The 55,866-nt window shown below is 65.5% G+C and carries 52 protein-coding genes (2 of these 52 only partly in view); 15 read left to right on the forward strand and 37 right to left on the reverse strand.

The window, feature by feature from the left end; all coding sequences use genetic code 11:
• The 7 genes from AC3RCJ_RS08940 to AC3RCJ_RS08970 all read right to left on the reverse strand — a co-directional run.
• Positions 1–154: the 5' portion of an argininosuccinate synthase gene (locus AC3RCJ_RS08940; protein ID WP_034759383.1), read on the reverse strand. The gene continues 1,082 nt to the left of window position 1, outside the view; the window shows 154 of its 1,236 coding nt (coding positions 1–154); it begins with the start codon at positions 152–154; its stop codon lies beyond the left edge, outside the window.
• Between the two features lie 69 nt (positions 155–223).
• Complete coding sequence (argF, locus tag AC3RCJ_RS08945; RefSeq protein ID WP_492963881.1) at positions 224–1,144, reverse strand: ornithine carbamoyltransferase; 921 nt, start codon at positions 1,142–1,144, stop codon at positions 224–226.
• A gap of 282 nt (positions 1,145–1,426) precedes the next feature.
• Positions 1,427–4,285: an ATP-binding protein gene (locus tag AC3RCJ_RS08950; protein WP_492963879.1), complete on the reverse strand. Its 2,859-nt coding sequence runs from the start codon at positions 4,283–4,285 to the stop codon at positions 1,427–1,429.
• A 162-nt stretch (positions 4,286–4,447) separates the two neighbouring features.
• Positions 4,448–4,900: a hypothetical protein gene (locus AC3RCJ_RS08955; RefSeq protein WP_492963877.1), complete on the reverse strand. Its 453-nt coding sequence runs from the start codon at positions 4,898–4,900 to the stop codon at positions 4,448–4,450.
• A 291-nt stretch (positions 4,901–5,191) separates the two neighbouring features.
• A complete protein-coding gene (rsgA, locus tag AC3RCJ_RS08960) occupies positions 5,192–6,097 on the reverse strand; it encodes a ribosome small subunit-dependent GTPase A (RefSeq protein WP_034785059.1) in 906 nt (301 codons plus the stop codon).
• Positions 6,094–6,459, reverse strand: coding sequence for a 4a-hydroxytetrahydrobiopterin dehydratase (locus AC3RCJ_RS08965; RefSeq protein WP_492963875.1), 366 nt, complete (start codon positions 6,457–6,459; stop codon positions 6,094–6,096). The genes rsgA and AC3RCJ_RS08965 overlap by 4 nt, the downstream gene beginning before the upstream one ends.
• A complete protein-coding gene (locus AC3RCJ_RS08970) occupies positions 6,456–7,736 on the reverse strand; it encodes a M48 family metallopeptidase (RefSeq protein WP_492963873.1) in 1,281 nt (426 codons plus the stop codon). Before AC3RCJ_RS08970 ends, AC3RCJ_RS08965 begins: the two co-directional genes overlap by 4 nt.
• 56 nt (positions 7,737–7,792) lie before the next feature.
• On the opposite strand from AC3RCJ_RS08970, the gene orn reads away from it, so the two are divergent.
• A complete protein-coding gene (orn, locus tag AC3RCJ_RS08975; protein ID WP_205704533.1) occupies positions 7,793–8,389 on the forward strand; it encodes an oligoribonuclease in 597 nt (198 codons plus the stop codon).
• 98 nt (positions 8,390–8,487) lie between these two features.
• Here orn and AC3RCJ_RS08980 read toward each other — a convergent pair whose 3' ends face one another.
• Together AC3RCJ_RS08980 and gcvA are read right to left on the reverse strand one after the other, a co-directional pair.
• On the reverse strand, positions 8,488–8,853 hold the full coding sequence (locus AC3RCJ_RS08980; protein WP_492963871.1) for a hypothetical protein: 366 nt from the start codon (positions 8,851–8,853) through the stop codon (positions 8,488–8,490).
• Complete coding sequence (gcvA, locus tag AC3RCJ_RS08985; RefSeq protein WP_492963869.1) at positions 8,850–9,794, reverse strand: transcriptional regulator GcvA; 945 nt, start codon at positions 9,792–9,794, stop codon at positions 8,850–8,852. The genes AC3RCJ_RS08980 and gcvA overlap by 4 nt, the downstream gene beginning before the upstream one ends.
• A gap of 316 nt (positions 9,795–10,110) precedes the next feature.
• On the opposite strand from gcvA, the gene AC3RCJ_RS08990 reads away from it, so the two are divergent.
• From AC3RCJ_RS08990 to AC3RCJ_RS09010, 5 genes are all read left to right on the forward strand, one after another.
• Positions 10,111–11,010: a DMT family transporter gene (locus AC3RCJ_RS08990; RefSeq protein WP_492963867.1), complete on the forward strand. Its 900-nt coding sequence runs from the start codon at positions 10,111–10,113 to the stop codon at positions 11,008–11,010.
• Between the two features lie 203 nt (positions 11,011–11,213).
• Positions 11,214–12,311, forward strand: coding sequence for a hemin-degrading factor (locus tag AC3RCJ_RS08995; RefSeq protein ID WP_492963889.1), 1,098 nt, complete (start codon positions 11,214–11,216; stop codon positions 12,309–12,311).
• Positions 12,299–13,225, forward strand: a complete 927-nt coding sequence (locus AC3RCJ_RS09000; protein ID WP_492963865.1) for a heme/hemin ABC transporter substrate-binding protein — start codon at positions 12,299–12,301, stop codon at positions 13,223–13,225. The genes AC3RCJ_RS08995 and AC3RCJ_RS09000 overlap by 13 nt, the downstream gene beginning before the upstream one ends.
• Positions 13,222–14,274, forward strand: coding sequence for a FecCD family ABC transporter permease (locus tag AC3RCJ_RS09005; RefSeq protein WP_492963863.1), 1,053 nt, complete (start codon positions 13,222–13,224; stop codon positions 14,272–14,274). The genes AC3RCJ_RS09000 and AC3RCJ_RS09005 overlap by 4 nt, the downstream gene beginning before the upstream one ends.
• A gap of 10 nt (positions 14,275–14,284) precedes the next feature.
• On the forward strand, positions 14,285–15,073 hold the full coding sequence (locus AC3RCJ_RS09010) for an ATP-binding cassette domain-containing protein (protein WP_492963861.1): 789 nt from the start codon (positions 14,285–14,287) through the stop codon (positions 15,071–15,073).
• Between the two features lie 5 nt (positions 15,074–15,078).
• On the opposite strand, the gene AC3RCJ_RS09015 is transcribed toward AC3RCJ_RS09010, so the two are convergent.
• The 9 genes from AC3RCJ_RS09015 to AC3RCJ_RS09055 all read right to left on the reverse strand — a co-directional run bounded on the left by AC3RCJ_RS09015 (position 15,079) and on the right by AC3RCJ_RS09055 (position 25,534).
• Entirely contained in the window at positions 15,079–15,513 is a 435-nt protein-coding gene (locus tag AC3RCJ_RS09015; RefSeq protein ID WP_492963859.1) for a hypothetical protein, read from the reverse strand.
• On the reverse strand, positions 15,510–16,952 hold the full coding sequence (locus AC3RCJ_RS09020) for an efflux transporter outer membrane subunit (protein ID WP_492963857.1): 1,443 nt from the start codon (positions 16,950–16,952) through the stop codon (positions 15,510–15,512). The genes AC3RCJ_RS09015 and AC3RCJ_RS09020 overlap by 4 nt, the downstream gene beginning before the upstream one ends.
• The gene (locus AC3RCJ_RS09025) at positions 16,949–18,019 is read right to left on the reverse strand and encodes an HlyD family secretion protein (protein WP_492963856.1); all 1,071 of its coding nucleotides are present in this window, start codon (positions 18,017–18,019) and stop codon (positions 16,949–16,951) included. The genes AC3RCJ_RS09020 and AC3RCJ_RS09025 overlap by 4 nt, the downstream gene beginning before the upstream one ends.
• Before the next feature lie 26 nt (positions 18,020–18,045).
• Complete coding sequence (locus AC3RCJ_RS09030; RefSeq protein WP_492963854.1) at positions 18,046–19,581, reverse strand: MFS transporter; 1,536 nt, start codon at positions 19,579–19,581, stop codon at positions 18,046–18,048.
• A 102-nt stretch (positions 19,582–19,683) separates the two neighbouring features.
• Positions 19,684–20,604: a LysR family transcriptional regulator gene (locus AC3RCJ_RS09035; protein ID WP_492963852.1), complete on the reverse strand. Its 921-nt coding sequence runs from the start codon at positions 20,602–20,604 to the stop codon at positions 19,684–19,686.
• A gap of 28 nt (positions 20,605–20,632) precedes the next feature.
• Positions 20,633–23,032 (reverse strand): TonB-dependent siderophore receptor, encoded by a 2,400-nt coding sequence (locus AC3RCJ_RS09040; protein WP_492963850.1) that lies wholly within the window; start codon positions 23,030–23,032, stop codon positions 20,633–20,635.
• Between the two features lie 86 nt (positions 23,033–23,118).
• Complete coding sequence (locus AC3RCJ_RS09045; RefSeq protein WP_492963848.1) at positions 23,119–24,135, reverse strand: FecR domain-containing protein; 1,017 nt, start codon at positions 24,133–24,135, stop codon at positions 23,119–23,121.
• Position 24,136: 1 nt separating this feature from the next.
• Entirely contained in the window at positions 24,137–24,703 is a 567-nt protein-coding gene (locus AC3RCJ_RS09050) for a sigma-70 family RNA polymerase sigma factor (protein ID WP_492963846.1), read from the reverse strand.
• Between the two features lie 132 nt (positions 24,704–24,835).
• Complete coding sequence (locus AC3RCJ_RS09055) at positions 24,836–25,534, reverse strand: UPF0149 family protein (protein WP_492963844.1); 699 nt, start codon at positions 25,532–25,534, stop codon at positions 24,836–24,838.
• Between the two features lie 103 nt (positions 25,535–25,637).
• On the opposite strand from AC3RCJ_RS09055, the gene AC3RCJ_RS09060 reads away from it, so the two are divergent.
• Both AC3RCJ_RS09060 and AC3RCJ_RS09065 read left to right on the forward strand, forming a co-directional pair.
• A complete protein-coding gene (locus AC3RCJ_RS09060; protein ID WP_492963842.1) occupies positions 25,638–26,651 on the forward strand; it encodes a serine/threonine protein kinase in 1,014 nt (337 codons plus the stop codon).
• A gap of 245 nt (positions 26,652–26,896) precedes the next feature.
• The gene (locus tag AC3RCJ_RS09065) at positions 26,897–29,323 is read left to right on the forward strand and encodes a hypothetical protein (RefSeq protein ID WP_492963840.1); all 2,427 of its coding nucleotides are present in this window, start codon (positions 26,897–26,899) and stop codon (positions 29,321–29,323) included.
• A 123-nt stretch (positions 29,324–29,446) separates the two neighbouring features.
• Here AC3RCJ_RS09065 and AC3RCJ_RS09070 read toward each other — a convergent pair whose 3' ends face one another.
• The 11 genes from AC3RCJ_RS09070 to AC3RCJ_RS09120 all read right to left on the reverse strand — a co-directional run bounded on the left by AC3RCJ_RS09070 (position 29,447) and on the right by AC3RCJ_RS09120 (position 40,072).
• On the reverse strand, positions 29,447–30,400 hold the full coding sequence (locus AC3RCJ_RS09070) for a hypothetical protein (RefSeq protein WP_492963838.1): 954 nt from the start codon (positions 30,398–30,400) through the stop codon (positions 29,447–29,449).
• Positions 30,401–30,662: 262 nt separating this feature from the next.
• Complete coding sequence (locus AC3RCJ_RS09075; protein WP_046682297.1) at positions 30,663–31,037, reverse strand: DUF8785 domain-containing protein; 375 nt, start codon at positions 31,035–31,037, stop codon at positions 30,663–30,665.
• Positions 31,038–31,128: 91 nt separating this feature from the next.
• Positions 31,129–32,379: a TerD family protein gene (locus AC3RCJ_RS09080; RefSeq protein WP_492963836.1), complete on the reverse strand. Its 1,251-nt coding sequence runs from the start codon at positions 32,377–32,379 to the stop codon at positions 31,129–31,131.
• A complete protein-coding gene (locus AC3RCJ_RS09085) occupies positions 32,376–33,350 on the reverse strand; it encodes an HpcH/HpaI aldolase/citrate lyase family protein (protein ID WP_492963834.1) in 975 nt (324 codons plus the stop codon). The genes AC3RCJ_RS09080 and AC3RCJ_RS09085 overlap by 4 nt, the downstream gene beginning before the upstream one ends.
• A complete protein-coding gene (locus AC3RCJ_RS09090; RefSeq protein WP_492963832.1) occupies positions 33,343–34,449 on the reverse strand; it encodes a cysteine protease StiP family protein in 1,107 nt (368 codons plus the stop codon). Before AC3RCJ_RS09090 ends, AC3RCJ_RS09085 begins: the two co-directional genes overlap by 8 nt.
• On the reverse strand, positions 34,446–35,198 hold the full coding sequence (locus AC3RCJ_RS09095) for an HAD family hydrolase (protein WP_492963830.1): 753 nt from the start codon (positions 35,196–35,198) through the stop codon (positions 34,446–34,448). The genes AC3RCJ_RS09090 and AC3RCJ_RS09095 overlap by 4 nt, the downstream gene beginning before the upstream one ends.
• The gene (locus AC3RCJ_RS09100; RefSeq protein WP_492963828.1) at positions 35,176–36,333 is read right to left on the reverse strand and encodes a phosphoribosyltransferase domain-containing protein; all 1,158 of its coding nucleotides are present in this window, start codon (positions 36,331–36,333) and stop codon (positions 35,176–35,178) included. Before AC3RCJ_RS09100 ends, AC3RCJ_RS09095 begins: the two co-directional genes overlap by 23 nt.
• Positions 36,330–37,367 (reverse strand): ATP-grasp domain-containing protein, encoded by a 1,038-nt coding sequence (locus tag AC3RCJ_RS09105; RefSeq protein ID WP_492963826.1) that lies wholly within the window; start codon positions 37,365–37,367, stop codon positions 36,330–36,332. The genes AC3RCJ_RS09100 and AC3RCJ_RS09105 overlap by 4 nt, the downstream gene beginning before the upstream one ends.
• 95 nt (positions 37,368–37,462) lie before the next feature.
• The gene (locus AC3RCJ_RS09110; RefSeq protein WP_492963824.1) at positions 37,463–38,182 is read right to left on the reverse strand and encodes a TIGR00266 family protein; all 720 of its coding nucleotides are present in this window, start codon (positions 38,180–38,182) and stop codon (positions 37,463–37,465) included.
• 132 nt (positions 38,183–38,314) lie between these two features.
• Positions 38,315–38,890: a TerD family protein gene (locus AC3RCJ_RS09115; RefSeq protein WP_492963822.1), complete on the reverse strand. Its 576-nt coding sequence runs from the start codon at positions 38,888–38,890 to the stop codon at positions 38,315–38,317.
• Between the two features lie 99 nt (positions 38,891–38,989).
• On the reverse strand, positions 38,990–40,072 hold the full coding sequence (locus AC3RCJ_RS09120; protein ID WP_492963820.1) for a DUF475 domain-containing protein: 1,083 nt from the start codon (positions 40,070–40,072) through the stop codon (positions 38,990–38,992).
• A gap of 254 nt (positions 40,073–40,326) precedes the next feature.
• Here AC3RCJ_RS09120 and AC3RCJ_RS09125 point away from each other — a divergent pair, with 254 nt between their 5' ends.
• The 3 genes from AC3RCJ_RS09125 (at position 40,327) to AC3RCJ_RS09135 (ending at position 45,393) form a co-directional block, all read left to right on the forward strand.
• A complete protein-coding gene (locus AC3RCJ_RS09125) occupies positions 40,327–40,752 on the forward strand; it encodes a divergent PAP2 family protein (RefSeq protein WP_492963818.1) in 426 nt (141 codons plus the stop codon).
• Positions 40,753–40,992: 240 nt separating this feature from the next.
• A complete protein-coding gene (locus tag AC3RCJ_RS09130; protein ID WP_492963816.1) occupies positions 40,993–42,168 on the forward strand; it encodes an efflux RND transporter periplasmic adaptor subunit in 1,176 nt (391 codons plus the stop codon).
• 3 nt (positions 42,169–42,171) lie between these two features.
• Positions 42,172–45,393, forward strand: coding sequence for an efflux RND transporter permease subunit (locus tag AC3RCJ_RS09135; RefSeq protein ID WP_492963814.1), 3,222 nt, complete (start codon positions 42,172–42,174; stop codon positions 45,391–45,393).
• 94 nt (positions 45,394–45,487) lie between these two features.
• On the opposite strand, the gene AC3RCJ_RS09140 is transcribed toward AC3RCJ_RS09135, so the two are convergent.
• From AC3RCJ_RS09140 to AC3RCJ_RS09165, 6 genes are all read right to left on the reverse strand, one after another.
• A complete protein-coding gene (locus tag AC3RCJ_RS09140) occupies positions 45,488–45,823 on the reverse strand; it encodes a hypothetical protein (RefSeq protein WP_492963812.1) in 336 nt (111 codons plus the stop codon).
• A gap of 241 nt (positions 45,824–46,064) precedes the next feature.
• Entirely contained in the window at positions 46,065–46,985 is a 921-nt protein-coding gene (locus AC3RCJ_RS09145; RefSeq protein WP_492963810.1) for an SAM hydrolase/SAM-dependent halogenase family protein, read from the reverse strand.
• A gap of 18 nt (positions 46,986–47,003) precedes the next feature.
• Positions 47,004–49,511, reverse strand: coding sequence for a TonB-dependent receptor plug domain-containing protein (locus tag AC3RCJ_RS09150; protein WP_492963808.1), 2,508 nt, complete (start codon positions 49,509–49,511; stop codon positions 47,004–47,006).
• A gap of 112 nt (positions 49,512–49,623) precedes the next feature.
• Positions 49,624–50,511 carry an NAD(P)H-hydrate dehydratase gene (locus AC3RCJ_RS09155; RefSeq protein ID WP_492963806.1) on the reverse strand — a complete coding sequence of 296 codons (888 nt, stop codon included), beginning with the start codon at positions 50,509–50,511 and terminating at the stop codon, positions 49,624–49,626.
• Between the two features lie 16 nt (positions 50,512–50,527).
• Positions 50,528–51,292, reverse strand: a complete 765-nt coding sequence (locus tag AC3RCJ_RS09160; protein ID WP_492963804.1) for a histidine phosphatase family protein — start codon at positions 51,290–51,292, stop codon at positions 50,528–50,530.
• A gap of 87 nt (positions 51,293–51,379) precedes the next feature.
• A complete protein-coding gene (locus AC3RCJ_RS09165) occupies positions 51,380–52,780 on the reverse strand; it encodes an L-cystine transporter (RefSeq protein WP_492963802.1) in 1,401 nt (466 codons plus the stop codon).
• A gap of 251 nt (positions 52,781–53,031) precedes the next feature.
• Here AC3RCJ_RS09165 and AC3RCJ_RS09170 point away from each other — a divergent pair, with 251 nt between their 5' ends.
• The 3 genes from AC3RCJ_RS09170 (at position 53,032) to AC3RCJ_RS09180 (ending at position 54,389) form a co-directional block, all read left to right on the forward strand.
• The gene (locus tag AC3RCJ_RS09170) at positions 53,032–53,409 is read left to right on the forward strand and encodes a nuclear transport factor 2 family protein (protein ID WP_492963800.1); all 378 of its coding nucleotides are present in this window, start codon (positions 53,032–53,034) and stop codon (positions 53,407–53,409) included.
• Positions 53,410–53,422: 13 nt separating this feature from the next.
• Positions 53,423–53,812, forward strand: a complete 390-nt coding sequence (locus tag AC3RCJ_RS09175) for a hypothetical protein (protein WP_492963798.1) — start codon at positions 53,423–53,425, stop codon at positions 53,810–53,812.
• Positions 53,813–53,924: 112 nt separating this feature from the next.
• Positions 53,925–54,389: a hypothetical protein gene (locus AC3RCJ_RS09180; RefSeq protein ID WP_492963796.1), complete on the forward strand. Its 465-nt coding sequence runs from the start codon at positions 53,925–53,927 to the stop codon at positions 54,387–54,389.
• A gap of 161 nt (positions 54,390–54,550) precedes the next feature.
• On the opposite strand, the gene AC3RCJ_RS09185 is transcribed toward AC3RCJ_RS09180, so the two are convergent.
• Together AC3RCJ_RS09185 and AC3RCJ_RS09190 are read right to left on the reverse strand one after the other, a co-directional pair.
• Positions 54,551–55,159: an IMPACT family protein gene (locus tag AC3RCJ_RS09185; RefSeq protein WP_492963794.1), complete on the reverse strand. Its 609-nt coding sequence runs from the start codon at positions 55,157–55,159 to the stop codon at positions 54,551–54,553.
• A 66-nt stretch (positions 55,160–55,225) separates the two neighbouring features.
• Complete coding sequence (locus tag AC3RCJ_RS09190; RefSeq protein ID WP_492963793.1) at positions 55,226–55,483, reverse strand: hypothetical protein; 258 nt, start codon at positions 55,481–55,483, stop codon at positions 55,226–55,228.
• A gap of 126 nt (positions 55,484–55,609) precedes the next feature.
• On the opposite strand from AC3RCJ_RS09190, the gene AC3RCJ_RS09195 reads away from it, so the two are divergent.
• Positions 55,610–55,866, forward strand: partial view of a helix-turn-helix domain-containing protein gene (locus AC3RCJ_RS09195; RefSeq protein WP_492963791.1) — the beginning only. Its footprint extends 469 nt past the window's final position; 257 of the gene's 726 nt are visible here — the first part of the coding sequence; the start codon lies at positions 55,610–55,612; the stop codon falls past the right edge of the window.

Consider the following 55,866-nt stretch of genomic DNA (forward strand, 5'->3'; position numbering starts at 1 on the left):
CCTTGGCGCGTGCCGGTTCCAGTTCTTCGCCCTGGCCCAGGTCGGCCGTGAAGGTGACGATTTCGCACTGGTAGTTATCTTGCAGCCATTTCAGGATGACGGAGGTGTCGAGTCCGCCGGAATAGGCCAGGACTACTTTTTTGATGTCGCTCATATTGCTTCCAGTTGTCGTTGTCGATGTATGTGGTGCGATGCTGCCGGGAGTTCTGCAGTTCCAGGCGAATTATTGGATTTTACCGAGTAACAGGTATTCGATCAGCGCTTTTTGCACGTGCAGGCGGTTTTCCGCCTCGTCCCACACGACCGATTGCGGGCCGTCGATCACTTCGGCGGCCACTTCCTCGCCACGGTGGGCGGGCAGGCAGTGCATGAACAGCGCGTCGGGCGCGGCGCGGGACATCTTCGCGCCATCGACGATCCAGCCGTCGAAGGCGGCAATGCGGGCCGCGTTTTCCGCTTCGTAGCCCATGCTGGTCCAGACGTCCGTGTTGACCAGATGCGCGCCCTCGCAGGCGTCCGATGGGTTGGCGAAGAAGGTATAGCGCTCGGTCTTGACTTGCGCCAGGTCAATATCGTAGCCCTGCGGCGTCGATACGTTGACGTGGAAGCCGAATACTTCGGCCGCCTGCAGCCACGAGTACAGCATGTTGTTGGCATCGCCGATCCAGGCCACGACCTTGCCGGCGATCGAGCCGCGGTGCTCGATATACGTGAAGATGTCGGCAAAGACCTGGCACGGATGGTGTTCATTGGTCAGGCCATTGATCACCGGCACGCGCGAATTGGCGGCGAAACGCTCGATGATGTCCTGGCCAAACGTGCGCACCATGATGATGTCGCACATGCGCGACATGACCTGGCCCGCGTCTTCCACCGGCTCGCCGCGGCCCAGCTGCGAGTCGCGCGTGTTCAGGTAGATGGCGGCGCCGCCCAGCTGGTGCATGCCGGCCTCGAACGACAAGCGCGTGCGGGTCGAGTTCTTTTCAAAGACCATGACCAGGGTGCGGTCGATCAGCGGATGGTAGATCTCGTAGTTTTTGAACTTGCGCTTGATCAGATGGGCGCGTTCGATCACATATTCGTACTCTTCCAACGTGAAATCGGAAAACTGGAGGTAGTGCTTGATCGGTTTTTTTGTAGACATAATGACCACTTGAAGATGCGCAGGCCGCCGGCGGCGTGCCTTTCCCGCCGGCTTGCATCCGCCGAAAAATTTCGTGCGGATGGCTGCCTTGCCCGGCGCGCTGCTGTGTTGATCGGCGTCGCGCAAGCCAAGCTTGTCGCGCGGTTCGATGCGGTTTGCCAAGTTGAAAATAATGCAATGGCAGGGACTTCAGCCGTTCAATTATAAGGGTTTTGCTTTTAGATTGGAAAGACCGTCCGGACGGGTACTTGTATAGGCAAGCCCGCGCGTCCTCGCGGCCTGCTAGTAGAGGGCGGCCGGGGCGGCGGTATCGAGCCGGGGCGCCACCAATGGCAGATCGAGCGTGAAGCGGGTGCCGGCGGGGCTGCTGCTCACCTGTATCGTCCCGCCCAGCAGTGCCGTGACGATGTTGTAGCTGATCGACAAACCCAGCCCGCTGCCGCCCTGGCCCAGCTTGGTGGTGAAGAAGGGGTCGAAGATGCGCGACAAATACTGTTCGGCAATGCCGCCGCCATTGTCCGCAAACACGATCTGCACGCGCGTGGCCTGGGCCGTGGCGGACAGGCGCATGCAGCCGGCGCTGGCGCTGCCGTCGCCGCCGCCGCCTTGGTCGAAGGCGTGCAGCAGGGCGTTGTTGATCAGGTTGGTGATCACCTGGCCGAACGGCCCCGGATAGCTGTCCATGGCGATGCCGAAATCGATCTCGGTCTCGATGCGGTGGCCCGAGCTGCGGATGCGGTTCATGACGGTGGCGATGATTTCATTGCTCACTTGCTGCAGATCAAACTGGCGCCGCTGCTCGGTGGTGCGGTCGACGGCGACCTGCTTGAAGCTGTTGACCAGGTCGGCCGCGCTGTGCAGGCCGCGCATCACCAGCGCCGCCGCCTTGCCCGCGTCGTCGATGTAGGCGGCCAGGTCGGAGCGGCGCAGGCCGGGACCGTTCATCAGGCGTTCCACGTCTTCCGTCTTTTGCTGCATGGTGCTGGCGATCAACAGACTGTTGCCGATCGGCGTATTGAGTTCGTGCGCGACGCCGGCCATCAGCGAGCCGAGGGCGGCCAGCTTTTCCTGCGACACCAGTTGCGCCTGGGCATCCTGCAACTGGCGGTAGGCACTGGCATTGTCGAGCGCGATGGCGCCGTACGCGCACAGCGTGCGGAAGATCAGCCGCTCGCGTTCGCCATACGCGTTCGCATGGCAAGCCTGCACCGTCATCACGCCCAGGATGCGCTCGCCCACCATCAGCGGCACGTACAGCACGCTCTGGTTGTGCTGGGTGCCGGGCACGGTATAGGCATGGCGCCGCGGCGGCACCTGGGCGATATACACTTCGCGCCGGCCCTGCAGGCAGCGCACGGAGTAGGCGCGTGGGTTGCTGAGAGGAATAGCGTTGTCGGGCAGGGGCCGGCCCGCCTCCATGCCGTGCGCGCGCCGCAGCGCCGTGCCGGCAGGATCGAGCATGTAGACGGCGAAGGTATTCACGGGCAACAGCGCATGCACGTGGCGATCGAGCACCTGGAAGACGGCGCCGGCGTCGAGATGGGTGGTGATTTCCTGGCCGATGGCCGACAGGCGTTCCAGCGTGTCGCTGGTCTGCTGCAGCACTTCGGCACGGCGCGCTTCGGAAGCGGCCAGTTCGCGGTGGTGATAGCCTTCCGAGCGCGCATGTTCGGTCTGGTGGTGGACCTGCATGGCGATGGCGCGGTTGCTTGCCTGCTGGGAATGGTTTTTTTCGCGCGCCACGCCCGCATCGAGCGCGATGTCGTAGGCGCGCGCATAGTCGCCCGCATGCGCGTATTCGCGCGCCAGCGCGTCGAGCAATTCGCCCGGCGGCGAATAGCCGTCGATGGAGCCGGCGACCAGCAGCGCCTGGTGCAGATAATGCAGTGCGGGGTTGCGTTCAAGCATGTCGGGCGGCGACGGCAATTCGTGGCGCGCGTGCAGCATGGCCAGCACGCGCAGCGCCGCCACCTGGTGCATGGCGTCGCCCTGCGTGGCGGCCAGCTGGCGCGCGCGTTCGGCCGCCTGGCGCGCCTCGTCGGGGCGGTCCAGGTAGGACAGCGCGTGGGCGCTGCCGCGCTGGGCCATGCTGCGGAAATCCGCCTGGCCCAGCGCTTCGGCGCGCTGCGCCAGCCGGCTGAAGGCGTCGAGCGCCGTGTCGTAGTCGCCCTTGTCCAGGCTCAGTTCGCCCAGGTGGAAGAGGGCGTTGGCAAAGGTGCGCGCACCGGCCACGGGCGCCAGGATGTGCAGCGCCTCGCGCAGCATCTCTTCGGCGACGGCAAGCCGGCCCAGCTTGCGCATGGTTTCGGCCGTATGCGTGAGGCAGGCGCCGATGCTGCGCGGCCAGCCCGTGGGGCGGGCCAGGTCCAGCGCGCACTGCATCCATTCGAGTGCCGATTCGTGGTCGTTCAGGCTGGCGAAGCAGTCGCCGATATTGATCGCCGCCGTGATCGCGCCACGCAACTGGCCGCTTTCCAGCGCCGCCTCGTAGCTTTGCATGTAGTGGCCGGCGGCCGTGCCCAGGTCGCGCGAGCTGTGCGCAAGCAGGCCGTGGAAATCATGGACCCAGGTCGCCAGCGGGGCGGCCAGCTGGCCGCCGGTGCCGGCGCTATGGAAGCGCGCGCCCCAGCGCGCCTGTGCCGCCGGCGCATCGCGCAGCACGGCCCAGCGCGCTGTCGCGGCATCGGCCAGGCTGGCGCGCGCCGCGTCGCCCGCGCTGCGCGCCTGCTCCGCCGCCGCCAGCAATTCGGCATCGCAGCGGGCATGGTCGCCCCGGTCGACGGCGATCGACGAGAGCAGCCAGTGGGCGTCGGCACAGCCGCCGCCGTTGCCATGCGCGCACAGGATGGCGTGCGCCTCCCGGGCGCGTTCCTCGGCGATATCGAGTTCGCCATGTAGCCAGTCGAGTTCCGCCTGGACCAGCAGCAAGCGCGCCTGCGCCTGTTCCAGCGCGGCGCAGTCCAGGCCGGCCATTGGCAGCAGCACGCGGGCTTCCTCGCCGAGCTGGCTGGCGCGCAGGCAGTCGCGTTGCCGCAGATGCCAGGATAGCAACAGCAGATGCGGTACGCGCCCGGCGCCGCGCAGCGACGGCAACTCGCTTTCCCACTGCGCTATTTCATGCTCGAGCGCGAACATTTCCATTCGACAAATCTCCCCGCAAAACAGTGGTGATGGCCTGCGGGTGCCAGGCCATATGTCACTGCATTGTAAGCTGCATTGGGGAGCAATTGTCCAGTGCGGCAGGCAGATTTCGCGCGCGCACAGGCTGGCACGGGGCGGTTGCCCCTGCCGCAGGGGAATCGCCTAGCGCGACACGAGCCGCACCGAATTCGCCCCTTCGAGCCGCATGGCCGTGCGGCTGTCGGCGGGCATGCGCAGTCCCGGCAGAAACTGGGCATCGTCGATTACCACGTGCTCGCCAGCATCACTGAAAGCGAAGGTGGCGCCGCGCCGTGTGACGAACAGGCCTGGCGCCTGGGGGAAGATTTCGACTTCCGCCTTGTCGCGCCGTTCGTTCTTGTCGCTCAGGCGGCCGTAGAAATGCTGGTTTTGTTCGCGCACCACGAGGATCTGCTGATTCGACAGCAGGTATTGCTGCTCGATTTCCAGCGCTTCCTGCGCGCTGACGCGGTGCGGCGAACTGACGCTGACGCGCACGCTGTCGGCATCTTGCGGGGCCGCTTGGGCCAGGGCGCCGGCGCAAGCGAGCGACAGCAGTGCGGCGGCGGCCAACGGGAAAAGACGGGGGGTATGCATGAGATTCACCTTGAATCGGGGTTGAGGATAGGATTTAGACCGGATGATCGCTGCCTGGTTTCCTGCAGGGACTGATGTCAAGGTAGCAAATGCCCATCGCCGTCACCAGCATGCGGCGATGAAATGCCGGTTTCGGGCGCTGAACTGCATAAAAACGGTGACGGATGGTTTTTGGGATTAAACGCGGAAAGCGGGCTCGACAACAAAATTTAATTTTTTCTGTCGAGCCGTGGATGGTATTAAATTTGCATGGCCGCGCCGCCATGCCATGGCGGACGCGACCGGCGGCGCTCAGTAGAGGGTCTGGGCCGATTCGTGCAGCAGCTGGCCATACAGGGTATGGCGCATCTTGGCGATCTTGCCTTCAGACAAGGCTTGCAGGATCGCGCACTGCGGCTCGATCAGGTGGCGGCAGTTATAGAACTTGCAGCCGCCCAGGTAGGGCTGGAATTCGCGGAAGGCGCGCTCGAGCATGCCTTCGCTCAAGTGGTACAGGCCGAATTCCTGGAAGCCCGGCGAATCGATGATGGAACTGTTGGCACCCAGTTCGTCGAGCTTGTACAGGCGCGTAAAGGTGGTCGTGTGCTTGCCCGTGTCGAGCGCGGCCGAGATTTCGCGCACGGCGATATCGGCGTCCGGCACCAGCAGGTTGATCAGCGACGACTTGCCCATGCCCGACTGGCCGATCAGGATCGACGACTGGCCCGCCAGCAGCGGTGCCAGGGTGGCCACGGCGTGCTCCGGTTCGGCGCGCGCCGACACTTCGTCGACGGGATAGCCCATCGAGGAGTACGGCAGCAGGCGTTCGCGCGCGCGCTCCAGCGAGGCCGTCACGTCCGTTTTGTTCAGGATGATGCGCGCCTCGATGCCGGCCGCATCGGCCGCCACCAGCGAGCGCGAGATCAGGTCGTCGGCAAAGCCCGGCTCCGTCGCCACGACGATGAACAGCTGCGTCAGGTTGGCGGCCAGCAGCTTGGATTTGTACTGGTCCGAGCGGTACAGCAGGGTCTTGCGTTCCTCGATGCGGTCGATGACGGCCTGGTCGTTGGAGGTGCGCGTCAGGTGCACGATGTCGCCCACGGCCACATTGGTTTTCTTGCCGCGCGTCACGCATTGCAGCTTGGCGCCGTCCACGTCGGCCAGGTAGTGGCGTCCGTGGGCGGCGATGATGACGCCCGTCAACTTGCCTTCGCTCATGGGGCCACCTGGCTGCTCTGGAAGATGAGGTCGGCCTTGGCGGCGCAGATGAAGTCGTTTTCGGACAGGCCGCCGGCGCCCTGGTTGACCGAATGCGTGTCGTAGCGCACGGCGCAGGTGTGGTAAGTGATGATGAGCTCCGGATGGTGGTCTTGCGTATGGGTCATATAGGCCAGGGCGTTCACGAACGCCAGGGTCTGGTAGTAATTCTTGAAGCCGAAATCGCGGCACAGCTTGCCCTGTCGCACGCTCCATTGCGGCAGCAGCGCGTGCAGGGTGGCGACGCCGGTGTCGCCCAGCGCGTGCTGGCGCGGCGCGCAGGACAGGTGGGCCAGCTCTTGCAGTGTGGAAGGCGTATTCATGCGACGGCTCCTTTCAGGTGGCGGATGCGCACGCTGGCCGGCGGGTGGCTGTCGTAGAAGGCCGAGTGCAGCGGGTCGGGCGTCAGGGTTGACGCATTGTCTTCATACATCTTGACGAGGGCAGAGACCAGGTCGTCCGCCTGCGTGTGGGTGGCGGCAAAGGCGTCGGCCTCGAATTCATGCTTGCGCGAGCTGAGCGAGGTCAACGGTCCCAGCAGGAAAGTGAAGACGGGCAAGGCCAGCATGAACAACAGCAGGGCCAGCGCGTCCGTCGGCTGGCCCGTCAAGGCCAGCGCCACGGGATCGATGCCCAGGCCCGCATAGAACCACGGCTGCGTCTTCAGGAAGCCCAGCAGTGCCAGAAAGCCCAGCGAGATGAGAAACATCATGGCGATGCGCTTGACGATGTGCTTGAGCTTGAAATGGCCCAGTTCATGCGCCAGCACGGCCTCGATTTCCTGCGGCGCCAGGCGCGACAGCAGGGTGTCGAAGAAGACGATGCGCTTGTTGGCGCCAAAGCCCGAGAAATACGCATTGCCGTGGGCGCTGCGCTTCGAGCCGTCCATGACGAACAAGCCTTTCGAGGCGAAACCGACGCGCTGCATCAAGCCTTCGATGCGGCTTTTCAGCGCTTCATCAGCCAGCGGCGTGAATTTGTTGAATAGCGGGGCGATGACGGTGGGAAACAGCACCATCATCAGCAACTGGAAGCCGCTCCAGACGAGCCAGGCATAGAACCACCACAGGTCGCCACTTTTCGCCATCAGGGTCAGCACGACCCAGATCAGCGGCAGGCCGATGGCCGCGCCCAGCAGCACGCCCTTGAGCATGTCGGTGAAGAACAGCTTGCGCGCCATGGTGTTGAAGCCGAAACGTTGTTCCAGCACAAACTGGCGGTAGTAATCGAAGGGCAGGTCGATCAGGCCGGAAATGGCGGCAAAGGCGGCGATCAGGCCGATCTGGTACAGCATGGGCGAACCCGCTCCCATCCATGCATTCAGGGACAGTGCCAGCCACTGCAAGCCGCCCAGCAAGGTAAAACCGACCAGCACGGCATAGTTGACCAGCAGGGTCAGCAGGCCGAACTTGGTCTTCGCCACCGTGTAGTCGGCTGCCTTCTGGTGCGCGGCCAGCGGGATCTTTTCCGCGAATTCGGCGGGCACGGCGGCGCGGTGGGCCAGCACGTGGCGGATCTGCCGCGACGCGAGCCAGAAGCGCACGGCCAGGGTCAAAACGAGGACGGATACAAACAAAATCGAAAACGCGAGTGAATACATTCTGTGCCTGTGAGAAAATGGCTGATTATTTAGTTTGATTAGGCCAAGAGAGAATTATGTCACAAGCGACCGACTTAGCTGCATCCACCCCCGCACCCGTTGTCCCCGCACGTCCCAATGAGATGAACCTGGTCTGGGTCGACATGGAAATGACGGGCCTGGAGCCCGACACCGACCGCATCATCGAGGTGGCGGTGGTGGTGACGGACATGCACTTGAACCTGCTGGCCGAAGGCCCCGTGTTCGTGATTCACCAGTCGGATGAAACCCTGAACAAGATGGATGCCTGGAACAAGGGCACGCACGGCCGTTCGGGCCTGATCGACAAGGTGAAAGCGTCGACCGTGACGGAAGCGCAGGCGGAAGCGGAACTGATCGCGTTCCTGAAGAAATACGTACCGGCAGGCAAGTCGCCCATGTGCGGCAACACCATCGGCCAGGACCGCCGCTTCATGGTGCGCGGCATGCCGAAGCTGGAAGCGTTCTTCCACTATCGCAATGTTGATGTATCGACATTGAAAGAGCTGTGCAAGCGCTGGAAGCCGGAAATCGCCACCGGTTTCAAGAAGCACCAGAAGCACACGGCGCTGGCCGATATCCTCGAGTCGATCGAGGAATTGAAGTACTACCGCGAGCATTTCATTAAGCTGTAATGGCGTTGTCGGCTTACGAGTGTTGTCGGCTTACGCGCTGCGCGCTAAGCCGACCTACGGAGCATTGCAACTGCTGGCGCGGCTTGGCGTAGGTCGGCTTAGCGCCCTGGCGCGTAAGCCGACACGGCCGCCGCCTCGAAGGCCAGGCTGTGCCAAACCCCATCCTCGTCCTGCCATTCCAGCGCAAACGCCCCCGTTTGCCGCACGTCCGCGATCCACACGGTTTCGCCAGGGCGGCGGAAATATTCCTCGCACTGGCCGAACGGCTGCTTCAGGCGGCACAGCACCAGTCCCTCGCCCGCCACGGCACACCATTGCTCATTGATATCGATCAAGGCCACGGCCGGGTCGCCATAGAACGCGCCCAGGCTGGCCTGCCGGCCGTCGGCCGCCGTCACCGTGGCTTGTTCATATTCATGCTGGACAATATATGTGGCGCTGCGCGCCAGTTCCCTGTTCGTCATGCGCTCTCCACGGTAGGCCAGACGGTTTCCTGGTCGGCGCGCGCCTCGGCGATCAGCCATTCGCAGAATGCGTGCACGAGGGGCCGCGTTTCCGCTTGGGGCGAACGCAGCAGGTAATAGCAGTGGGGGCCGCGCACGGCGTGTTCGAACACGCGCACCAGCCGGCCCGAGCGCAGGTCGTCGCCGATCAGGGGACTGGCGGCAATGGCCACGCCCTGGCCGCTGGCGGCCGCGTCCAGGCACAGATACGTGTGCGAAAAGCGCGCGCCGCTGTTGCCGCTATTGCCGCTGTAATGGACGCCGCAGCTGTGCAGCCAGCGCGTCCAGTCGATTTCGCCGGGCAGGTGCACTTCCGGCTCGTCGTGCAGCAGCGGATAGCGCAGCAGGTCGGCGGGCTGGCGCAGGCTGGCTGCGTTGGCGCGAAAGTCGGGGCTGCAGACGGCGGAAAACCATTCTTCCATCAGCAAATCCACTTTCAGGCCCGGATAGCGGCCCGGCCCCAGGCGGATGGCCACGTCCACGCCATCGCGCGCCAGGTCGACCGGATGCATGGACGCCAGCACGCGCAGCTCGATCTGCGGATGGCGGTCGCGCAGCCGGCCCAGGCGCGGCATCAGCCAGCGCGAGACGAGCGAGCTGGTGGCTGTCACCGTCACCACCTTGTCGTCGCCCTGGCGGCGCGCCTGCTCGGAGACGTCGGCCAGCTGGTTGAGTATCGGCCCCAGCGAGGCTGCATAGCGCTGGCCGGCGCTGGTGAGCACCACGCCGCGCGGCAGCCGCTGGAACAGCACGATACCGAGCCACGCCTCCAGCTGTTTCACATGGTGGCCAATGGCGCCGGCCGAGACGTGCAATTCTTCGCCCGCGCGCTGGAAGCCTTCATGGCGGGCTGCCGCCTCGAAGGCGTGCAGGGCGGCGAGCGGTGGCAAGGGACGTGACATGGCACTCTTCTGGAGAATTGAGCCTCAGTAAAATTCGGCCTATCCGTGAAGAATATTGGTTTGTTTCATTTTGCGCAAGCGAATATGATGCCGTCATTGCGTGAATCGACCCGCAATAGGATTCACGCACGCATCATCTTCCAGCCTTGCTTGGCATTAATATTTACAACGCCTGGGAAAACCGTCGCGAGCGGCAGTGATTTGTGGCTGAGAAGCGCAACCGTACTTGTACGGGGCCGCCGAGGCGGTGAGCATCGCCGGCCGCAAAGCGCGACGCGCAGCAGGTTTGCCCAGGTGTTACTGAAAGAGGTTAGTCATGTCTGATCGCCGCGCCGTTGCGCTGGTGTTGTTGTCGGCCGCCGGTTTCGGCAGTTCCGCCGTGTTTGCCAAGGCGGCCTATGCGTCCGGGGTCAACCCGTCGACCATGCTGGCCTTGCGCTTCGTCATTGCCGCCATGCTGTTGCTGCCGCTGGTCTGGCTCGGTGGCTGGCGCTTGCCGCGCGGCCGCCTGCTGGCGGGCTATATGCTGATGGGCTTGATGTACACGGCCCAGTCGCAAGGCTATTTCAATGCCTTGCTGTATGCCAGCAGCGGCCTGTGCGGCATGCTGCTGTATGTGTATCCCGTACTGGTCACCGTCCTCGCGCTGGCGCTGGGCTGGGAAAAGCTGGACCGCCGCATGCTGGTGCTGATGGCCCTGGCGATTGCCGGCATGGCCATCACCCTGGGCGGCAAGCTGCAGGGCCAGCCCATCGGCATCGCGCTGGCCTTGATGGCCGCCGGCGTCTACGCCGTGTACATCCTGTTTGGCAACAGCCTGTCCAAGAGCAAGGAAAATATCCATCCGCTGGCCGCCTGCGTGGTGATCCTGGGCACGGCCGGCATCGCCAACAGCGCCATCGCCGCGTGGCAGGGCGTGTCCTTGCCCGGCACGGCCACGGGCTGGCTGGCCGTTTGCGCCATTGCGCTGTTCTCGACAGCCATCGCGATCGCCGCCTTCTTTGCCGGCGTGGCACAGATCGGCGCAGCCAAGGCCTCCATCATTTCCACGTTCGAGCCCGTCATCACGATGGCCTTCGGCGTGACCCTGCTGAAAGAGTCGGTGAGCGGCACGCAACTGCTGGGCGGTGCCATGGTGCTGGCCGCCGTGGTCTTGCTGGCGCAGCGGCCTGCGCCCAAGCGGGAGTCCATGCCGGCCGTGCAGGCCAGCGCCTGAGCCTGTTTTTCCTGAACTGATCGGCCGTATCGATCGGTCTCCTTTGACGCCGCGACGGGTTTCCTGTCGCGGCGTTTTTTTTATGCAAGTAAATAAGACTTGATTGCGAATGATTCTCATTTATAATTGACTTCAAGATTCCCCCACCACCAGCCAGCCCATGCCAGCCAGTGTTCGCCTTGAAAGGAGACACCGTGACGAGCATGCCCCCTATTTGCCATACCGAGCTGGTCGCCAGCGAATTTGCCCGCCTGCGCCGCGAAAAGAAGGCCCGCCACCGCGACATCGCCGAGGAACTGGGCATAGCCGAAGGCGAGCTGATCGCCGCGCATGCGGGCCTGTCGCTGGCCGATGGCGCCTTGCTGGGCGCCGAGCGCCTGCAGGCCGACTGGCCCGCCATCGTCGCCGCGCTGGAACCGCTGGGCGAAGTCATGGCCCTGACGCGCAACGCCTCGTGCGTGCATGAAAAGACGGGCGTCTACCGCAAGGCCAGCCACAACAACCATGTGGGCCTGGTGCTGGGCGGCGACATCGACCTGCGCGTGTTCTACCGCCAGTGGGCGCATGGCTTTGCCGTGCGCGAGGTGAACGAAAAAGGGGGTGAGAAGGAAATGCAGCGCAGCCTGCAGTTTTTCGATGCGGCCGGCCACGCCGTGCACAAGATTTTCCTCAAGCCGCAAAGCGATATTGCCGCCTACGACGCGCTGGTGGCGCGTTTTGCCGACGCGAACCAGGCGGCCGGCATCGCCGTGACGGCGCCACCGCCGCCGCCGGCCGAATTGCCCGACGCGCAGATCGACGTGGCCGGTTTTCGCGCCGCCTGGGCCGACCTGCGCGACACGCACGATTTTTTCACCGTGCTGAAAAAATATGCGGTCTCGCGCCTGCAGGGCCTGCGCCTGGCCGAAGCGCGCTTCGTGCAGCAGATCGACACATCCTGCGTGCTTGACCTGCTCAACGATGCGGCCCTTGAAAAAGTGTCCATCATGGCCTTCGTCGGCAATGCCGGCATGATCCAGATCCATTCGGGGCCCGTGCACAAGATCGCCGTGATGGGGCCGTGGATCAATATCCTCGATACCCGCTTCAACCTGCATTTGCGCGAAGACCATGTCGCCAGCGCCTGGGTGGTGAAAAAGCCCACGGTTGACGGCCTGGTGACGTCGGTGGAACTGTTCGATGCGAAGGGCGACACCATCGTCATGTTCTTCGGCGAGCGCAAGCCGGGCGTGCATGAATTGTGCGAATGGCGCCATATCGTCGACAGGGTGGCGCAGGAGGGCGAACTATGCGCCGCATGATCGCCGCCAGCGTGGCGCGCCGCATCGCGCTGAAAAAAATGGGGGCGGGAGCGCTGGCCCTGGCCACGCCGATGCAGGTGCTGGCGGCAGTGACCGACGCGGCCAAGCCGCAGGCCAAGGCGCGGCGCATCGTCAGCGTGGGCGGCGCGCTGACGGAAATCGTCTACGCGCTCGAGGCGCAGGGCGAGCTGGTGGGCGTCGATACCACCTCGCTGTATCCGGCCGTGGCGCGGCAGCTGCCGCAGGTCGGCTATGCGCGCACCTTGTCGGCCGAGGGCGTGCTGTCGCTGGCGCCCACGCAGCTGATCGCCACCGAGGAAGCGGGGCCGCAAGCCGTGCTGCGCCAGGTGCGCGAGGCGGGCGTGCCGGTGGCGGTGCTGAGCGCGAACAACCAATTCGAAGGCTTGCTCGAACGGGTAAAACAGGTGGGCCGCATCACGGGACGTGCCGAGCCCGCCGCGCGCCTGGCGCAAAGCCTGCAGCAGCAGTGGCGCGGCGCCCTGGCCAAGGTGCAGCAGCGCCAGCATGCGCCCGTGCGCGTGCTGTTCATCCTGGCCCACGCGCCGAACCAGGTGATGGTGGGCGGGCGCGAGACGGGCGCCGACGCCATGCTCGCGTATGCGGGCGCCGTCAACGTGATGGGCGGGCAGGGTGGATTCGCCGGCTACAAGCCGCTGACGCCCGAAGCGGTGATCGCCGCGCAGCCCGACATCGTGCTCGTCACGGACCAGGGCTTGAAGGCTTCGGGCGGCGTGGACGGCATCCTCAAATTGCCTGGGTTGGCGCAGACGCCGGCCGGGCGCAAGCAGCGCATCGTCTCGCAGGAAGCCATGCTGCTGCTGGGCTTTGGCCCGCGCATGCCGCTGGCGCTGGCCGAACTCGACGCCGCCTTCGCCAAGGCCATGGCCGCATGAACGTGGCCTCCCTGATGCCCGCGACACCCTGGCGCTGGCCGCCTTGGGGCGCTGGCGGCTTGCTGGCCGCCACACTGGCTGGCGGCCTGCTCGTCGCCGTGCAGGCGGGCGCCGTGCCCGTAAGCCTGGCCGACTGGCTGGCGCCGTTTCAGTCTGGCGACGCGGCGCTGTCCGGCGGTGCCTACGTGCTGTGGCATATCCGTTTGCCGCGCGCCCTGTTCGCCATGCTGATCGGCGCCGCGCTGGCGCTGGCAGGCGGCCTGACGCAAGGGCTGTTCCGCAATCCGCTGGCCGATCCGGGGCTGCTGGGCATCAGCAGCGGCGCCGCCTGCGCGGGCGCGGCCACCATCGTCTTTGCCGCCAGCCTGCAGGTGGCGCCGGAACTGCGCGTGTGGCTGCTGCCAGCCGCCGCGTTCGCGGGCGCCATGCTCATTTGCGTGCTGCTCGACCGGGTCGCCCGCTGGGCCACGCCGGGTTCCATCGTCGGCCTGCTGCTGACGGGCGTGGCGCTGAACGCCATCACGGTGGCCGTCATGGGCCTGTGCATCTACCTGGCCAGCGACGATCAATTACGCACCCTGACCTTCTGGACCCTCGGTTCGCTGTCGGCCGGCAGCTGGCGCCAGGTGGCGGCCTTGCTGCTGGTGCTGGCCGGCGGGCTGTGGGCCACGCGTTACCTGATGCGCGCACTGAACGCGCTGGCGCTGGGCGAGTCCGCGGCCCTGCACGTGGGCGTCGACGTGGGCCGGCTGCGCACGCAGGTGATCGTGCTGGTGGCCGTGCTGACGGGCTTTGCCGTCGCCTGGTGCGGCGGCATCGGCTTCATCGGCCTGATCGCGCCGCACCTGGTGCGCACCTGGCTGGGGGCCGACCAGCGCAAGGTGCTGCCGCTGGCGATGCTGATGGGCGGCTTGCTGCTGCTGGCGGCCGACACCCTGGCGCGCACGGTGGCCATCCCCGCGGAAGTGCCCGTCGGTATTTTCACGGCGCTGCTGGGCGGGCCCTTCTTCCTGATGCTGTTGCGGCGTTTTCGCCACGCCAGCGCCTGAAAGGATGGCCATGACGCCTTTATTGGAACTCTCTTTCGCCACGACACAGCTGGGCCAGCAGTATTTCGGCCCCTTCAATGTGCGGGTAGCGCCCGGCGAACGCGTCGCCATCCTCGGCCCCAGCGGCGCAGGCAAGTCGACCTTGCTCAAACTGATGGCGCGCGAACTGCGCCCGCTGGCGGGCACGGTGGCGTTTGCCGGGCGGCCGCTGGCGCAGTGGCCGCTGGCGGAACTGGCGCTGCGCCGCGCCGTGCTGCCGCAGGCATCGCATGTCGCTTTCGGCCTGCCGTCCGACCTGGTGATCGGCCTGGGTCGGGTGGCGCGCCTGGCCGATCCGCAGCTGGAGCGGATCGTGCGCGACGCCGCCGCGCTGGCGCATGCCACGCATTTGCTGGGGCGCCGCCTGGACACCCTGTCCGGCGGCGAGCAGGCCAGGGTGCAGCTGGCGCGCATCTTTGCGCAATTGTGGGACGTCGAAGGTGGTCTGGTGCTGGTGGACGAGCCGCTGGCCGCGCTCGACCCGGGCCTGCAATTGGACCTGCTGGATGGCCTGGCGCAGTTCAGTGCCGCGCGCGGCCATGCCGTCATCGCCATCCTGCACGACATCAACCACGCCTTGCTGGGTTTCGAGCGGCTGCTGCTGGTGCGCTCGGGCCAGCTGGTCGCCGATATCGCCAGCGATGCCGGGGCGGTTCCCGCCCTGGCCGCGCTGTACGGCATCGCCCTGACGACGGCCATCAACAGCGATGGCGACGTGTGCGTCATCCCCGCCAGAAGCGCGCTACGCAGGGCTGCCTGAACCACTTACCACACGTCCGCCGCGCGCGGCCGCGCCATCCGGCCGCTGCCCAGCAGCCATACCATCAGGGCGTCGGCCTGTTCGCGCGTGGCCGCCACTTCCTGCACGATGCCGAAGGCTTGCATGGCGCCGGCCGCCAGCGCCTGCAGGCGCGCGCGCTGCTCCGCGTCCGCCTCGACCGATACCAGTCCCCGGCAAAGGGCGGCCAGCGCCACCTTGTTATGCTTGAGCCACAGGCCGCGCCGCTTGCGGTCAATGTGTGCTTCGTCGCGGCGTTCCGCTTCGAACAGCAGGACGAACGGCTCGCCGTGGCGCAGCAGCGCGTCCATGTCGTTTTCCCACAGCGGCGCATAGCCGGTGACGGCCGTTTCCGGGCGAAAGCGCACGATGGGAAAGTCGCTGACGTCGTGGATGGAGAATCGGGTGCTATCGGGTTTCATCGTGTGTTTCCTTGTTCGCTAGTGGGTGAAAAGGCTTGCCAGCCGCCGCCCAGCGCCTTGTAGACCTGGACCAGCGACAGCGAGGCGGTAGCGCGGCTGTCGACCAGCGCCGCCTCGTTGTTCATCAGGGTGTTCTGCACGTGCAGCACGTTGATCAGGTCCGTGCTGCCCTGGCGGTATTGCAGCTCGGCGTACTGCAAGGCACGCCGGCCCTGGCGTACCGCTTCATCGAGGCTGGCGTGGCGCCGTTCATTGGCCTGGTAGCCCGAGAGCGCATCTTCCACCTCGTGCCAGGCGGCCAGCACCGTCTGGCGATAGGCGATGGCCGCTTCCTGCTGCTGCGCTTCGCGCAATTGCAGGTTGGCGCGCAGGCGGCCGCCATCGAACAGGGGCACGCTGAAGCCGGGGCCGAAGGCAAAGCGTTTGGCGTCCCAGCCGATATCGGACAGCTGCATCGCCTGCAGGCCGACGCTGCCCGACAGCGTGATGCGCGGATAGAAATCGCCTTGCGCCACGCCGATATTGGCCGTGGCCGCGTGCAGCTGCGCCTCGGCGCGGCGGATGTCGGGCCGGCGTGCGGCCAGGCTGCCCGGCACGCCCAGCTGCACCTGCATGGCCACGGCCGGGATGTCCTTGCCCGCCGCCAGCTCCGCCAGCAGGGACTGTGGCGGCAGTGCCAGCAAGAGGGCGAGGGCATTGCCCAGGCGTGCTTCGCGCTGCTGCAGCGGCGGCAGGCGCGCTTCGATGGTGGCCACATGGGCCGCCGCCTCGGCCACGTCGAGCTGCGTTGCCGCGCCTTCGCGCAGGCGGATGCGCGTCAGGTCCAGCGTATGGCGCGCGATGGCCAGCAATTGTTCGGTGATGGCCAGCGTCTGCTGCGCGCCGCGCAGCTCGATGTAGTCGCGCGCCGTTTCGGCCAGCACGGCCAGCAGCACGCCGCGCCGGGTTTCCAGCGCCACCTCGACCCTGGCGTCGGCCGCTTCCACTTCGCGCCGCACGCGGCCCCACAGGTCCAGCTCCCAGGCGGCGTCGAGGTTGCTTTGCCACAAGTTGTAGGCCGATTGGCCGTTGTTGCGCGACGGATCGCTCAAGCCTTGTTCGCTGTTGCGCGCGCGGCCATAGCTGCCATTCGCGCCCAGGGACGGGCCTTGCGCGGCGCCCGCCACGCCGCGCGCGGCGCGGCTTTGTTCCAGCCGGCTGGCAGCGGCCAGCACGTCGAGGTTGGCGCCGGCGGCGCGCTGCACCAGCGACGACAGCGTGGCATCGCCAAAGCCATCCCACCAGCGCTGTTCGACGGCGGCGTCCTGCTGCGCCGTGAAGCGCGCATCGCCCGCCTGGCGCCATTGCCGTCCCAGTTCATTCGGCGGACGCTGGAAGTCGCTGCCGACGCTGGCGCAGCCGGCCAGGCCCATTGCCGTAAAGAGTATCAGTGCTTTCATCGCGCGCTCACCTGTTTGATGTCTTGAACGCGCATGCCCGTATCGATGCGCACTTCGGCCGACATGCCCACGCGCAGGCGGGCGTCGCCGTCCTGGCCCGCTTCGAGCGCGATCTTGACGGGAATGCGCTGCACCACCTTGGTGAAGTTGCCGGTGGCGTTTTCCGGGGCGATGGCGGCAAACGTGACGCCCGTGGCGGGTGCGATGCTCTGCACCGTGCCGCGCAGGGTTGCGCCAGGATAGGCATCGACCGTAATGCTGGCGCGCTGGCCGCGGCGCACGTGGGTCAGCTGGGTTTCCTGCAGGTTGGCGACGATGAAGCTGCGGTTCAAGGGCACCACGGCCATCAGGCTGGCGCCCGGGTTGACGAGGGCGCCGACGCGCACGGCGCGGCGTCCCACGATGCCGTCGACGGGCGCGCGCAGCTGCGTATGCGCCAGGTCAAGCTCGGCCCGCTGCAGGCCGGCGCGGGCGCGCAGCAGGGCCGCCTCGGCCGCGCCGTGCTGTGCCTGCAGAATGTCCGTCTGCTTGCGCGTGGCGGCCAGGGCGGCGCGGTTTTGCGCCAGGCGCGCGCGGCTGACATCGAAGCGCGATTGCGCCTGCTGCGCATTCTGCACGCTGCCTGCGCCCTGGCCGGCCAGCTGCTGGTAGCGCTCCAGCTCCTGCCTGGCCAGTTTTTCTTCCGCCTGGTTGGCGTCGACCAGGGTGCTGGCCTGGTCGATGACCGCTTGCTGGCGCTCGAGCGTGGCGCGGGTATTGAGCCGCTGCGCTTCGGCGCCGGCCACGTCGGCGCGGGCCGAGGCGAGGGCCGCCTGGTAGTCGCGGTCGTCGATGCGCACCAGCAGCTGGCCCGCCGTCACGTGCTGGTTGTCTTCCACCAGCACCTGCTGCACGATGCCGCCCACCTTGGGCGAGAGCACGGTGTAGTCGGCGCTGACGAAGGCGTCATCGGTGCTTTGTTCTTCGTTGCGGGCGAACAGCAGCTGCCAGGCGCAATAGGCGAGGGCGCAGGCCAGCAGGGCCAGGCCGAGCATGAAGGCGCGCGAGCGCAGGATGGGGATATTCATGGTGAGGCTCTTTCGTAAAGTAAAACTCAAGCCGCGCGCGGCGGATAGACGCGCGTCGGCAGGATGGGGATGATCACAATCATGGCCAGCGCGATGGCGGCCACGGTGAGGTAGAGGTCGGACGAGGTCAGGGTGACGACCTGCGCATGCATGCGCGCACCCAGGCCTGCCATGTCGACGCTGCCAGGCAGGTTGCCCAGGCGTTCGCTGAGCACCGTCGAATGGAAATGGTTGCGGCGCGTGACCAGCGCGTCGAGCGCGCCGGTGGCGACGACGGCCGACATGCCCTTGATGGTGTTGAACCAGGCCGAGGCGAAGGGACCGTCCTGCGGCGCCAGCCCCGTGGTGGCCAGCAGCAGCAGGGGAATCACGGCCATCGGCTGCGCAAAGACCTGCAGCGCCTGCAGCAGGTAGAAATGCGTGCGTATCCAGTCCGGCGACATGCGCGCACCGAGCACGCAGGCCAGCGCCAGCAGGCCCAGGCCGGTGGCCAGCACCCAGCGGCAGTCGACGGCGCGCAGATTGCACAGGGCGGCCACCAGCGGCAGCGCGACCAGCTGCGGCAGGGCCACCATCAGCATCACGGGCGCCGTCTGCAGCGGGCGGTAGCCATGCACCTGCGCCAGGTAGGACGAGGGGATCAGGATCACGGCCAGCAGCACGAACAGCACGCCGCCCAGGGTCAGCAGGGCATGGCTGAGGTTGCGCCGCGACAGCAGCTGCAGCTTGAAAAACGGCAGCGGATGCGACCATTCATTGATGAAAAACAAGATCAGCAACAGCATGCCGCCGCCCAGCAGCACGCAGATCAGCGGCGAAGCGAACCACGCCAGGCGCTCGCCCTGCAGCAGGCCGATCACCAGCATGCTGATGGCGGGCAGGCCCAGCAGCAGGCCGCGCCAGTCGAACTGCCGGAAGCGTTCCAGGCGCAGCGGGTCTTGCGGCAAGCCCCAGGACACCATCAGCAGCGCGACGATGCTGCCCGGGATGACTTGCCAGAAGGCCCATTGCCAGCCCAGGTACTCGGTCCAGAAGGCGGCCAGCGGCGTGCCCAGGCTGGGACCGAAGGTGGCGCTCAGCGCATAGCCGCCCAGGCCATACAGCTTGATGTTCGGCGGCAGGAAGCGCAGCGCCACCGTCATCAGCATGGGCGGCAGCGCGCCGCCGGCCGCGCCCTGCACCACGCGCAGCAGCATCAGCACGGACAGATTCGGCGCAAACGGGCACAGTACGCCGGCGGCCATGCAGACCACGATGGCGGCCAGGGTGACGCGGCGCAGCGAGAAGGTGACGGAGCACCACGGCGCGAACGCCATGGCCGACACCGAGGCGGCCGCGTACAGGGCGACGAGCCAGCTGGCGTCGTCGCGCGCGATGCCCATGGCGCCGCGGATGTCGGCCAGCGCGATCTTGGTGATGTTTTCGTTCAGGCCGGACACCAGCACGGCCAGCAGCACGCCGGCCAGGCCGGTGGCCAGGCGCAGGCCGAAGGCGGGCGGAGCGGGCGGTGAAGGGGGCGGCGTCGTCGTCGGGACGGCGCCGGGTAGCAGTACAGCGGACACAGGGAACTCCGTGGATGAGAATCAGTCCACGCAGTATAGGTAGCGCTAAATATTATGAAAATTGATCATTGAGGAAGTCTGAATTGCGTCTGGCGCAATGATTCATTCGTCCGACGGCGCGCTGCCGCACAGCTCCTTGATCATGCGTCGCAGCCAGCGGTGCGCATGGTCGTGGTCGAGGCGCGGGTGCCAGGCCTGCATCACGTCGACGCTGTCGACGGGAATCGGCAGCTGGAAGGTGCGCAGTTTCAATCCCAGCCGCTCGACGATGGGCAGCAGGGGCGTGGGCATCAGCGGCAGCAGCAGGCGCGAATCGGCCACGGCGAAGATGGCGGACTGGAAGTTGGGGCTGATCAGCGACACCCGGCGCGTGTAGCCCCGCTCAGCCAGGGCGATATCGAAGGGGCCGCGCGCCAGGCCGCGCCGCGAGACGCTGATATGTTCGTATTCGGTAAAGCTGTCGAGGTTGACGGGGCCGTCGAAGATCGGGTGGTCGCTGCGGGCGATGCCGACAAAGCCGCTCTTAAACAGCTGCTGCAGCTTGATGTCGGGCGCAAAGGCGCGCCGCGCGCTGATGTACAGGTCGATGCGGCCCGCGTGCAGGGCGTCGTTTTCCGTGGCGCCATCGCCTTCGGGCACGAAGCGCAGCACCGTGTGCGGCGCATGGCTGGCCAGCATGTCGCGCAGCTTGCCGCCATACGCGCCGACAAACACGTCGTTGGCACACAGGCTGAAGGTGCGCTCCAGGGTACCCAGGTCGACTTCGCGGCCCGAGGTGAAGATGGCGTGCGCCTGTTCCACCACGCCGCGCACCTGCTCGCGCAGCTCGAGCGCGCGCGGGGTGGGCGCCAGGCCGCGCCCGGAGCGCACGAAGACGGGGTCGCCGATGGCGTCGCGGATGCGCGCCAGGGTGCGGCTCATGGCCGGCGCGCTCAAATGCATGCGCCGCGCGGCGGCCACGGCGCTGCCCTCCTCGAGCAGGATATCGAGGGCGACGAGCAGGTTCAGGTCTGGGAGTTTCATGCGCCGATTATAGCGCCGGGCCGCCGATTCAGAAATCCACCTGGGCCGAGAAACGCGCGCTGCGCGGGCTGCCCACGTTCAGCCAGCCGCCGCCCACGCCCGCGGCCGAGGCCCAGTAGCGGCGGTCGAACACATTGTCCAGGTTGGCCCGCAGCACCACGGGCCGCATGTGCCGCAGCCGCAGCGTGTAGCGCGCGCCCAGGTCGAGGATGGTCCAGGCGGGGATCTGCTGCAGGTTGCCCGAGCCGGCATACTGCGAGCCTGCATGCGTGATCCTGCCCGTCACCGTCAGGCCGGGCGCGAAAGGCGCATCCCATTCCGAGCCGAGATTGACATTCAGCCTGGAGATGCCGGGCGCCTTGTCGCCATCAAACTCGCCTTGCGGGGTGGCCGTCAGCACGGCGTCGAGCAGCATGGCGCCGGCCATCACGCGCCAGCCCTTGACGGGTTCGCCGACGATGGACGCTTCCAGTCCCCGGTTGCGCTGTTCGCCAAACAGGCCGTAGACCATGCTGGCGGTGTCGAGCTGGCCATTGGGCCGTTTGACCTGGAAGACGCTGACGGTGGTCAGGTAGTCGCCCGTATCGATCTTCACGCCCGCCTCGTACTGGCGGCTTTTATAGGGAGAGAAGATTTCGCCGGCGTTCCTGGCCATGTCAGGCGCCACCGGGCCCTTGTTCAGCGCCTGCATGCTGTTGGCATACAGCGACACGTTGGCGACGGGCTTGAAGACGATGCCCGCGCCCGGCGTCAGCGCGCTCTTGTCGTAGGCCGTTTTCACGCCGTTGCGGTAGCTGGCCACGTCGACGCGCTGGTGGCGCGCGCCGCCCATCAGCTGCAAGCGGCCGTCCAGCATGGTGATGGTGTCGGCGATGGCAAAGCTGGTCAGCGTGCCCTGCGATGTCAGCGGCAGCGCGCCCAGGCGGCTGGAAAATACCGGCTCATCGACGAACACGGGCGCATACAGATTGGAACTGAGTTCGCCGTTGTATTCGCGCGCGCTGTAGATTTTCTGCCACGTGCCGCTGGCTCCCGCATGCAGTTCATGCGTCAGGGCGCCCGTCCTGAAGACGCCGCGCAAGCCCGCTTCACCCGAGCGCGACTTGGTCAGCGAGGGGCGCGATGAAAAGTATTCGGTAAAGTCGCCCGCGCTGTTGCTGATGATGGGTTCGGGCGACAGCTTGTCCTGCTGCGCATGCTGGGCGCCCAGCGCGGCGTAGGCCGTCAGCCCGGGCAGGAGATCGTATTCGACCCTCGCCATGCCGAATTCGGTGCTTGATTTGGCGTAGTTCCAGGGTTGCGTGGTGTTGCGCGCGGGTGGCCTGGGGATGTCGAAGCCGTTCGACTCAAGGAAATACCACCAGCCGCCGCGCCGCATGTCGAGGTGGTCGTAGCCGAGATCGAGCGAAGCGCGCAGGGCGCCGCCCCGGTAGTCGAGTCCCAGGCTGGCCGTGCCCATGGTCTTGTCGCTGCCCTTCAGCGCCGTTTCGCCGTCGCGGTACACAGCGTTGGCGCGCACGCCGAACTGCTGCTTGTCGCCGAAGCGGCGGCCTACGTCCAGATGGGCGCCGAACTGCGCGCGCGAGTCGTAGCTGCCCGTCAGGCGCGTGAGCGGCTCGTCGCCGGCACGCTTGGGCACCAGGTTGATGATGGCGCCGATGCTGCCGCCGGGCGCGATGCCGGCCAGGAAGGCCGAGGTGCCTTTCAGCACTTCCACTCTTTCGATTGTTTCCATGGGGATCTTGGTGGCCGGCGCCACGCCGAACAGGCCGCCGTAGCTGATGTCCTCGGCCAGCACGTTGAAGCCGCGCACGTGGGGCTGGTCGATATAGCTGTCGCGCGGCCAGCCGCTGGCGATCGACGGATCGTTGGCCAGCACGTCGCCCAAGCTGCGCGCCTGCTGGTTGCGCAGCAGTTCCTCCGTGTAGCTGGTGGCGGCAAACGGCGTGTCCATCACGTCGCGCGTGCCCAGCACGCCCAGGCGGCTGCCGCGCGCCACCTGGCCGCCCGCATAGGCGCCGGGCAGGGCATCTTCCTGCGCGCCGCTGACGCTCACTTCGGGCATGACGGCGTCGCGCGCACCGGCGGGCACGGCCAGGGCGGCGCGCAGCGTGTAGCCGCCCGCCCCGGTGCGCAGCAGTTCCAGGCCGCTGCCGGACAATGCCAGCCGCAGCGCTTGCGCCGCATCGTAGCTGCCGCGCACGGGGGCGGCGCTGCGCTTGGCCGCGAGGGCGGCGTCCATGGTCAGCACCACGCCGGCCTGGCGCGCGATCTTGTTCAGGCTGGCGGCCAGCGCGCCGGCGGGAATGTCGTAGTCCTGCACGGCATCGTGGTTTTGCGCCAGGGCGGGCAGGGGCGCCAGCGCGGCGGCGCTGCCCGCGAGGAAGACGGTGGCAAACAGGGGATGGAACGGGAAGGGCAAGGACACGGCACGACTCCAGAAAAAGGGGAAAAGGATGGGGCTTCCTTTCCTTGCCGTGCCAGACCGCGTAAGTGAGAGGGCAAGATGACTTTTTATTTATTTTCATGGCGCAGGCGCACCGTGCTCCACCAGCGGGCCGTGGTTGACACTTCCACCGGCACGGCCGCGCTCAGGGCCAGCAGCGCGGCGTCGCTGTCAGCCAGCGGCAGGGCGCCGCTCACGCGCAGGCGCGCCGCCTCGGGCGTCACGCGCAGGTAGCCGCGGTGATAGCGGGCGATTTCGTCCACCACGGCGCCCAGCGGCTGGTTCTCCACCACCAGCATGCCGTCCTTCCAGGCGTCGGCATTGCTGTCGGCCGGGGCGGGCAGGCCGACCACGCCGTCATGCAGGCGCACGGTTTCGCCCTGGCGCACGATGCGCTCCCGGGCACACGGCACCTGCGGCTGCGGCGCGCAGCTGGCCGGACGGGCGGCGACCGCATGGCGGGTCACCGTCAGGCGCGTGCCGCCCTCGTCGAGCCGGCGCACGACGAAGCTGGTGCCCAGCGCGCGCAGGCTGCCGTCCGGCGTATGGACGATGAAGGGACGTCCGCTGTTGTTGCCGGTGTGGCTGGTGTCGATGGCGATCTCGCCGCCGCGCAGCATCACCCCGCGCTCGCGGCTGTCGAATGCCAGGTCCACGGCGCTGCCGGTATTGAGGTGCAGCACGCTCCCGTCGGGCAGCAGCACGGTCTGGCGCTCGCCCGTGCCCGTATGGTAGTCGGCCAGCAGGGCCAGCGGCTGCACGTGACGGATGCCGCCCACGCCGGCGGCCAGCATGATCGCCAGCACGACGGCCAGCGCGGCGGCAGCGGACGCGCGCGTTGGCGGCGCCAGTGTCCGTTTGCCGCGCTTGAGCAAGAGCTTGCGGGTGGCCGGGCCGGCGGCCGGCGCCAGGTGCTGGTCGATTTGTCCCAGCTGGCGCCAGGCCAGCGCATGCTCCGCCGCCTGTTCCAGCCAGGCTTGCAAGCCCTGGTGGTCTGCTGCGCTGGCCGTGCCCGAGCCGAGCAGCAACTGCCAGGTGATTGCCTGTTCCAGCACGCTGGCCGGCACGGGAGCATGGGCCTGCATGTCAGCCGGCCTCGCCAAATTGCAGGTGATAGGCCAGGCGCGCGGCATTGGCCAGGTATTGCCGCACGCGCGGCACGGAGACCTTCATCTGCGCGGCGATGTCGGCATGCGCCAGTCCGTCGAGGCGGCTCAACAGCCAGGCCTGGCGGGTTTTCGGTGTCATCGCGTCGAGGATGCGGCCCAGCGCTTCGAGCGTTTGCAGCGCCAGCATCCGTTCTTCGGGCGAGGGGTGCAAGGCCGGCGGCAAGGCAGCCAGGTCTGCCAGGTAGGCCTGCTCCAGGTCGGCGCGGCGGAAGCTGTCGATCATCAGGCCGCGCGCGATGGTGGTCAGATAGGCCCGCGGCGAGCGCAATGCCAGGGCGCCGGGGCTGCCTGGTGCCGGCGCGCCCAGCAGCCGCGCGAATGTATCGTGCGCCAGGTCGGCAGCATGAGCCTGGCTGTTCAGTTTCTTGCGCAGCCAACCCAGCAGCCAGCCATGGTGGTCGCCATACAGCGTTTGCACCAGGGTGTCGGAAGTGGGTTGGGGATGGACCAGCGGCATGGACGCCTCCAGGAGTTCGGCTGCCATGCGGCAGTAATGCAAATAAGAATTATTCTCAATTATAGGCGAAGTGGCGGGGCGGACGCAATCGAGGAAGCGGAATGAAAAACGCCGGGACGGTGCCCGGCGTTCAAGAGTAACTAGGTGCGTCTCTGCGTATTACTCGGCTGCCGGCTCGGCGCCGCAGCATTTCTTGAACTTCTTGCCGCTGCCGCAAGGGCAGTCGTCGTTGCGGCCCACTTTCGGCTCTTCGCGCTTCAGGGTCTGCACGGGAGCCTTGCGGCGCGGTACCCAGAAACGGTGGATGGCCGGCAGGTTCGCTTCCAGTTCCTGCGCCAGCTTGTGCGCCTTGACCGGGTCTTCCACCAGTTTCAGTTCTTCTTCCTTGATTTCGTCGGCGCCCAGCAGGTAGATCGGCTGCATCAGCTCGGCCACTTCGGAATCCCAGATTGCGCTCCACGAGCCGGGACGCAGTTCCATGCCGTCCCAGAAGCCCCAGCACCACGCTTCGGCATCGATCAGGGTCTGGCCTTCGTAGTCGTGCTCGACGAACAGGGCTTCGAATTCCTTGGGCGCGACTTCAAACGTCACCAGCACCTCGTTCATGAAGCGCATGATCAGGTTGACGATGCGTTCTTCTTCCTTGCTGTTCTTGAATTTCGGCGCATCTTCGGCATCTTCGCCCCACACGCGCGGCAACCACTCGGCCGGCATGATCGGTTCCGGGCCGATGGCGACGGCCGTCAGATAGCCGTGCAGCATATCCATGGTCATCGCGTCCTCGGAGCAGCGCTCCGACAACAGGAATTGGTCTAATTCGTCGAATTCTTTTTCTGATAATGGCTGTTCGAGTTGCATGGCTTGCTCTTTGATTGAATGTAAGGCGCCAGTATACGCCTTGCGGCGCTTCATCACCGAAGTGTTTGCACCGGCGCCCCGCGCGCGCCTTACAATGTCGCTTATGCACAATGAAAACCAGCCGCACGAGGACGACCGGCCCGTCCATCCCTTTTCCGCCCTGAGCCCCGATTGCGTGCTCGACGCCCTCGACAGCGTGGGCCTGCGCGGCGATGGCCGCCTGCTGGCCCTGAACAGCTATGAAAACCGCGTCTACCAGGTGGGCATCGAGGACAGCGCACCGCTGGTGGCCAAGTTTTACCGCCCCGCGCGCTGGAGCGATGCCGCCATCCTGGAAGAACACGCGTTCGTGTCCGAGCTGGTCGAGCGCGAAATCCAGGTGGTGCCGGCGCTGGCCATCAACGGCAGCACCCTGCACCAGTACCAGGGCTTCCGCTTTGCCGTCTTCCCCCGCCACGGCGGCCGCGCGCCCGAGCTGGACGACCCGGCGACGCTGGAATGGATAGGGCGCTTCATCGGCCGCATCCACGCCGTCGGCGCGCTGTCCGCCTACCAGGAACGTCCTGCCCTCGATCACCAGACGTTTGGCGTCGAGCCGCGCGAATTCTTGCTCGAAGGCAATTTCCTGCCGCCCGAACTGCTGGCCGCGTATTCCAGCGTGGCGCAGCAGGCGCTCGACGGCGTCAAGCGCTGCTATGACCGCGCCGGCGACGTGGCCGTGCTGCGCACGCATGGCGATTGCCATGGCGGCAACGTGCTGTGGACGGACGCCGGCCCGCATTTCGTCGACTTCGACGACAGCCGCATGGGCCCGGCCATCCAGGACCTGTGGATGATGCTGTCGGGCGAGCGCGGCGACCAGGTGCGCCAGATGAGCGACATCCTGGCCGGCTACGAGGATTTCTGCGATTTCGACCCGCGCCAGCTGTACCTGGTCGAAGCGCTGCGCACCCTGCGCCTGATCCATTATTCGGCCTGGCTGGCGCGCCGCTGGGACGACCCCGCCTTCCCCGTCGCCTTCCCGTGGTTTAACACGCAGCGCTACTGGCAGGACCGCATCCTGGAACTCAGGGAGCAGGTGGCGCTGATGGATGAAGCGCCGCTCTGGCCCATCTGAATGCATATTTTGCCAATAAAACCGTAGCGAGCGGCAGTGATTTGTGGCCGAGAAGCGCAACTGGGCTGAAGCCCAGTGAGCATCGCCGGCCGCAAAGCGCGCCGCGCAGCAGGTTTGATTGGTGAAATGAGGAAAAGAGCGGTAAAAGAGGCTCTTCTTGCCGCGCTGATTTGCGCATGCCTGTTCGATAATGGTGCTAATAAATTCCCATAAGCAACGGAATTCACCCGAATAAGCGAGAAATCATGCAAGCACAGCAAAATCAGCGCCAGGCCGTTTCCCTCTCCGTCGCGTATGCCGCCGACGACGAGTTCGACCAGGACAGCATCGTTTCGCTGCATGATTTCAAGGACCTGGAGAGCAAGGCGGAAGTACCAGCCCCAATTGCCGCCATTTCGCCACAGCCGCCGGCAGAACCGGAAGTGGAAAGCGACAGCAAGGCGCCCGCCGCCGGCCGCCAGCAAATGGAATTGAAAGCCATCCACGAGGCCATCGCCCGCGTGGAAGCCGAAGCGAAGGCCACCTGCGCCGCCGAAAGCCGGGCCCTGGCCGAGGCGCGCGTGCGCTCGCTGGCCGAGGACCGCGCCGCCATCGATGCGGCCGCCGCCGCCGCCGCACAGCAAAACGCGCAGGCAGCCGAAGAGGCGATTGCCGCCAACCGCGACCGCCTGGAAACCATGCGCGCCGCCGCGCAGGCCAGCGTGGCCCGCCTGGAAGCGGTGAAGCAGGAGACGGCCGAACTGCGCGCCCGCGTGGAATCGGACAATGAAATCCGCCTGGCCGCGGAACAGCGCACCCGCGCCGAACAGGAAAGCCGCCTGCGCGCCAGCGAGCAGGTGGCGGTGCAGTCGGAACTGGCCGAGCAGGCCGCCCGCGCCGCCGAGGAATTGCAGGTGCAGACGGAGCAGGCGCGCCTGCAGGCCGTCGAGCGCGTCGCCGCCGTGCAGGCGGCCAAGGAAGAAATGGTGGGCATCGCCTCGGCCGACGCCCGTGTCGCCGTGCTGGCGCGCGAACGCGAGCGCCACGCCCATGGCGCGCGCCAGACGGCGCAGATGCTGGCCGAAGCGGAAAGCGAGGCGCTGGAACTGACGGTGCAGCGCGAGCGCGCCGACCAGATCGCGCTGGAATCGGCCTTCAACCGCGCCGCCGCCGAAGTGCGCGCGCTGGAAGAAGCGCGCGCGCTGGCGCACCTGGAACAGGAACGCGAAGCCATCGCGCTGGCGCAGGCCGAATCGGAACGCCATGCGGCGCAGTCGCTGCGCTTGCGCCTGCAGACGGAAAAGGAATTGCGCGACGCGGCCATCCACCGCGAACGCCTGGAAATGGTTGCCGTGGCCAGCGCGCAGGCGCGCCGCGACGCCGACGTGCGCATCCTGGCCGCCACCGAGGCGCGCATCGAGGTGGACCGCCAGCTGCGCGCCGTGGCGCTGGCCCGTGTGGCCGCCGAACAGGATGCGGAAATCGCCGGCCACGCCAAGCTGGAAGCGGAAACGGCGGCCCTCGAGGAAACCAAGGCCCGCGAAGCGGCCGAACAGGCTGCCGCCGTGGCGGCCGCCAGCGAACTGCAAGAGCAGCAGCGCGCCGCCGGCCTGGCGCAGGAACGCGCCGAACTGGCGCGCCAGGCATCGCAACTGGCCGCCCGCCAGAACGAAGCCGAGCAGGCCGAGGTCGATGCCGGCAAGGCGACATTGGCCGCGCAGGAACAGGCGTCGCAACTGGCGCAGGAAAAAGCCCGGCAGGCAGAGCAGCTGCTGCAGGCGGAGCAGGAGCGCCTGGCCGCCGAGCAGGCCGCCATCGCCGCCCTGAAAGAGAAACTGGCAGCGGAAGCGCTGGCCTTCAACGCGGCGCAGGAACGCCTCGCGTCGGAACAGGCGCAAGCCGAACTGCTGCGCGGCCAGCATGCGGCCGAACTGGCGTTGCGGGAAGCGGCGCAAAAGGAAGCGGACGCCATTCGCATCCTGATGGAGCAGGCACTGGTCGACGGCGAGCAAAAGGCGGCTGCCGCGCAAGCCGTGCAGGCGCAGGCGCGCCTGGCCGTGGAACTGGGCCAGGTGCATGGCGAGCGCGCCCGCGTGGAAGCGGAAAAGGCGCAGGCAGCCGATGCCTTGCTGGCGTCCGAACGCGACTTCGTCGCGGCCGAACGCGAATCGCTGGCGCTGATTGCGCAAAAACTGGTGCAGCAGCGCCAGACGACGGCCGCCGAGGAGCGCGCCTCGCAAGCCATCGCCGGCCGCCTGGAAGCGGAAAAGCAGGCCACGCAGGCCGCCGAAACGCGCGCCGCCATGGAACAGCAGGCGCTCGACGCCATGCGCCAGCGCGAACAGCTGGAACTGGCGGCGCAGCAGGCCGCCGGCGAGAAGCTGGCAGCGCAGCAAGCCTTGCTGACCAGCGCCCAGGCCCATGCGGCCCTGCAGCGCAAGGCGGCCGACACCACGCGTGCCATGGCCGAAGCCAGGCAGCAATTGCTGGAACTGGACGTGCGCCGCGCGCAGGAGCAGGAGCGTGAACTGGCCGTCCTGCGCGCCAGCATGCAGCAGCCGGAAGCGTTTTCCGGTACCCTGGCCGCCGCCCGCGCCAGGGCAGGGCAGGTGAGTTCGGCCAGTCTGACGCGCGAAGTGATCGAGCGCCTGACGCAGCCTAACGAGGCTGGCGCCGTCTGGCGTTCACGCTGAGAGCCTGAAAACCCGATAACAGCCGGGGTCGGACCTTGATGGGGAAACGCAGTCCAACGGACTGCGTTCCAGTCGCGCAGCGACCGGCCCCAATTCCAGGTTTGGGTTGCGTCCGCATTTCCATCAGAACTTCCTGCCTACCCCCAGCAAAATCACATCCGCATCGCGGTGATAGTCCGTGATCACGCGGTTCCACGCCACTTGCCCCACCCAGCGGCGGTCGAAGTGGTAGCGGCCAGCCGCTGACAGCAAGCCTGTCAGGCGCGTGCTGTGGCCCTGCGTGTCGCGGGCATCCCACGCCAGGTAAGGGCCGCCGCCCATGCCGAATTCCACCTTTTCATTGAGCGAGCGGATCAGCCAGAGCTGGGCGGCCACGCCGCGCCGGTGCGCCAGCGCCGTGCTGCCTTCATCGATGGCGGTGGCGGTCCAGTCCACGTATTTTCCCGCCGCGCGCCGGTATTCCAGCGTGAACGGGCGCGAGCTTTCGGAACGCAGGCTGTTGACGATGGTGTGGCCCGTCGAGACGGTCAGCGTGTCGTCGTGTGCCCAGTTCTGCAGGTGCAGCTTGGCGCCCGGCACGCCGTCATAGCGGTAGCCGGCGCCGATCAGCAGATGCGTGGTGTTGTCCTTGCCATCGGGCTTGATGCGGTTGAGCTGCGCTTGCGCATACCAGCGGTTGTCGAACTGCCAGCGCGCCTGCAGGCTGACGATGGAGCCCCAGCCGTGGTCATTGTCGAAGTTATGGAGGCCGTCGTCGGTCCTGGCCGTATCGAAGAAAAAATAGCGTCCCGCGCCCGCGCCCAGGGTCAGGCCCTGCTCGACTTTCTTCGTGCGCAGCCAGAACTGGCCCGCCATGCCGTCGCGATGATGGTCTTCCGGATGGCCTTCATTGATGTAGGACAGGCTCACGGCATTGTAATTGCCCACTGGCTGGGTATAGCTGACGGCGGCGACGAAGGTGCGCTCCTTGGTGGAACTGACTTTCAGGGCGCCGGCCATGCCGGAGATGTCCTGCGCCTGCAGCGACAGGGGGAGCGAACTGGCCAGCAGGAGCAGGCCGCGGAGGTGGATGCGCATGGAGTTTCCGGTAGTGGTGATACACGCTAAAGGTGGGCTGGCTGGGCGTCATGCGATAGCGCAACGGTCACGCACATTTACTACATTTGTAGAATGTCTCAGTCAGAACTAATTGCTATAGTGTATAAGAAAGTGAGAATCTGTGAGGCACGTAACAAATTTCTTGCTGGAAATTCATTACTGCAATGGCGAGGGAACGACGGGAGGAGGAGGGCGCCGGCCTGGAATGGCCAGCCGGCGCGCAATTGCGGGAATACGGGAGTTACTGGCTTAATACCACCTTGTCGGCAAAGTATTCCGTTTCGCCGAAGCATTGCGTGGGCACGCCCTTGTGCTGGCTGTAGGTGACGAGGATGCGCTTGCCGGCCGCGGCCGTCAGCTGTTTCGCCACTTCCTCGTCGCGCACGCTGAACTGGAACTTTTCCGGGATGGTGCCCGGCAGCGCCGTCAGCAGCAATTCGCCTTCCCAGGTCTTGCAGATCCAGCCCCGCTTGGAAAACTTTTGCAGATAGCCCGCCCGCTCCCCCTCCGAGTACGAGAAGCTCAGGGCCATCCACGTGTAGGCGGCCAGCAGCAGGAAGCCGGCGACGAGGAAGATGGCGAAGGCGAAGGTGACTTTTTTGGTCGTAGGGGTCATGTTAGGGTAGTTTAGGTAAGAAAATGGGGATGCTTAAAAAGGTACAGGGCAAGGCAATGCAACGCCGCCATGGACTTTTTTAAGCGTTCCCTCAGTCTTTGCGGCCGGCTTTCCAGTTCAGGCCAAAGTTGTAGCGTTCGTCCATGGCCTGGTGCGCCGTGATTTTACCTTGGCCGCCGAAGTATTCCACCAATTTCGTCACCTGCAGGTTGCCGCCGTGGTTTTCCAGCATGGCGATGGCGCACATGGCGTGCTGGCTGTCGCTGTCGAGCCGCACTTCCACGGTCGGCTGGCCCGGAATCTCGATCGTCACCACGCCATCCGTGGCCGCCCAGTTCGGCACGCCTTCGTAGATGAAGGCGTAGACGAGCACGCGCTTGATCTGGTCGAAATGGGTGCCGTTGATGAAGATGTTTTCACCGCTGCTGACGCTGCCCGTGCGGTCGTCGCCTTCCAGGTGGATGTACGGTGGCCGGTCATACGCGCCCCAGCTGTTGCCCAGCGCCTGCACGGCGCTCTTGCTGCCATTGCTCATCTCGAACAGGCAGCCGATATCGAGGTCGATGCCGCCCGCGCGGCCGGCCGGCTTGTTGAACAGCTTGCCGAGGAAGCCCGTATCGAGCTTGGAGGCGGGCGCCTGGCCCTGCGATGCGTTCTGGTTCCAGTTCAGGTTGACCCGGATGCGGCCATAGCCGCCGCTGTCGCGCTTGTCGAGCGAAATCTTGTCGCCGCGCTTTTCCAGGCGGATCTTCGACAGCGAAATCTTGTTGGCCGCTGGCGGCGGCGGTGGCGGGGCCGCCGGTGCGGGCGCGGAAGCCGGCGCCGGCGAGGATTGCGCCGCCTCGCTGCCGCCGAAGTGCTTCAGCAGCGCCGCCAGGCCGCCGGCGAAACCCTGGCCCACGGCACCGAAGCGCCAGCTGCCGTCGCGGCGATACAGTTCGCCGATGATGACGGCTTTCTCGTCCTGGAAGTCCGTGCCCGTGAAGGCGAAGGTGGCGGCCTGGCCCAGCGCCATGCTGGACGCGCCCAGCGCGCGCATGCTGCCCTGTTCCGTCGCCGCCGTGAATACCAGCTTGTCGATCGAGGCGGGCAGGCGGGCAAGGTCCACCTGGAAGGTGGAACGGGGGCCGTTCAGCTCCAGCGCGACGGCGTTGTCCGGCGCGCTTTTCTGGTTGTAGAACACCATGTAGCGGTCGTCCGACAGCTTGCCGGCCGCGTCGACGCCGAAGCAGCTGACGTCCACTTCCATCGAGCCGGAAGCGATATCGAGAGTGACGGCAAACGGACCGTTCAAGCCCAGGTCAGCCAGTTTGCCTTTTTGTCCGCGTGTGAAATTGCTCATGGTCGTGCAGTCCCTTCGTCGCTGGTGAGTTGAGTTGGATTGGAAGCCGGCGCGCCGCCATCGGCGGCGTGGCGGATGCCGAACAGGCGCGCCTGTTCGATGATGCGCTGCGCCCAGCTCGAGTGGGTCGCCACCTCGCACATCGATTCCTGCATGCGGAACACGGCCGGGCTGTCCGGGTCGATGATGCGCAGGGCCAGTTCGATGTCCGACTGCGCCACCTGGTAGTGGCGTTCGATCTGCGGCACCTGGTCCGGGTGGATGGCGGTCTTGGCGATCATGCCGTGCGCCATGTCCTGCGCCACTTCGGCATCGAGCCAGCTGCCCTGCGACAGGTGCTCGAAGACGGGCGCCGTCAGCTGGAAGCCGTGCGGCTTGAAAATCGTCACCAGGCGGCCGATGACCTGCCCCAGCGGCGTCTGGTAGATGGTGCCGCTGGTGGGGCGGCGCAAGCCCAGCAGGGCTAATAAATCGTTGCCGCCGATGCGCAGCGCCAGGATGCGGCGCCGTACTTCCGGCGCGGACAAGGTGATCCTGAACTGCTTCATTTCCTCGTCGTCGAACACTTCCGCCGTTTCCAGGGTCGGCATCAAGAGGTGATGCGTGTGGCGCACCTGGTCGAAATACGCGGCAAAATTGTGGTGCGTGGACTTGGGCAGCACGAAGCCGCTCAATTTGTCGGCGCCGGGCATGGCCAGCACGCGCGCCAGCACGTCGACATTGCGCACGCGCACGAAACGCAAGGTGTCCGAATCTTCGCGCATGTTTTGCAGCGCCAGCGACAGGTTGAACAGTGCATAGCTGAGGTCGCGCTCGGCGATGGCGTCTTCGGTGCAAAAGATCACCGAACGCAAATGGCTGAATTTGTCGCCATTGGCGATGGCCAGCAAGTCCTTGTGCGTGGTCGGCACATACATGGAGGCGCCTAGCGCCGCCTTGTGTTCGCTTTGTGGGTGTATGGAGTTATCCATCGACTGCGCTCCTGATGAGGGCGACCGCCTGGTAAGGCAGCGCCGGTTCTACGGTGACGGGTATGGCCTTTTCCTGCGCCAGAAGCAGCAAATGTGCCACGTCGGGCGCATTCGTGTCGCGCACGATCAGGCGCTCCGGCACGCGGCGCAGCAGCACGCGCGTCGCTTCGCCGATGCCCGGCTTGATCAGGTTGATGTCGCTGATGCCGTATTGCTGCTGCGCGGCGGCCATGTAGGCTTGCGAGCGGGCCGCCATGGCCGGCGCATCGCTTGCCTCGGCCAGCGGGATGCCGCTGCTGGCGGCAATCGCCATGGCGTCGGCCACCAGGCCGTCGGCGAAAGCGCGCGACTGGTCGTGCTGCTCGAACTGCGCGTAGTACACGCAGCCGTGGAAGTCGCCGGGGCCGATGGCATCATTGAGCACGGAGCGGCTCACCAGGCCCGAGACGGTGGCGTTCAAGATGCTCGACGGGATCAGGTAGTCGCTGGCCGAGGCGGCGCAGGCGGCCGTGCCGGCCAGGTCGGACAGCACGAACAGGCCGCCGTCGATGGCCGTGCCATTGGCGGCGTTGAAATCGTGGACCGTCTGGCGCAGTTCGCGCGAAATCACGCCCTTGCCGGTCCAGCCGTCGACGAAGACGATGGACTCCGGCGCATGGCCCTGCGCCAGGATGTGCTTCAAGGCGTTCGCATCGATGCCGCGGTCGCGGATGATGGAGACGGAATAATGGCGGCACTCGCGCTGGAAGACCTGGCGCAGCAAATGGCCGAGGATGACGCCCACGGGCGTGCCGGCGCGCGCCAGCGACACCAAAGTGACGGGGCCAGCGCGGCGCGCCGCGATCAGGGCGGCCAGGCGCAGGCAGTCGCGCGCCATCTGCAGGCGGTTGGCGGCAAATGCGCTCTGGAACAGGGCCAGGTAGGCGGGTGAGGGCAGCGACTCCGGTGACAGCATCTCGCTGTAGTGGCGCTGGCCGGACTGGATCAGACGCTCTTTTTCGGCCAGGTCGAGGATGGGTTCGAGCGCCATCGGCGTGAGCAGAAATTCCACGTCTTCCTGGCGGTAGCTGCCGCTGAAATGCTGCGTGCTGTCGGTCATAGCGCCGCCACCGTGAGTGCCGCCAACTGGGTGCCGTTGGGGATGATGGCGTAGTCGCAGGCGGCCATGAAGCGCGCGTCCGAACGGCTGTCGCCCATGCCGAAGCTGACGATGGGGCCATGTTCGGCTTCCAGCTCCGCGCGCAGGTAGGCCACGGCGCGCGCCTTGTTCAGGCTCTTGGGCAGCACGGCCAGGTTGTTGCCGTTGCGGTGAATGAAGTAGTCGGACCCTTCGGTCGCGATCCACTGCAGCAGCACCTGCTCTTCGATGTCGGCCAGGCGCTCGCCGCGCGCTTCATGGTCCTTGACGACGATGTAGAACGGCGTGTCGTAGTCCTCGATCAGGCGCGCGCGCGAGGGCATGCCCGTCTTGGCCTGGAAATCGTCGATGATGCGCATGGCGTCCCGCAGGCCGGGCAAGGCCGTCTGCATGTCGTTCTGCATCAGCGCCAGCCAGCCCGCGTCGAGCGCGCCGCCCGGCTGCAGCACGATGCCGCCGTAATCGAGCACGCTGTAGCTGGTAAATGGCAGGTCGACGCGGCGGAACGCATCGCCATTCCTGGCCGTGGCGGGTATCAATGTCATGCCGCTTTGCGCAAACTCAAAGAAGGCGCGCTGGCGCGCCGTCGTAAACGAGCAGGCATCGCCATTTTTCAAATAGGCGGCCGGCTGCAGCCCGGTCTCGCCCGGGCATTTTTTCGGGGTCTGGAACAGTGTGTCGTCCAGGTCAACAAACAGGAATTTCTTCAATTTTGGTCTCTGACTGAAAGTGGAACAGGCGGCCATTCAACTGGCCGGCGAGTTGCATGAGGGCCGGGCTGGCCGGGGTTTCATGGCAGATGAACACGTGCCGGTACTGGCCAGGCGCCACGTTGTACAGGTAGTTGGCGATGCCTTCGCCGTAATTGTCGTCGCAGTTGACGATATGGCCGACGGAACCCCATGACAGGATGGGCGAGCGCGTGGTCGACTGCACCACCACGCTCTTGCCCAGCGCTTCGAGCTCGCGCGCCAGCAGGAAGGACGGGTGCATGAATTCGCCCGTGCCCAGCACCAGCACGGAGTCGCCGGCGCCGATTTCCTGCGCCAGCTGCACGGCCAGGCCTTGCGGCGGGCTCAGGGCACGGCTCACGCCGATGCGCCCGAACGCGGGGCTGGCGCCCCGTTCCGCATTCGCCTCGAAGCGCTGCGCGCTGGCCGCCACGGGTGCCGGCGCAGCGCCGGCCTGGAAGGCGTAGTGGCCGGACAGCGCCGCGCCTATGCTGGTAGGCAGGCCGAAACGTTCACTCAGGCCCGCGTTGGCGGCCTTGCCCATGAAATTGGTGATCACGCCCAGGTGCAGCTTTTCCAGCTGCGGATAGCGCGCGCGGCACACCTGCACCAGGTTGGCGAAGGTATTGCCGGTCGATGCCTCGTCGTCGATCAGCACCAGGCTGCGCGCCGTGGAAAACAGCGCGCTGGCCGCGTCCGACAAGTGTAAAAACTGGCGCGGCGCGTGGCTGTGCGATTCCTCGAATTCGAAGAAGGGCACCGTGCCGACGCGGTAGCGCGAGCTGTGCAAAAACAGGGCCTTGCCGTTCGGGTTGGCGCGCAGCCACGCCTCGAACACGCCCTGGCCCAGGCCGACGGCCGTTTCGGCCATGGCGATGAAGACCACGGGACCGGGCAGGCTGGGGGGAATTTGCGCGGCCAGGTCGGCGTGGATGGCTTGCATGGCGCGCGGCGTGACGGGCCAGTGCTTGCCCAGCACCTTGGACAGGAACAAAAAGCCCCGTTTGGCGTTGGCGCGCGCGGCAAAGCCGATCAGCCAGTCCAGCGGAAAGCGCGCCTCGTCCACCTTCAAGGTCAGCTCGCCCGTGGGCATCTGCTGCTTGACGATATTCATGGCAGCTCCACGGCGTAGGCGGCTTCCGCCACGCGCATGCCCTCGAGGATGGCGGGCACGGCGAGCTTGTCGAAACCCTGGTCGAAGCCGGCCAGCGCCAGGTAGGGCAGGTTGGGACCGGCTGCGCACGCCATGCCGATGCCGCCCGACATGCGCGGATTGATTTCCAACAAAGCCAGGCCATTCGCGCCCTCGCGGAACTGGATGTTGAAGACGCCGTTCAGGCGGTAGTCGCGCGCCAGCTTGTCGCAGGCGGCCAGCAGGTCGGCGCGCAGTTCGATCAGCTGCCCGCTGCCGCCCCCATGCAGCTTCTTGCGCGGCACGGCGCAAATGAGGGCGCCCTGGTCGGCGACGCAGTCGGCGCTGTATTCGTGGCCGTCCAGGTACTCCATCAGCAGCAGGGTCTTGAAGGTTGCCATCTGCGCCAGGCCCGCGCGCAGCTCTTGCGCATTGACCTGGTAGGCGGCGCCGGCCAGCAGCAGCTGGGCGCTGCTGCGCTCTTCATCGAGCACGGCAAAGCCCAGGCCATACACGGATTCCGAAGGCTTGATGCACAGCTTAGGATAGCGAGGGCGCAGCTCGGCGTAGGCGGCGTCGTATTCTGCAATGGTGGTCACGGCGCGGTAGTCGGCCGGGCGCGCCATGGGCAGGTCGAGGCCGTCGCAGAAGCGCGCCTTGTCGTGCATCAAGGCCAGGGTGTCTTCGCTGGCCACGCTGAGCACGCGCGTGCCGATGGCGGCAAAGCGCGCGCTGGCGCTGCCGACCAGGCCCGCTTCCTTGCCGGGCCAGAAAATGGTGATATTGCGGTCGCGGCAAAATTCCAGGCACCACTCGACATAATTGAGGCCCGTCAGCCCCGAGGGTTCAACTGCGTATTCATGCGCCGACAAAAAAGCGGCCGCATGCGCGTTCGTATTGCTGCACACGATGTGGTAGCGGGGCGCACCGCTAGTGGCGGCCATGTCGGCCTCGCGGATCAGGCGCATGGCCGTGCCGACCGAGGAAAATGTTTTGTTGAACCAGACTCTTTGCATGTACGGGGACCGGGTAAAGAAAGGAAAAGCCGCGCGCAGGTGCGCGCGCGGGCAGTGTAGCCAGAAAAACTTAACCTGGCCTTAGATAGAGGGGATCAGCCGGCCTTGCCGCTGGCTGTCCATTTCAGGAACGCATCGCGGTTGCGCGAGCAGATGAAGACCTTGCCCGAGCCGGAAAAGCGCAGCACGATGCCTTCGCCGCTGGTCACGCTGTTGACGATATTGCCGAGGAAGCCGCCGATGCCGCCGCCGCCGCCCGAGCCGCCGCCCGTGGTCACGGAAATCTCGTATTTCAGGCTGTTGTCCCAGCAGACCACGTGGGAATTGTCGATCACGACGTCCTTGCCCGGCTCGACGTCGAGCTGGAACATGGAGCCGAAGCCCGACACCACCACTTGTCCCGTGCCGGCCGTCTCCATGACGAAGAAGCCGCCCGACTGGGCGAACAAGGCGTTGCCGATGCTTTGCGTGCGCACCTTCATTTCCGTGCCCGCAGTGGCGGCGACAAAGGCGCCGTCGTTGAGCAGGTACTGGCGCGCGCCCACGTCGACCACTTCGATGGCGCCCGGCAGGGTGGGCGAGAGCAGGCAGTCGCCGCTGCCGCGCACCGCTTCGATATGCTGCTGGAAGAACGATTCGCCGTTGGCGAAGCGGCGCATGATGGCGCTGCCCAGGCCACCCGTCATCTTGCCCTTCAAATCGAGCGCCGTTTCCATCATCACCATCGCATCCGATTCGCAATAGATGGTTTCGCCCTGTTTCATGCTGACGTGCAAGAAAGGATCGACGTCGCCGGTGACACTAAATACTGGCATGATAAATCTCCAAAAAAAAAGCCGCCTGATCTGTGCAGGCGGCAGCAATGATATGACATTAAGATAATTCACCTCGGAAAACCGTCACGCGCACGCTCCATGCGCGGCGCAGCAGGTTTAACGAGCGTGAATTTAAGCGTTCACGCCGAACGAGCGGGCGAGGGGGCCCAGGCCGCCGTTGAAGCCCTGGCCGATGGCCTTGAACTTCCATTCGCCGTTGTAGCGGTAGATCTCGCCAAAGATCATCGCCGTTTCCGTCGAGCTGTCTTCGGACAGGTCGTAGCGGGCGATTTCTTTTTCGCCTTCCGCGTTCAGGCAGCGGATGAAGGCTTTCGAGACCATGCCGAAGTTCTGGCGGCGCGCGTCGGCGTCGTGAATCGTCACGGTGATGCTGATGCGCTCGATGTCGTTTGGTACGCGGGTCAGGTCGATTTCGATGCGTTCATCGTCGCCTTCGCCTTCGCCGGTCTGGTTGTCGCCCGTGTGGACGACGGAGCCGTCGGTGGACTTCAGGTTGTTGTAGAAGATAAAGTCAGAGTCGCCACGGACTTTGCCGTCGTTTTTCAGGAGGAAAGCGCTGCCGTCAAGGTCGAAGGTGGCACCGTCGGTCGAGCGAGGATCCCAGCCGAGGCCGATGATGATCTTCTTCAGGTTCGGTGCTTCCTTGCTCAGGTTGACGTTGCCGCCTTTTTGCAAACTGATTGCCATGTGGTGCTCCTTAAATAATTAAACTCGATCATGCCTTCATGGGATGAGCGCAAGGCGCTCGTGCCATTACTCTCTCAATTGGGGGCGGAACCCCCGATTTCAAGCTTGTGCCGCGTGCCGCTTGCGATAGCGCAAGGATGACCACAGCGAGACCAGGATGAAGGCCACGCCCGACAGGCCCGTGAACCACTCCGGAATATGATACTTGACGGACGCCAGCATGATCAGGGCCAGGATGCCGATCGCATAGTGCGCGCCGTGTTCCAGGTAGACGAATTCGTCCAGGGTACCCTTGTGCACCAGGAACACCGTCATGGAACGCACGAACATGGCGCCGATGGCCAGGCCCAGCATGATGACGACGACGTCGTTGGTGATGGCAAACGCGCCGATCACGCCGTCAAAGCTGAACGAGGCATCGAGCACTTCCAGGTACAGGAAGCCGCCGATGCTGCCGCGCGCCACCGTTTTCACCAGGTCGCCATTGCCGCTTTTCGCCGGCGCGGCGCTGTCTTCAGCATCATCCTGCAAGTCCGGCTCGCCTTCTTCCAGCAAGCCGCTGATCCAGTTCACGCCGATGTAGACGGCGATGCCGACGATGCCCGAAGCGAGCACGCTGTATTTTTCTTCCACCGGGCCCATGGCCACGCAGGCGGCCACGGCGCCCATGGTGATCAGCACGGCCAGGCTTTCCGTGCCCAGCGCGTTGACTTTTTCCTCGGCCCAGCCCAGCCAGTGCAATTCCTTCTCGTCGTCGAACAGGAAGTTCAGGAACACCAGCAGCAAAAAGGCGCCGCCGAACGCCGCCACCTGCGCGTGGTTGTCCGTCAGGTGCTTGGCATACACGTCCGGCGTGGTGGTGGCCATGGTCCATACGTCAACCAGGCCCAGCCCCGTGGCCACCGACACGATGACCAGCGGGAACAGCAAGCGCATGCCGAACACGGCCACGAGAATACCGACCGTCAAAAACAGTTTTTGCCAGAACTCATTCCAGTGACGCAAGACCGAGGCATTCACCACGGCGTTGTCGAACGAGAGCGACACTTCCATGATGCCCAGCACGCCCGTGATCCACAGCGCCTGGATCATGCCCGAGGTGCCGCCATGGCTGTAGCCCCACCAGCCGGAGACCGCCATCAGGACGAAGGTAACGAAAAAAGAAATTCTGAAATGCCGCATGGAAACCCCGTTGCAAATGTGAAAAGACGTTTGATTATCAGCGCCCTTGTACGCGCCACTAGCAGTGTTGATATACGTCAATTGTTGTATATGCCATGATTTTATATTACTTGCCGCCGCAGGCGGCGTTTTATACGGCAGCGATTCGCAGTTCTGCTGGCGCGTCCGATCTGCGATAATTGCGGCGCGCCAGCCCGGCCGCCGCAAGCGGCCGCGGCCGGCACCCTGACTACCTATACAAGAAGGAATTACCCGTGGATATCGCCTACCTCGTCACGCCCCTGATCACCTGGATACTGGTCGGGCCGATCAAATTCCTGATCAACAGCGCCCGCACGCGCCAATGGGCGTTCGGCCTGGTCGGCAATGGCGGCTTTCCCAGCAACCATAGCGCCGTCGTGTCCAGCATGGCCACCCTGATCGCCCTGCGCGAAGGCATCGGCCATCCGGCCTTCGGCGTGGCCGTGACCTTGGCGTTCATCGTCATCATCGATGCCAACAGCCTGCGCCAGCACGTGGGCAAGCAGGCCGCTGCCATCAACCGCCTGGCGGGAGAGGCGGCCAGCGCCGCGCACAAGACCTTGCGCGAGCGCATGGGCCACACGCTGGTGGAAATCGCCGGCGGCCTGTGCACGGGCGTGGCCATCGGTTTCCTGATCAATTACGTTGTCGGCCGCTAAGCGTCTTTCCTCCTGAAACGCAAAACCCCGCCCAAGGCGGGGTTTTGCGTTTCAGGGCGTAAAAACTACGTTTCATCCATAGATTAAAGCATTACAGGAAACCGCCGATTGACATGGCCGGATACGCTCATGGATACTTTGGCGCTTGTGGTTTTAATAAAAATAAATGCCTGTTGTCGCCTGCCTGCCCTATCCGGGCCGCCGGGCCGGTAGCGGCGCTATCTATCCGGAGAATTACCCATGTTGCGCAAAACCCTGTTTGTTCTGGCAATCGCTTCTGCCCTGGCCGCTTGTGGCAAAGAGTCCAAAGATCCTGGCAAAGGCGCTGGCAAGGACGGCAAGGAACAGGCGGGCGCCAGCGTCAATCTGCTGATTTCGCCGGAAGATGTGCTGACCATCCAGAGCAATGCGCTGGCATCGGGTCCCGTCATCACCGGTTCGGTGCAGCCCGAGCGCAATGCTGACCTGCGCGCCGAAGTCTCGGCCGTGGTGATCCAGGTCATGAAGGAAAATGGCGAGGCCGTCAAGCGCGGCGACGTGCTGGTGCGCCTGGACGAAACGTCCATCCGCGACAGCCTCAATTCGGCCGAAGAGGCCAGCCGCGCCGCCAGCCAGGTGCTGGAGCAGTCCGAACGCATGTTCCAGCGCATGAAGACCCTGCGCGCCTCGGGCATGACCTCGACGCAGGCGCTGGAAGACGCGGAAATCCGCCGCAACAATGCGCAGAGCGATTTGTCGGCCGCGAAGAGCCGCGCCGCGCAGGCGCGCCAGCAGCTGCAGCGCACGCTCGTGCGCGCGCCGTTCGACGGCATCGTGAGCGAGCGCAAGGTGTCGAACGGCGATACGGCGCAAATTGGCAAGGAATTGATCAAGGTCATCGATCCGACCAGCATGCGCCTGGAAGGCCTGGTGTCTGCCGACAAGATCGGCGTCGTCAAGGTGGGCCAGCCCGTGCTGTTCCGCATCAACGGCTATCCGGGCCAGGATTTCGCGGGCAAGGTGCGCCGCGTCGATCCGGCCGCCAACGCCGTCACGCGCCAGGTGGCTGTGCTGGTCGATTTCAATGACAAGGAACAGCCGCGCGTGGCCGGCCTGTATGCGGAAGGGCGCATCGAAGCGGCCACCGTCAGCGCGCTGATGATTCCCGATTCCGCCCTGGTGAAGGCGGGCGACCAGACCTACACGTGGAAGATCAAGGACAAGGCCCTGCAGAAGGCCGTCTTGCGCATCGGCGCGCGCGATGTGCGCACGGGCCAGTGGGAAGTGCAAAGCGGGCTGGCCAGTGGCGACACCGTGCTGCGCACGCCCGGCTCGACCTTCAAGGATGGCCAGAAAGTGGAGCTGACGGCGGCCAAGGCCGTGCCGGCCGCCGCCGTGGCCAGCAGCAGCACCGCCGTTGCCGGTAAAGGAAACTAAGCCATGTTCCTTTCCGATTTCAGTATCAAGCGGCCCACCGCCACCATTGTCCTGATCCTGGCGATGATGTGCGTCGGCTTGCTGGCGCTCAAGAAACTGCGCGTCAACCAGAACCCGGACGTCGAAGTGCCGTTCATCGTCGTCAGCATTCCCTACCCGGGCGCATCGCCCGATACGGTCGAGCGCGAAGTGGTGAACCGCCTGGAAAAGTCGCTGCAAAGCATTTCCGGCGTGACCGAAGTCAATAGCAGCGCCAATGAGGGCTCGGCCAGCATCTTCATTCAGTTTTCCTTCAAGACGAACCTGATCGAGGCGTCCGACGATATCCGCAACGCCATCGCTTCCGTGCGCTACAAGTTGCCGCTGGAGATGCGCGAACCGATCCTGCAGCGCATCGACCCGTCGGCCGAGCCCATCATGCAGCTGGCGCTGTCGTCGAGTGTGCAAAGCCATGCGGAAATCTCGCGCCTGGCCGAAGATGTGCTGTCGGACCGCTTCCGCGCCGTTGACGGCGTGGCGCTGGTGAACGTGGGCGGTTCGCTGAAACGCGAATTGTCCGTGCTGCTGCGCGCGGAAAAGTTGCGCGAATACAATGTTTCCGTCAGCGACGTCGTCAACGCCCTGCGCAACCAGAACACGAATGCGCCGGTGGGCAAGGTGCGCGGCACGCTGGACGAGAAAAGCATCCGCCTGGTCGGCCGCATCGAGTCGCCGGCCGATTTCGAGCAGGTGGTGATCAAGCGCCGCGGCGAAGAAATCGTGCGCCTGGCGCAAGTGGCGACGATCGAGGATGGTTTTGCCGAGATCAACACCTTGAGCGTGCGCAGCGGCAAGCCGAACGTGGGCATATCGATTACCCGCGTGCGCGACGCCTCCACCGTCAGCGTGGCCAACAAGATCCGCGACATGGTCGAGGAAATCAACAAAACCTTGCCGAAAGGCACCTTGTTGCAAGTGACGCGCGACGGCGGCGAAAACGCCCAGCATAGCCTGAACAACGTGATCGAATCGCTGGTGTTGGGCGCGGTGCTGACGATTTTCGTCGTCTACGCCTTCCTCAACTCGTGGCGCTCGACCCTGATCACGGCGCTCAGCCTGCCCACGTCCGTGATCGCCGCCTTCATTGCCGTGTGGCTGTGCGGCTTCACCCTGAACTTCATGACCTTGCTGGGCCTGTCGCTGGCCATTGGCGTACTGATCGATGATGCCATCGTGGTGCGCGAAAACATCGTGCGCCACATGCAGATGGGCAAGGACCGCCGCACGGCGGCGCTGGAAGGCACGGCCGAGATCGGCATGGCCGTGGCCGCCACCACGTTTTCGATTATCGCCGTGTTCATCCCCGTGGCCTTCATGCCCGGTATCTCGGGCGAGTGGTTCCGTCCGTTCGCCCTGACGGTGACGTGCTCGGTGCTGGTCAGCCTGGGCATCTCGTTTACGCTCGACCCGATGCTGTCGGCCTTCTGGGGCGACCCGATCGAGGAACATGCGGCGCCGAAGAAGGGCATCGGCCGCGTGCTGGAGAAATTCAATCACTGGTTCGACCACCAGGCCGACCGCTACGGCAACGTCATCGCCTGGGCCCTGCATCACCGCCGCTGGATGGCCGTGATCGCTTTCGGCAGCCTGGTGGGCGCCATCGCCCTGCATGCCACGCACGGCGGCACGAGTTTCCTGCCAGCATCCGATTCGGGCAATCTGATGATCAATGTGCGCACGCCATCGTCGAGCAGCATCGAGTATTCGCGTTTGAAACTGGAAGCGGCGGCCGTGCTGGCACGTACCTTGCCTGAAACCAAGGATACCAACAGCTCCGTCAACGCGAACGGCGGGCGCGTGTATGTCGATATCGGCAAGCGCAACACCCGCAAGCGTTCGGCCAAGGAAATCGCAGTCGAGCTGCGCGAGAAGATGTCGCGCCTGGTGGGCGCCGAATATGTGGTGCAGGATGACTTGAGCAATGGTTCGCAAAAGCCGATCCAGGTGGAATTCACGGGTCCCGATTCGCGCAAGCTGATGGAAATCACGAATGCCTATATGGACAAGATGCGCCTGATTCCCGGCGCCGTCGACGTGGGCCTGTCGGAACAGGATCCGAAGAACGAGCTGCAGATTGAACTCAACCGTGGCCTGGCCAATTCGATGGGCATTTCCGTCAACGATGCGGCGCAATCGTTGCGCGTGGCTTTTGCCGGCGTGGAAGTGGGCGACTGGGTCGATCCGACGGGCGAGACGCGCGACGTGGCCGTGCGCCTGCATCCCGATGACCGCGTGGCGTCCGAGAATATCGAACGCCTGCCGATCAGCGTGACGGGCACCTCGCAAATGGTGCCGCTCGACCAGATCGCTACCATTACCATGGGCAAGGGGCCGTCCGGCATCGAGCACAAGAATGGCAAGCGCACGATCACCGTCTCGGCCAATGCGCAGGGCCGCTCGAATGGCGAAGTGACGAGCGATGCCATGAAACTGGCCAAGTCCATCGATTTCCCGCCCGGCTACGGTCTGGCGCTGGGCGGCGCCGGACAGGACCAGCAAGAGCTGTTCACGGAAATGCTGATCGCGCTGGTGATGGGTATCGGCCTGATGTATTTGATCCTGGTCATGCAGTTTGGTTCCTTCACGGCGCCGGTGGCCGTGATGATGTCCTTGCCGTTGAGTTTGATCGGCGTGGTGGTGGCGCTGGTGATCACGAACAACACCCTCAACCTGATGAGTTTTATCGGCATCATCATGCTCATGGGCCTGGTGGCCAAGAACGCCATCCTGCTGCTCGATGCGGCGCGCAAGCGCGAAGAAGAGGGTTATGGCCGCGAAGACGCGCTGATGTATGCGGGCCGCATGCGCCTGCGCCCCATCCTGATGACGACGTTCGCCTTGATCGCCGGCATGTTCCCCGTGGCGCTGGGCCTGGGCGAGGGCGGCGAGTTCTATCGCCCGCTGGCGATCGCCATCATCGGCGGCACCATCACGTCGACGATCCTGACCTTGCTGGTGGTGCCGACCTTCTATGACAGCATCGAGATCGCCCGCGATGGTGCTGTGGCCAAGTTCCACCGCCGCGCCGGGCGCATGCCCGTGGCGTTTGCGATGATACTGACCTTGCTGGAATGCGTGCTGACCCTGCTGCTGCTGCGTTTTGTCTACCGCATGCTGAAGAAGGCCGTGCTGTTCCTGACGGGACGTCGCGCGCCGAAAGCGGCACCGGTCGGCTTGCAAAAGTAAAACCGGGTCAAGGCCGGCAGGCGCTGTGCCGTGCTGTATGCAAGGAGCCTTCCGTGGAAGGCTCTTTTTTCGCCTGTCAGGAAGGCGCGCCGGCTCAGCTGCTGCGCGGCGGCGGCGTGGTGTTGCCCGTACCCGTACCCGGCGTGGTGCTGTTGTTGGGCGGCACGCTGGGCGGTGGCGTGGTCGTGCCGTCGGGATTGGTGGTGCCCGGTGTCGCGCCTGGCGTGGCCGTGTCTGGCGCGGTCGTTCCCGTGCCCGTGGCGCCGCCTGTGCCGCTGGTGCCCGAGGTGGCGGCGGGCGGCGTGGCGGTGGTCGCTGGCGGGGAGGCCGTGGTGGTGCTGTCGTTGCGTTTGTTGCAGCCGCCCAGCAGTGCGCACACGATGGCGCTACCGAGGACGAGCTTGCTGGTACTGAGGAGTGGGGCCGTCATGATGGATCCTTTCACGGTGGATGGCTGTCGTGGAAAAGAGGACATTGCCAGGCTGTACAAGCTCTACAAGGCTGGCATCGCTTGCCCAAATTAGAGTGGGCAGGCGCCGGCAGGTTCACCGGATTTACAAAACAGCGCGGATGGTTTGCGACATGGCGACCTTGTTTGACGCGGCGCAAATGCCTGTCTGGGACGGGGCCTGGCCAGGGCAGGCGCTCCTGGCCAGCGGGGCTTGCCGGTATTACTTGCTATTGACCTTGCTCACTTCTACCTCCCAGTCCACGCCCGATTCGACATGGTGCTTGGTGGCAAAGTCGCCCTGGCTGATGGCGACGGCCACGTCGAGCAGGCTGTTCAGGTAGACCAGGGGCTTGCCCTTGGCGACGCCGCCAAACGTGTGCTCGAACGGTGCCGTGACCTTGGCTACCTGCTTGCCCTTGTGCAAGATGCGCACTTGCAGCGGGTCATGCAGTTTTACCTGTAATTCGTCGAGCAGCGATTTCGGGATATTCGTCCAGACATTGCCATATTTCACATCGAGCACGGGCACGATGCCGCGGATGGTATTGCCGTCGCGCACAGGTTTTTGATAGGCGATCTTCACCACGGATGCGCTCGGCAATGGCGGTCCCACCTGTTCATAGCGGATGGCGCCCGATGCCAGGCGCGCACCGACATACGCGTACACGTCGCGGCCGTGGAAGGTGTACGACTCGGCGGAGCCCGCCAGGCGGTTGACCTTTTCATCGATTTCGCGCAGCTCTTCCACGCCGTCGCGCTCGGCGATCAGGGTGAACAGGCCGTTGTCCGGCCCCACGAAGTAGCGGCCCCCCTTGGTCTTCAGCACCACCGACTTGCGCTGGGTACCCACGCCCGGATCGATGACGGACACAAACACCGTGCCTTGCGGCCAGTAATTGGCCGTCTGGTACAAACGGTAGGCGCCCAGCCAGATGTCGTAGTCGGGAATCTGGTGCGTCAGGTCCGAGATGGTGAGCTGGGGATCGACGCCATAGGCGACGCCATGCATGGCGGACACGGCGCCGTCGGCCGTGCCGAAGTCCGTCATCAGCACCAGCGGCGCGGCAGCCTGGGCGGGCGACAGCAGCAGGGCGCCCAGGCAGGCGCCGGCGACGAGATGGGAGATTCGTTTGATGATCATGATTTATCCTTGTCCGTGTCAGAACGTGTAGCTTAATTTAGCGTAAAAGTAGGAGCCATTGACGCCGATCGGGTTGATGAAATTGTAAGGCAGGGCGCCGCCATAGGTGGCGTTATTCGTTTCGCGCACGCGCTGCGGATAGCGGTCGAGGATATTGTTGCCGCCCACGCTCACCGTCAGTTGCTTGCTCAGTTTTAATTGGCCTTCCAGGTCCAGCGACCAGACGGCGCCGAAGCGCTGGGCGGGGATGCCGTCGATCAAGGGCGCATCGCTGTCGTAGGAAAAATCCTTCAGCTCGCCAAAGCGGGTGGCGCGCGCCTGCACGCCCCAACCGGCCGCCTGCCAGTCAGCGCCCAAGATCAATTTGCTGGTCGGTGACGCATGTTTGATGCGGAACAAACTCGTTTCCGTCAGCAGGGTCAGACTGGGATCGATGGTGCTCAATGCAGTGGAACTCTGGCGCACCTTGTCGAGACTGGTCTTGTTCAGGTTCAGCGCCGCATTCAGGTTCAGTTTGCCTGAAGTGAACGCCAGGTCGTGGTTCAGCACCAGGTCCAGGCCTTTTGTGCGCGTGTCGAGCAAATTGGCCAGGTAGGCCACGGATTGAATGTCGCTGCGGCCATTCGTGGCCAGGTAGGCCGTGACGGCATCGCTTTGCAAGTCGCTCGAGCGCGTGATGCGGTCGCGGATGCGGATCACGTAGGCGTCCACCGTCACGCTGGTAGCAGTGGCCGGTTTCCAGGCCAGGCCCAGCGACAGGTTGGTCGATTTTTCCGGTTTCAGCTGTTGCGCGCCGAAGCTGCGCGCCAGCGGGTCGCTGGCCGGCAGCAGGGCCGCCGTTTGCAGGGCCGTGCCATCGGCGTTGAAGTTCAGGGTGGCGAAGCGGAAGCCCGTCTGCACGAGGGCTGGCGCGCGGAAGCTGTTCGACAGCGAGCCGCGCACGAGGAAGCTGTCCGTCACCTTGTAGCGCGTGGACAGCTTGCCCGTGCTGGCGCTGCCGAAGTCGCTGTAGTCGGAATAGCGGGCGGCGGCGCCCACCAGCAGGCGCGGCGTGAGGTCGCTTTCCACGTCCGCATACACGGAGCGGATTTGGCGGCTGCCGTCGTAGGCGTCCGATGGACGCAAGCCTGGTCCTGCCTGCGCGCCCGGTGGCGCGTCGTTGAAGCTGCCGGCCGCATACGAGGCGGAATCGCCGGCCGAGCTGGTGTAGGTTTCGCGCATCCATTCGGCGCCCACGGCCACGCTCAAGGGGGCGGGCAGGCCGATGTCGATACTGCGCGTGGCATCGAAGTTCAAGGCGTCCTGGCGGAAGTCGAAACCGGCGAGGTTGAAACGCGTGGGACTGGCCGCGCCCAGCGAAGCGTTGACGGAGTGGCTCACGCCGTAGTCAAAGCGGTCGCTGCCGTGGCGCGCGCTGGCGTCCCAGTTCCATTCGCCCGCGCTGCCGCGCACGCCGGCCACGATGCTGAGGTCGCGCTTGTCGCCATTGGTGACGGGACGGTAGCCGTGTGGATACAGGGCCGGCACGTTCGACGGGTCGCCCGGATAGCGGAAATAGGCGCTGCCGTCCGATGTGCGCTCGTTCACGGTGGCAAACGAGTACAGGTCGAGGCCGTTGGCCAGGGTGAGCTGCGCGTTGTAGAACAGGTAGTTGTTGCGCTGGCGCGAGTCGCCGGACTTGAACAGTACCTTGCCGTCGAGCGCCTGGTCGGCCGGCGTGAAGTTGTAGGAAGTCCAGCCCGCGTCGCTGGGGCCGGCCCGTTCCGTGGGCGAGCGGCGCCGCGTTTCCGCGCCGAAGCGGAAGAATCCCGCCTCGCCCAGCGGCACGCCATAGTCGGCGTTGACGATGACGGTCTGGCCATCGGTCAGGGTGTGATCGGTGGGATCGAAATGCGTGTGGTTGGCGCCATAGCTGACGGAGGCGGCGCCGCCCGTGCGGGCTTTTTTCAGCACGATGTTGATCACGCCGGCCACGGCGTCGCTGCCGTACTGGGCGCCGGCGCCGTCGCGCAGGATTTCGATGTGGTCGATGGCGTTCGGCGGTATGGCGTTGATGTCGACCGGCACGGTGCCGGCAAAGCTGCTTTCCGTGTCGAGCACGGCGCTCGTGTGGCGGCGCTTGCCGTTGATCAGCACCAGCACCTGGTCGGGCGCCAGGCCCCGCAACTGGATGCCGCGCACGGAATCCGACGCGCCGCTCGACTCGATGCGCGGGAAGTTGATCGACGGCGACAGGTTTTGCAGGGCCGCGCCCACGTCGCCCGTCGCCAGCGCATTGCTCACTTCACGCGCGCCGAAGCGGTCGATGGGCACGCTGCTGTCGAACACCGTGCGGTTGCGCGCGCGCGAACCGACGACGGTGACCTGGTCGATGCTGGCGCTGGCCGTTTCCGCGCTGCTGCCCGTGCCGGCTTGCGCGTCCTGGGCCCAGGCGGGCGCGGTGCCCAGCATGGCGCAGGCCAGCACGATGGCGCGCAGCGGCGTGGCGGGAAGGGAAGGCGTGGCGGATGAATGGCGCGGATACAAGGCGGTGTCCTTTGGGCTCGATTAGTGTTAGTACGGAAACAGTTGCAATGAGCTTAAGGGAGGTGGCGGTGTGCGCTAACGATTCTTTCTGGATATGCTTATGCTGTTGTTTTTATGCCGCCAGATTGCGCAGCAGGGCGGGAATCTCGGCCGGGATTTCGCGCGCCAGGTAGCCGAGGATGCCGAAGCGCAGGGCCAGCTGCTCGCCCGCCAGCGCATGCAGGGCGATGCCCCAGGCACAGGCCTGCGCCAATGGCGCGCCGCGCGCGGCCAGGCCCGCGATGATGCCGGCCAGGGTGTCGCCGGAGCCGGAAATGGCCAGGCCGATGTTGCCGCCAGCGTGAGCCCCGTGCGTCCAGCTGCTGCCGTCGGGCATGGCGAGCACGGTCAGCGCGCCCTTCAGGGCGACGACGGCATGCCAGCGTCGCGCCGCGTCCGTGGCGCAGGCATGCGGGTCGGCCAGCACAGCATCTTTGGTCACGCCCATCAGCTGCGCCAGCTCGCCCGCGTGCGGCGTCAGCAGCACCGGCTGCGTAAAACGGAAGTGCGCGGGCTGGCGCACGACCTGCATGGCGCGGGCGTCGAGGATCAGGCGGCTGTCGGCAAACAGGGGCAGCAGGTGGCGCATCAGTTCGCAGCTGGCCGCCGTGTCGCACATGCCCGGCCCGACGAGGACGGCGTCGACCTTGCCCGCCAGCGGCGCCAGCTGGTGGCGCGCCTCGTGGCGAAAGCCGCCCTGGGCCGTTTCGTCGAGGCCGATGACCCGCGCCTCCGGCATGGCGATGGCCACTTGCGCCGCCACCGAGGCGCCCGTCGCCAGGGTCAGCTTGCCGGCGCCCGCGCGCAGGGCTGCCGTGGCCGCCAGCACGATGGCGCCCGGCATCTCTTCGGAGCCGGCGACGATCAGCAGGTGGCCGCGCACCTCCTTGTCGCCGTCGGGCGCGGGCATGGGCAGGGGCCAGGAGCGCAGCAGGGAAGGGGTAATGGCGGTGGCGTCCATGGTGGCCTCCGAAGGGTCAGGATTTGGGCGCGGCCGGCATGTCGGGCTGGGCCGTGACTTGCGCGCCGGCCGCTTCCAGCGGCGCGACGAAGTTGCACAGGTCGAGCTGCAGCTTGCCGTGCCTGCCCAGGGCAGGATGAAAAGCGTAGGAAGTGATGCCGCAGTTGGGCACGTCGGCCGCCTTGTCGATGGCCAGGATGGCTTGCTCGTCGCAGCGTTCCAGCAGGTAGCGCAAGCAATTGACGATGACCTGGTGGCCGACGATCAGCACCCGTTCGCCCCGGTATTCGCGCGTGATGGTGTCGAGCACGCTGCGCAGGCGCAGGATCACGTCGCACCAGCTTTCGCCGCCCGGCGGGCGAAAATAGAACTTGCCGACGTGCTGGCGCTGTTCGTACAGTTCCGGGTATTTGCTGGCGATGCCGTGCACGGTCAGACGGTCGAGGATGCCGAATTCCTTTTCGCGCAGGCGCTCGTCGGCCACCACGGCACTCAGGCTGTCCGCACCAATGCGCGCCAGCACGGCTTGCGCCGTCTGCCGTGCCCGCACGTAGGGCGAATACAGCACGACGGTCGGTTGTTGTTCAGGGGGAAGGTTGGCGAACCAGTCGCCGAGGGCTAGCGCCTGGCGCGCGCCGAGGTCGGAGAGGGGGACGTCGACGTCGCGTTCGGCGATGGCGATCAACAGTTGCTTTTCCGCTTCGGCGGCATCGCGCGCCACGTTGCCGGCACTTTGGCCGTGACGCACGATCCAGATTTGCTGCGGCCATTTCTGTTCCATCGCCTTGTGCCTTCCTCCGTATTGATTGCGATTCAATATAGACGAAAGCGGCAGGGCGCGGCGCGCCGCTGGTGTGAGTGAAAAGGCTTAGGCCGCGTGTTCCGCCTCATCCAGGTCCGGCGCGTCGTCGCTGTTGTAGACGGCCAGGTCGGTCTGTCCCATGACTCTGCTGGTGACGGTGCCGGCCGTGATCGAGCCGCTCACATTGAGGGCCGTGCGGCCCATGTCGATCAGCGGTTCGACGGAGATCAGCAAGCCGGCCAGCGCCACCGGCAAGTCCATCGCCGACAGCACGATCAGGGCGGCAAACGTGGCGCCGCCGCCCACGCCGGCCACGCCGACGGAACCGATGGTGATGATGGCCAGCAAGGGCAGCAGGAAGCTGATGGTGAACGGATCGACGCCGACGGTGGGGGCGATCATCACGGCCAGCATGGCCGGATAGATGCCGGCGCAGCCGTTCTGGCCGATGGTCGAGCCGAACGAGGCGGCGAAGTTGGCGATGCCTTCCGGCGTGCCCAGGCGCTGCGTCTGCGTCTGCACGCTCATCGGGATGGAGCCGGCGCTGGTGCGCGAGGTGAACGCGAAGGCCAGCACGGGGAAGACTTTCTTGACGAAGCGCAAGGGGTTCAGGCCCACGCCGGCGATGATGGCCAGGTGCACGAGGAACATCAATATCAGCGCGCTGTACGAGGCGACGACGAAGTTGATCAGCTTTAAGATGTCCGTGTAGCTCGACGAGGCCACCACTTCAAACATCAGCGCGAACACGCCGTACGGCGTCAGGCGCAGCACCAGGGTGACCATGCGCATGACGATGGCGTGCGCCACTTTCATGAAGTGCTCGAAGGAAGCGAAGATTTCCGGCTTCTTGGCGGCAATGCCCGTGGCCGAGATGCCGATGAAGATGGAGAACACGACGACGGCGATGGTCGACGTCTTGCGCGCGCCCGTCATGTCGAGGAAGGGATTGGTCGGCACGAAGCTGACCAGCAGTTTCGGCAGCGACAGGGCTTTCGCCGTTTCCAGCGAACCCTGCAGCTGCACGCCGCGCGCCACTTCGGCCGCGCTCGAGGTCAGACCGACAGCCGTCAGGCCGAACAGCTTGGCCATCAGGATGCCCAGCGCGGCGGCGATCGTGGTGGTAATTAACAAGGTGCCGATGGTCAGCGCGCTGATCTTGCCCAGGGAACTCGCATCCTTGAGCTTTAAAATGGCGGAGATGATGGAGACCATGATCAGCGGCATGATGATCATCTGCAGCAGTTTGACGTAGCCGCTGCCGACGATGTCGATGTATTCATTGGTGCCGGCGATGACGGGCGAGCCGGCTCCGTACAGCCACTGCACGGCCGCGCCCAGCAGCACGCCCAGGCCCAGGCCCGTGAAGACGCGCACGGTGAACGTCGCGTGGCGGCTTTGCTGGCGGAACATGAAGGCGAAGACGATCAGCGCAACGAGCAGGTTAAGGATGATGTTAATTGCCATGAAGGGGCCTTATCTTGGTTTTGTTCCGGACTGCCGCTGGCACATGGAACTTCTGCCACGGCGAACACCGGCTGCAGTCCGGTACGGAAGGGCAAGCACTGTACAGTACTATGCTGGCGTTTTGCGCAATGCCGCTGAGAATATTACGCTATAAGGTTATGTATCCTGGGAATATATGCCGCAGGCGATTGTGAAAAGGGCTGTTTCATGCCAGCATGCCACGTTTGCCTGATGACTAACAAAGGATGAAAATGAATGTATTGACGGAAGTGCAAGTGCTGGATGGGGAAGAGCGCTTGCGCCTGGCCATGATGGCGTCCGATGTGGCCGCCCTGAACGCGCTGCTGGCCGATGAATTGCTGTTTACCAACCATCTTGGCCATTTGCTGAGCAAGCATGCCGACCTGGCCGCGCACGAACAGCGCCTGCTGGCCATCACCGACTTGCGCGCGTCCGAGCGCCATGTGCGCATCAATGGCAACGTGGCCGTGGTGTCCGTGCGCATGCAGCTGACGGGCAGCTACCATGGTGCCGAGACGCACGGCGACTTCCGCTTTACGCGCGTGTGGGCGCAGGATGCGGCCGGCACGCTGCAGGTGATTGCCGCCCATTCGGGCGCGGTGGCATAAGGAGCGTATCGCAGTGCATCATCGTTCCAAAGGGCAGCTGATCGAAGCTGTCATCGCCGCCGGCCCCATCACCCTGGCCATCACGGCCGGCTACCCGGTGCTGCTGTACAGGCTGGTGGATACCTGGGCCGACGCTCCTGGCGCCAATGCCCTGGCAGGCCTGCTGCTGACGGGCGGCCTGTGGGCCTTGCTCGAATTCTGGCGCATCGCGCTGGCCACCGTGGCGCGCAAGGCGTACGCGTTCAACTGGCGCTTCTGGCTGGCCATTACCGGCTTCCTCGCCTGTGCCGTGCGCTTCCTGCCCGACATGCCGGCCGGGCTGGCGCTGCTGCTGGTGATCTTGCCGGCGCTGGCCTGGACCCATTTCATCGTGCTGCAGGCGAAACGCCCGCGCCAGGCCTGAGCTGGCGCGGCAAGATCGCTGCGCCATGGCGTCCGGCTATCTATATAATTCTCCACACGCGTGGCAAGGCTGGCATGCCTGGCGCCCCTCCCTTACTTTTGAAAGAATGTCGATGAAAGCTCTCTTAGTGTTGCTGTTCGTATCGGGTTCCGCCCTGGCAGATGATGCCGCCATGCTGCAGTGCCGGTCCATCGCCGATGTTCCCGCCCGCGTGAAATGCTACGACGCCATCCCGCTGGGCGCGCCCGCGCCTGCCGCCACCGCGGTGGCGGCCGCACTGACGCCGCAGCAGCGCGAGCAAAGCTTTGGCATGGAAAGCGTCAAGGCGCCCAAGGCCGCCGTGCAGGAAGAGTCGAATTCGATCAGCACCACCATCGCCGGCAAGTTCGATGGCTGGAGCGGCAATGAATTGATCAAGTTGAGCAATGGCCAGGTATGGCGCATCGTCGACGGCAGTTCGGCCGTACTGTCGCCGCTGGACAAGCCGAAGGTCACGATCGAGCGCAATTTCATCGGCACCTTCTTCCTGAAGATTGAAGGCACCAACAATTCGCCGAAAGTGCGCCGCGTGCAGTAAGAGCCGGTTCCGGCAGGGAGCGTCTTTTGCTGGCGGCGCAAGAAGCGCGGGCAAGGCGTGAGGCGCCCGCGTGGCGAGCCACGCGACGACGGGCACGCAGTCCCCGCTTCTGAGGCGCGCCAGCAAGGGATGCATTCCTCTGCCGGGATGGGCTTGTCGCTTTAAGGCGCGCCGCCTGCGTCCTGGGCGTCGAGCCAGTCGATGCGGCCGTGGCCTGCGTCATCCAGGCGGGCCAGCAGGGCGGCGGCCGCCGTTTCGGCCAGGCTGAAGTCGAACAGCACGCGCTCGCCATGCGCCACCTGCAGCAGGGCGGCGCCGGCGCCCTCCAGTTCGCGGCGCAGCATGCCTTCGAGCGCATACGGCACCGTGCAGCGCAGCGCGCGCTGGCGCACGATGGCCGTCTTTTCCGCCTGTAACAACGCTTGCGCCACGCTGTCCGTGTAGGCGCGCACCAGGCCGCCCGCCCCCAGTTTCACGCCACCGAAGTAGCGCACCACGGTGGCCAGCACGCCTTCCAGGTCCTGGTGGCGCAGCACCTCCAGCATGGGCCGCCCGGCGGTGCCGGACGGTTCGCCATCGTCGACGGCGGCCGACTGTCCGCCCGCCAGCAGCGCCCAGCACACATGGCAGGCGCCCGGATGCAGCGCCTTCAAGTCATTGACCACCTGCTGCGCGCTGGCGCGATCCGTCATCGGCTGCACGCAGCCGATGAAACGGCTCTTCTTGATAATGAGTTCGCTGTGGACGGGGGCGGCAATGGTAAACGGCATGGCGGGTGCGAAGGCGGGCAAAGCAGCATGATAGAGGAAATGCGCGCCGGGGACGAGTCAGCCGAGTCAGGCGGCGGACGCGGACACCAGTGCGCGCAGCGCAGGATCGCGCACTTGCAAAATCTCGAACAGTCCCAGTGCGTGCAGGGCGGGCAAGGCGTCGACAATGTCGCGCTCCGCGCTGCCTCGTTCGGCGTCGCCGCTTGTGTCGTCCAGCCATCGCCGGGCATTGGCGAGAAAAGCGCCCACCGTTCCCTTGCGCACGGTGACGCCGTTGAACTGGGCCTGGTTTTGTTGATCGGCTAATACGTCTTCTGCACGCATGGTGAACTCCGTCAAAATGGAAAGACGCCACTGTATGATGATCGGATTGTCTTGCCTGCGCTGTTTATGTCATTCGATACGTCAAATCCGCCAATTTCTCCGGCATCGCGGCCCCTGCTGCGCGCCATGCGCATTGTCCAGCCGCAGGAAAGGGTGACGGCGGCGCACCGCCATGCCAGCGGCCAGCTGTTCGGCGCCATGCGGGGCTTGCTCTCCGTTGCCGCCGACGGCGGCCAGTGGGTGGTGCCGGCCAGCCATTGCGTGTGGATGCCGCCCCATCATATGCACGCGCTGCGTTCGCACGGCCCGTTTGCGGGCTGGAGCGTGTATGTGGACGAGGCCAGTTGCCTTGGATTGCCTGCCGCGCCTTGCGTGATGCGCGT

It is taken from the genome of Janthinobacterium sp. GW822-FHT07H11 (assembly GCF_058798615.1).

Bases quoted from the DNA above. Each gene is read 5' to 3' on its own strand.
- AC3RCJ_RS09020 (WP_492963857.1), bottom strand. From the start codon at position 16,952: ATGAAAGCACTGATACTCTTTACGGCAATGGGCCTGGCCGGCTGCGCC.
- AC3RCJ_RS08990 (WP_492963867.1), top strand. From the start codon at position 10,111: ATGTCTGATCGCCGCGCCGTTGCGCTGGTGTTGTTGTCGGCCGCCGGT.
- AC3RCJ_RS09075 (WP_046682297.1), bottom strand. From the start codon at position 31,037: ATGACCCCTACGACCAAAAAAGTCACCTTCGCCTTCGCCATCTTCCTC.
- AC3RCJ_RS09005 (WP_492963863.1), top strand. From the start codon at position 13,222: ATGAACGTGGCCTCCCTGATGCCCGCGACACCCTGGCGCTGGCCGCCT.
- orn (WP_205704533.1), top strand. From the start codon at position 7,793: ATGTCACAAGCGACCGACTTAGCTGCATCCACCCCCGCACCCGTTGTC.
- AC3RCJ_RS09135 (WP_492963814.1), top strand. From the start codon at position 42,172: ATGTTCCTTTCCGATTTCAGTATCAAGCGGCCCACCGCCACCATTGTC.
- AC3RCJ_RS08970 (WP_492963873.1), bottom strand. From the start codon at position 7,736: ATGTATTCACTCGCGTTTTCGATTTTGTTTGTATCCGTCCTCGTTTTG.
- AC3RCJ_RS08955 (WP_492963877.1), bottom strand. From the start codon at position 4,900: ATGCATACCCCCCGTCTTTTCCCGTTGGCCGCCGCCGCACTGCTGTCG.
- AC3RCJ_RS09060 (WP_492963842.1), top strand. From the start codon at position 25,638: ATGCACAATGAAAACCAGCCGCACGAGGACGACCGGCCCGTCCATCCC.
- AC3RCJ_RS09155 (WP_492963806.1), bottom strand. From the start codon at position 50,511: ATGGACGCCACCGCCATTACCCCTTCCCTGCTGCGCTCCTGGCCCCTG.
- AC3RCJ_RS09180 (WP_492963796.1), top strand. From the start codon at position 53,925: ATGAAAGCTCTCTTAGTGTTGCTGTTCGTATCGGGTTCCGCCCTGGCA.
- AC3RCJ_RS09145 (WP_492963810.1), bottom strand. From the start codon at position 46,985: ATGATCATCAAACGAATCTCCCATCTCGTCGCCGGCGCCTGCCTGGGC.
- rsgA (WP_034785059.1), bottom strand. From the start codon at position 6,097: ATGAGCGAAGGCAAGTTGACGGGCGTCATCATCGCCGCCCACGGACGC.
- AC3RCJ_RS09110 (WP_492963824.1), bottom strand. From the start codon at position 38,182: ATGCCAGTATTTAGTGTCACCGGCGACGTCGATCCTTTCTTGCACGTC.
- AC3RCJ_RS08995 (WP_492963889.1), top strand. From the start codon at position 11,214: ATGCCCCCTATTTGCCATACCGAGCTGGTCGCCAGCGAATTTGCCCGC.
- AC3RCJ_RS09065 (WP_492963840.1), top strand. From the start codon at position 26,897: ATGCAAGCACAGCAAAATCAGCGCCAGGCCGTTTCCCTCTCCGTCGCG.
- AC3RCJ_RS09140 (WP_492963812.1), bottom strand. From the start codon at position 45,823: ATGACGGCCCCACTCCTCAGTACCAGCAAGCTCGTCCTCGGTAGCGCC.
- AC3RCJ_RS09160 (WP_492963804.1), bottom strand. From the start codon at position 51,292: ATGGAACAGAAATGGCCGCAGCAAATCTGGATCGTGCGTCACGGCCAA.
- AC3RCJ_RS09055 (WP_492963844.1), bottom strand. From the start codon at position 25,534: ATGCAACTCGAACAGCCATTATCAGAAAAAGAATTCGACGAATTAGAC.
- AC3RCJ_RS09070 (WP_492963838.1), bottom strand. From the start codon at position 30,400: ATGCGCATCCACCTCCGCGGCCTGCTCCTGCTGGCCAGTTCGCTCCCC.
- AC3RCJ_RS09185 (WP_492963794.1), bottom strand. From the start codon at position 55,159: ATGCCGTTTACCATTGCCGCCCCCGTCCACAGCGAACTCATTATCAAG.
- AC3RCJ_RS09130 (WP_492963816.1), top strand. From the start codon at position 40,993: ATGTTGCGCAAAACCCTGTTTGTTCTGGCAATCGCTTCTGCCCTGGCC.
- AC3RCJ_RS09015 (WP_492963859.1), bottom strand. From the start codon at position 15,513: ATGAAACCCGATAGCACCCGATTCTCCATCCACGACGTCAGCGACTTT.
- AC3RCJ_RS09190 (WP_492963793.1), bottom strand. From the start codon at position 55,483: ATGCGTGCAGAAGACGTATTAGCCGATCAACAAAACCAGGCCCAGTTC.
- AC3RCJ_RS09010 (WP_492963861.1), top strand. From the start codon at position 14,285: ATGACGCCTTTATTGGAACTCTCTTTCGCCACGACACAGCTGGGCCAG.
- AC3RCJ_RS09165 (WP_492963802.1), bottom strand. From the start codon at position 52,780: ATGGCAATTAACATCATCCTTAACCTGCTCGTTGCGCTGATCGTCTTC.
- AC3RCJ_RS09105 (WP_492963826.1), bottom strand. From the start codon at position 37,367: ATGCAAAGAGTCTGGTTCAACAAAACATTTTCCTCGGTCGGCACGGCC.
- AC3RCJ_RS08965 (WP_492963875.1), bottom strand. From the start codon at position 6,459: ATGAATACGCCTTCCACACTGCAAGAGCTGGCCCACCTGTCCTGCGCG.
- AC3RCJ_RS09085 (WP_492963834.1), bottom strand. From the start codon at position 33,350: ATGGATAACTCCATACACCCACAAAGCGAACACAAGGCGGCGCTAGGC.
- argF (WP_492963881.1), bottom strand. From the start codon at position 1,144: ATGTCTACAAAAAAACCGATCAAGCACTACCTCCAGTTTTCCGATTTC.
- AC3RCJ_RS09170 (WP_492963800.1), top strand. From the start codon at position 53,032: ATGAATGTATTGACGGAAGTGCAAGTGCTGGATGGGGAAGAGCGCTTG.
- AC3RCJ_RS09115 (WP_492963822.1), bottom strand. From the start codon at position 38,890: ATGGCAATCAGTTTGCAAAAAGGCGGCAACGTCAACCTGAGCAAGGAA.
- gcvA (WP_492963869.1), bottom strand. From the start codon at position 9,794: ATGTCACGTCCCTTGCCACCGCTCGCCGCCCTGCACGCCTTCGAGGCG.
- AC3RCJ_RS09035 (WP_492963852.1), bottom strand. From the start codon at position 20,604: ATGAAACTCCCAGACCTGAACCTGCTCGTCGCCCTCGATATCCTGCTC.
- AC3RCJ_RS09050 (WP_492963846.1), bottom strand. From the start codon at position 24,703: ATGGCAGCCGAACTCCTGGAGGCGTCCATGCCGCTGGTCCATCCCCAA.
- AC3RCJ_RS09045 (WP_492963848.1), bottom strand. From the start codon at position 24,135: ATGCAGGCCCATGCTCCCGTGCCGGCCAGCGTGCTGGAACAGGCAATC.
- AC3RCJ_RS09025 (WP_492963856.1), bottom strand. From the start codon at position 18,019: ATGAATATCCCCATCCTGCGCTCGCGCGCCTTCATGCTCGGCCTGGCC.
- AC3RCJ_RS09100 (WP_492963828.1), bottom strand. From the start codon at position 36,333: ATGAATATCGTCAAGCAGCAGATGCCCACGGGCGAGCTGACCTTGAAG.
- AC3RCJ_RS08980 (WP_492963871.1), bottom strand. From the start codon at position 8,853: ATGACGAACAGGGAACTGGCGCGCAGCGCCACATATATTGTCCAGCAT.
- AC3RCJ_RS09090 (WP_492963832.1), bottom strand. From the start codon at position 34,449: ATGACCGACAGCACGCAGCATTTCAGCGGCAGCTACCGCCAGGAAGAC.
- AC3RCJ_RS09080 (WP_492963836.1), bottom strand. From the start codon at position 32,379: ATGAGCAATTTCACACGCGGACAAAAAGGCAAACTGGCTGACCTGGGC.
- AC3RCJ_RS09000 (WP_492963865.1), top strand. From the start codon at position 12,299: ATGCGCCGCATGATCGCCGCCAGCGTGGCGCGCCGCATCGCGCTGAAA.
- AC3RCJ_RS08950 (WP_492963879.1), bottom strand. From the start codon at position 4,285: ATGGAAATGTTCGCGCTCGAGCATGAAATAGCGCAGTGGGAAAGCGAG.
- AC3RCJ_RS09120 (WP_492963820.1), bottom strand. From the start codon at position 40,072: ATGCGGCATTTCAGAATTTCTTTTTTCGTTACCTTCGTCCTGATGGCG.